This window comes from Pseudomonas sp. MWU13-2862, from assembly GCF_023242495.1.
GTDB classification, from domain to species: domain Bacteria; phylum Pseudomonadota; class Gammaproteobacteria; order Pseudomonadales; family Pseudomonadaceae; genus Aquipseudomonas; species Aquipseudomonas gingeri_D.
This window is the reverse complement of the sequence record NZ_JALMEZ010000001.1, coordinates 625,589-683,259: the sequence shown is the minus strand read 5'-3', so window position 1 is coordinate 683,259 and position 57,671 is coordinate 625,589. Positions and strand designations below refer to the sequence as shown.

The 57,671-nt window shown below is 62.2% G+C and carries 53 protein-coding genes (2 of these 53 running past the window's edge); 52 read left to right on the top strand and 1 reads right to left on the bottom strand.

Features of this window, described 5'->3' with window-relative positions:
- The 47 genes from flgJ to flhB form a co-directional block, all read left to right on the top strand.
- Positions 1-884, top strand: the 3' portion of a protein-coding gene (flgJ, locus tag M5C56_RS03165) for a flagellar assembly peptidoglycan hydrolase FlgJ (protein ID WP_247263404.1). Its footprint begins 412 nt before the window's first position; the window shows 884 of its 1,296 coding nt (coding positions 413-1,296); its start codon lies beyond the left edge, outside the window; it ends in the stop codon at positions 882-884.
- 10 nt (positions 885-894) lie between these two features.
- Entirely contained in the window at positions 895-2,946 is a 2,052-nt protein-coding gene (gene flgK / locus M5C56_RS03160) for a flagellar hook-associated protein FlgK (RefSeq protein WP_103495987.1), read from the top strand.
- A gap of 13 nt (positions 2,947-2,959) precedes the next feature.
- Positions 2,960-4,525: a flagellar hook-associated protein 3 gene (locus M5C56_RS03155; protein WP_103495986.1), complete on the top strand. Its 1,566-nt coding sequence runs from the start codon at positions 2,960-2,962 to the stop codon at positions 4,523-4,525.
- Between the two features lie 112 nt (positions 4,526-4,637).
- Positions 4,638-8,231 (top strand): glycosyltransferase, encoded by a 3,594-nt coding sequence (locus M5C56_RS03150; RefSeq protein WP_103495985.1) that lies wholly within the window; start codon positions 4,638-4,640, stop codon positions 8,229-8,231.
- Positions 8,232-8,401: 170 nt separating this feature from the next.
- Positions 8,402-9,175, top strand: coding sequence for a glucose-1-phosphate cytidylyltransferase (rfbF, locus tag M5C56_RS03145; protein WP_103495984.1), 774 nt, complete (start codon positions 8,402-8,404; stop codon positions 9,173-9,175).
- Positions 9,157-10,239 (top strand): CDP-glucose 4,6-dehydratase, encoded by a 1,083-nt coding sequence (gene rfbG, locus M5C56_RS03140; protein WP_103495983.1) that lies wholly within the window; start codon positions 9,157-9,159, stop codon positions 10,237-10,239. Before rfbF ends, rfbG begins: the two co-directional genes overlap by 19 nt.
- Positions 10,236-10,796: a dTDP-4-dehydrorhamnose 3,5-epimerase gene (gene rfbC / locus M5C56_RS03135; RefSeq protein WP_103495982.1), complete on the top strand. Its 561-nt coding sequence runs from the start codon at positions 10,236-10,238 to the stop codon at positions 10,794-10,796. Before rfbG ends, rfbC begins: the two co-directional genes overlap by 4 nt.
- Positions 10,793-12,019, top strand: coding sequence for a class I SAM-dependent methyltransferase (locus tag M5C56_RS03130; RefSeq protein ID WP_103495981.1), 1,227 nt, complete (start codon positions 10,793-10,795; stop codon positions 12,017-12,019). Before rfbC ends, M5C56_RS03130 begins: the two co-directional genes overlap by 4 nt.
- Before the next feature lie 5 nt (positions 12,020-12,024).
- Positions 12,025-12,882: an NAD(P)-dependent oxidoreductase gene (locus M5C56_RS03125; RefSeq protein WP_103495997.1), complete on the top strand. Its 858-nt coding sequence runs from the start codon at positions 12,025-12,027 to the stop codon at positions 12,880-12,882.
- Positions 12,872-13,942, top strand: a complete 1,071-nt coding sequence (locus tag M5C56_RS03120; protein WP_103495980.1) for a class I SAM-dependent methyltransferase — start codon at positions 12,872-12,874, stop codon at positions 13,940-13,942. The genes M5C56_RS03125 and M5C56_RS03120 overlap by 11 nt, the downstream gene beginning before the upstream one ends.
- A gap of 17 nt (positions 13,943-13,959) precedes the next feature.
- Positions 13,960-14,697, top strand: a complete 738-nt coding sequence (locus tag M5C56_RS03115) for a cephalosporin hydroxylase family protein (protein ID WP_103495979.1) — start codon at positions 13,960-13,962, stop codon at positions 14,695-14,697.
- Between the two features lie 53 nt (positions 14,698-14,750).
- Positions 14,751-17,693: a TIGR00180 family glycosyltransferase gene (locus M5C56_RS03110; RefSeq protein WP_103495978.1), complete on the top strand. Its 2,943-nt coding sequence runs from the start codon at positions 14,751-14,753 to the stop codon at positions 17,691-17,693.
- A gap of 30 nt (positions 17,694-17,723) precedes the next feature.
- The gene (pseB, locus tag M5C56_RS03105; protein WP_103495977.1) at positions 17,724-18,725 is read left to right on the top strand and encodes a UDP-N-acetylglucosamine 4,6-dehydratase (inverting); all 1,002 of its coding nucleotides are present in this window, start codon (positions 17,724-17,726) and stop codon (positions 18,723-18,725) included.
- Entirely contained in the window at positions 18,722-19,891 is a 1,170-nt protein-coding gene (pseC, locus tag M5C56_RS03100) for a UDP-4-amino-4,6-dideoxy-N-acetyl-beta-L-altrosamine transaminase (RefSeq protein WP_103495976.1), read from the top strand. Before pseB ends, pseC begins: the two co-directional genes overlap by 4 nt.
- A 34-nt stretch (positions 19,892-19,925) precedes the next feature.
- A complete protein-coding gene (locus M5C56_RS03095) occupies positions 19,926-20,546 on the top strand; it encodes a pseudaminic acid biosynthesis-associated methylase (protein ID WP_103495975.1) in 621 nt (206 codons plus the stop codon).
- The gene (gene pseF / locus M5C56_RS03090) at positions 20,543-21,253 is read left to right on the top strand and encodes a pseudaminic acid cytidylyltransferase (RefSeq protein WP_103495974.1); all 711 of its coding nucleotides are present in this window, start codon (positions 20,543-20,545) and stop codon (positions 21,251-21,253) included. Before M5C56_RS03095 ends, pseF begins: the two co-directional genes overlap by 4 nt.
- Entirely contained in the window at positions 21,250-22,755 is a 1,506-nt protein-coding gene (gene pseG, locus M5C56_RS03085) for a UDP-2,4-diacetamido-2,4,6-trideoxy-beta-L-altropyranose hydrolase (RefSeq protein ID WP_103495973.1), read from the top strand. The genes pseF and pseG overlap by 4 nt, the downstream gene beginning before the upstream one ends.
- Positions 22,748-23,800, top strand: a complete 1,053-nt coding sequence (pseI, locus tag M5C56_RS03080) for a pseudaminic acid synthase (RefSeq protein WP_103495972.1) — start codon at positions 22,748-22,750, stop codon at positions 23,798-23,800. The genes pseG and pseI overlap by 8 nt, the downstream gene beginning before the upstream one ends.
- Before the next feature lie 229 nt (positions 23,801-24,029).
- Entirely contained in the window at positions 24,030-24,956 is a 927-nt protein-coding gene (locus tag M5C56_RS03075; RefSeq protein ID WP_103495971.1) for a ketoacyl-ACP synthase III, read from the top strand.
- 79 nt (positions 24,957-25,035) lie between these two features.
- Positions 25,036-26,328, top strand: a complete 1,293-nt coding sequence (locus tag M5C56_RS03070; protein WP_103495970.1) for a 6-hydroxymethylpterin diphosphokinase MptE-like protein — start codon at positions 25,036-25,038, stop codon at positions 26,326-26,328.
- Positions 26,325-26,594 carry a hypothetical protein gene (locus tag M5C56_RS03065; protein ID WP_103495969.1) on the top strand — a complete coding sequence of 90 codons (270 nt, stop codon included), beginning with the start codon at positions 26,325-26,327 and terminating at the stop codon, positions 26,592-26,594. Before M5C56_RS03070 ends, M5C56_RS03065 begins: the two co-directional genes overlap by 4 nt.
- A gap of 192 nt (positions 26,595-26,786) precedes the next feature.
- Positions 26,787-27,638: a flagellin domain-containing protein gene (locus M5C56_RS03060; protein ID WP_103495968.1), complete on the top strand. Its 852-nt coding sequence runs from the start codon at positions 26,787-26,789 to the stop codon at positions 27,636-27,638.
- A 73-nt stretch (positions 27,639-27,711) separates the two neighbouring features.
- On the top strand, positions 27,712-28,083 hold the full coding sequence (locus tag M5C56_RS03055) for a flagellar protein FlaG (protein ID WP_103495996.1): 372 nt from the start codon (positions 27,712-27,714) through the stop codon (positions 28,081-28,083).
- A gap of 82 nt (positions 28,084-28,165) precedes the next feature.
- On the top strand, positions 28,166-29,602 hold the full coding sequence (gene fliD / locus M5C56_RS03050; protein ID WP_103495967.1) for a flagellar filament capping protein FliD: 1,437 nt from the start codon (positions 28,166-28,168) through the stop codon (positions 29,600-29,602).
- Between the two features lie 131 nt (positions 29,603-29,733).
- Complete coding sequence (gene fliS / locus M5C56_RS03045) at positions 29,734-30,129, top strand: flagellar export chaperone FliS (RefSeq protein WP_103495966.1); 396 nt, start codon at positions 29,734-29,736, stop codon at positions 30,127-30,129.
- A gap of 10 nt (positions 30,130-30,139) precedes the next feature.
- Positions 30,140-30,436 carry a flagellar protein FliT gene (locus tag M5C56_RS03040; RefSeq protein WP_103495965.1) on the top strand — a complete coding sequence of 99 codons (297 nt, stop codon included), beginning with the start codon at positions 30,140-30,142 and terminating at the stop codon, positions 30,434-30,436.
- 171 nt (positions 30,437-30,607) lie between these two features.
- Positions 30,608-32,083 carry a sigma-54 dependent transcriptional regulator gene (locus M5C56_RS03035; RefSeq protein WP_103495964.1) on the top strand — a complete coding sequence of 492 codons (1,476 nt, stop codon included), beginning with the start codon at positions 30,608-30,610 and terminating at the stop codon, positions 32,081-32,083.
- A 129-nt stretch (positions 32,084-32,212) separates the two neighbouring features.
- Positions 32,213-33,412 carry an ATP-binding protein gene (locus tag M5C56_RS03030; protein ID WP_247263409.1) on the top strand — a complete coding sequence of 400 codons (1,200 nt, stop codon included), beginning with the start codon at positions 32,213-32,215 and terminating at the stop codon, positions 33,410-33,412.
- Entirely contained in the window at positions 33,409-34,821 is a 1,413-nt protein-coding gene (fleR, locus tag M5C56_RS03025; RefSeq protein ID WP_103495962.1) for a sigma-54-dependent response regulator transcription factor FleR, read from the top strand. Before M5C56_RS03030 ends, fleR begins: the two co-directional genes overlap by 4 nt.
- Positions 34,822-34,953: 132 nt before the next feature.
- Positions 34,954-35,283: a flagellar hook-basal body complex protein FliE gene (gene fliE / locus M5C56_RS03020; protein ID WP_103495961.1), complete on the top strand. Its 330-nt coding sequence runs from the start codon at positions 34,954-34,956 to the stop codon at positions 35,281-35,283.
- Positions 35,284-35,304: 21 nt separating this feature from the next.
- Complete coding sequence (fliF, locus tag M5C56_RS03015; RefSeq protein WP_103495960.1) at positions 35,305-37,092, top strand: flagellar basal-body MS-ring/collar protein FliF; 1,788 nt, start codon at positions 35,305-35,307, stop codon at positions 37,090-37,092.
- Positions 37,085-38,104: a flagellar motor switch protein FliG gene (gene fliG / locus M5C56_RS03010; RefSeq protein ID WP_100939016.1), complete on the top strand. Its 1,020-nt coding sequence runs from the start codon at positions 37,085-37,087 to the stop codon at positions 38,102-38,104. Before fliF ends, fliG begins: the two co-directional genes overlap by 8 nt.
- A gap of 10 nt (positions 38,105-38,114) precedes the next feature.
- Positions 38,115-38,897 carry a flagellar assembly protein FliH gene (gene fliH / locus M5C56_RS03005; protein ID WP_103495959.1) on the top strand — a complete coding sequence of 261 codons (783 nt, stop codon included), beginning with the start codon at positions 38,115-38,117 and terminating at the stop codon, positions 38,895-38,897.
- Positions 38,887-40,245 (top strand): flagellar protein export ATPase FliI, encoded by a 1,359-nt coding sequence (gene fliI / locus M5C56_RS03000; RefSeq protein ID WP_103495958.1) that lies wholly within the window; start codon positions 38,887-38,889, stop codon positions 40,243-40,245. The genes fliH and fliI overlap by 11 nt, the downstream gene beginning before the upstream one ends.
- A 6-nt stretch (positions 40,246-40,251) precedes the next feature.
- Complete coding sequence (fliJ, locus tag M5C56_RS02995) at positions 40,252-40,701, top strand: flagellar export protein FliJ (protein ID WP_103495957.1); 450 nt, start codon at positions 40,252-40,254, stop codon at positions 40,699-40,701.
- Positions 40,702-40,789: 88 nt separating this feature from the next.
- Positions 40,790-41,095, top strand: a complete 306-nt coding sequence (locus tag M5C56_RS02990; RefSeq protein WP_040069840.1) for an STAS domain-containing protein — start codon at positions 40,790-40,792, stop codon at positions 41,093-41,095.
- 6 nt (positions 41,096-41,101) lie between these two features.
- Complete coding sequence (locus M5C56_RS02985) at positions 41,102-42,808, top strand: SpoIIE family protein phosphatase (RefSeq protein WP_103495956.1); 1,707 nt, start codon at positions 41,102-41,104, stop codon at positions 42,806-42,808.
- A gap of 41 nt (positions 42,809-42,849) precedes the next feature.
- A complete protein-coding gene (locus tag M5C56_RS02980; RefSeq protein ID WP_152738612.1) occupies positions 42,850-43,194 on the top strand; it encodes an Hpt domain-containing protein in 345 nt (114 codons plus the stop codon).
- Between the two features lie 104 nt (positions 43,195-43,298).
- Positions 43,299-44,774 (top strand): flagellar hook-length control protein FliK, encoded by a 1,476-nt coding sequence (locus tag M5C56_RS02975; protein WP_103495954.1) that lies wholly within the window; start codon positions 43,299-43,301, stop codon positions 44,772-44,774.
- A 245-nt stretch (positions 44,775-45,019) separates the two neighbouring features.
- Entirely contained in the window at positions 45,020-45,526 is a 507-nt protein-coding gene (fliL, locus tag M5C56_RS02970; RefSeq protein ID WP_103495953.1) for a flagellar basal body-associated protein FliL, read from the top strand.
- A 9-nt stretch (positions 45,527-45,535) separates the two neighbouring features.
- Entirely contained in the window at positions 45,536-46,504 is a 969-nt protein-coding gene (gene fliM / locus M5C56_RS02965; protein ID WP_103495952.1) for a flagellar motor switch protein FliM, read from the top strand.
- Positions 46,505-46,560: 56 nt separating this feature from the next.
- Complete coding sequence (fliN, locus tag M5C56_RS02960) at positions 46,561-47,028, top strand: flagellar motor switch protein FliN (RefSeq protein WP_103495951.1); 468 nt, start codon at positions 46,561-46,563, stop codon at positions 47,026-47,028.
- Positions 47,029-47,463: a flagellar biosynthetic protein FliO gene (gene fliO / locus M5C56_RS02955; protein ID WP_103495950.1), complete on the top strand. Its 435-nt coding sequence runs from the start codon at positions 47,029-47,031 to the stop codon at positions 47,461-47,463. It begins immediately after the preceding gene.
- Positions 47,463-48,215 carry a flagellar type III secretion system pore protein FliP gene (fliP, locus tag M5C56_RS02950; protein WP_103495949.1) on the top strand — a complete coding sequence of 251 codons (753 nt, stop codon included), beginning with the start codon at positions 47,463-47,465 and terminating at the stop codon, positions 48,213-48,215. Before fliO ends, fliP begins: the two co-directional genes overlap by 1 nt.
- A 15-nt stretch (positions 48,216-48,230) precedes the next feature.
- A complete protein-coding gene (gene fliQ, locus M5C56_RS02945) occupies positions 48,231-48,500 on the top strand; it encodes a flagellar biosynthesis protein FliQ (protein ID WP_100939027.1) in 270 nt (89 codons plus the stop codon).
- 1 nt (position 48,501) lies between these two features.
- Complete coding sequence (gene fliR, locus M5C56_RS02940) at positions 48,502-49,284, top strand: flagellar biosynthetic protein FliR (RefSeq protein ID WP_103495948.1); 783 nt, start codon at positions 48,502-48,504, stop codon at positions 49,282-49,284.
- A 3-nt stretch (positions 49,285-49,287) separates the two neighbouring features.
- Positions 49,288-50,427: a flagellar biosynthesis protein FlhB gene (flhB, locus tag M5C56_RS02935; protein WP_103495947.1), complete on the top strand. Its 1,140-nt coding sequence runs from the start codon at positions 49,288-49,290 to the stop codon at positions 50,425-50,427.
- Positions 50,428-50,465: 38 nt separating this feature from the next.
- Here flhB and M5C56_RS02930 read toward each other — a convergent pair whose 3' ends face one another.
- Positions 50,466-51,719, bottom strand: coding sequence for a hypothetical protein (locus M5C56_RS02930; RefSeq protein WP_103495946.1), 1,254 nt, complete (start codon positions 51,717-51,719; stop codon positions 50,466-50,468).
- 446 nt (positions 51,720-52,165) lie between these two features.
- On the opposite strand from M5C56_RS02930, the gene M5C56_RS02925 reads away from it, so the two are divergent.
- From M5C56_RS02925 to fliA, 5 genes are all read left to right on the top strand, one after another.
- The gene (locus M5C56_RS02925) at positions 52,166-52,825 is read left to right on the top strand and encodes a hypothetical protein (RefSeq protein ID WP_103495945.1); all 660 of its coding nucleotides are present in this window, start codon (positions 52,166-52,168) and stop codon (positions 52,823-52,825) included.
- A 119-nt stretch (positions 52,826-52,944) separates the two neighbouring features.
- Positions 52,945-55,074, top strand: a complete 2,130-nt coding sequence (gene flhA, locus M5C56_RS02920) for a flagellar biosynthesis protein FlhA (RefSeq protein WP_177100135.1) — start codon at positions 52,945-52,947, stop codon at positions 55,072-55,074.
- Between the two features lie 11 nt (positions 55,075-55,085).
- Entirely contained in the window at positions 55,086-56,414 is a 1,329-nt protein-coding gene (flhF, locus tag M5C56_RS02915) for a flagellar biosynthesis protein FlhF (RefSeq protein ID WP_103495943.1), read from the top strand.
- Between the two features lie 121 nt (positions 56,415-56,535).
- Positions 56,536-57,369: a flagellar synthesis regulator FleN gene (fleN, locus tag M5C56_RS02910; protein WP_040069867.1), complete on the top strand. Its 834-nt coding sequence runs from the start codon at positions 56,536-56,538 to the stop codon at positions 57,367-57,369.
- On the top strand, positions 57,366-57,671 hold the 5' end (the start) of the coding sequence (gene fliA, locus M5C56_RS02905; protein ID WP_103495942.1) for an RNA polymerase sigma factor FliA. The gene runs 435 nt beyond the window's last position; only the first 306 of its 741 coding nucleotides appear in the window; the start codon lies at positions 57,366-57,368; its stop codon lies off the right edge, out of view. The genes fleN and fliA overlap by 4 nt, the downstream gene beginning before the upstream one ends.

The following is a 57,671-nucleotide window of genomic DNA, read 5'->3' as shown; positions in this document are numbered from 1 at the left end:
CGATCAATGCTGGCACCACCACGGCCGCGACCGCGGCTTCGCCGTTCGCGCGCTCGAATGGCCAGCGGCCGTTGTGGGCCTCGCGGGTCGCCAGCCCGATCCACAACAGCGACGGCAGCCTGCACAACGACATGGCCAAGCTCAACGAGCGTCGCCTGGCGTTGCCGAGCAAGTTGACTGATCGCCTGGTCGCCGGGCTGGTGCCGTCGGCCGACGGCAGCCTGGCCACGGTCAACGCCCAGGCTGTGCCGGCGCGCAACAGCGCCGCCAGCGATTCCGTGCTCCAGGGGCAGGCCATCCACGGCTTGAGCAATGTGCCGACCACGCGCATGCAGATCTATGGTCGCGCCGTGGCCCAGCCGCCCTTGGCGCCGGCCAAACAGGCGTTCAGTTCGCCCGACGAATTCGTCGCCACCATGCTGCCGATGGCGGAACAGGCGGCCAGGCGCATTGGTGTCGACCCGCGTTACCTGGTGGCCCAGGCAGCCCTGGAAACCGGTTGGGGCAAATCGGTCATGCGCCAGCAGGACGGCAGCAGCAGTCACAACCTGTTCGGCATCAAGGCCGGCAGCAGTTGGCAAGGGCCGCAGGCCCGCGCCATCACCAGTGAGTTCAAAAATGGCCAGATGGTCAAGGAGACGGCGGACTTCCGTTCCTATGCCTCCTACCAGGACAGCTTCCACGATCTGGTGACCATGCTGCAAAGTAATAATCGCTATCAAGATGTGCTGAAGTCGGCCGATAAACCTGAACAGTTTGTACGCGAGTTGCAAAAGGCCGGGTATGCCACCGACCCGGACTACGCCAGCAAGATTTCGCAAATAGCAAAACAGATGAAGAGCTACCAGAACTACGCTGCGGCGGGCGCTTCCACGAATTTATAAGGTCTGAATCATGAGCTTGCTCAATATTGGTATGACGGGGTTGAACGCGGCCTCGACGGCTTTGAACACCACCGGCAACAACATTTCCAACGTTGATACGGCCGGCTATTCACGTCAGTCAACCGTTCAGACCAGCTCTGCCTCGCAGCAATACGGCAACGTGTTCATCGGTACCGGCACGACCCTGGCGGATGTCCGTCGGGTCTACAGCGCCTACCTGGATGCGCAGTTGCAAACCTCGACCTCGCTCAACAGCGATTCGTCCTCGTACCTGGCCCAGGTCACGCCGACCGACTCCATGCTGTCGGATACCAACACCGGCATGACCGCTTCGTTGCAGAAGTTCTTCAGCTCGCTGCAAAGTGTGTCGACCACCCCGACGGACGATGCGTCCCGCCAGACGACGCTGACCAGCGCCCAGGCGTTGAGCGACAAACTCAACTCCCTCTCCCAGCAGCTGAGCGCCCAGAACACCGGGATCAACAGCAACCTGTCGGACATGGCCGGCCAGGTGAACAAGCTGGCGAGTACCATCGCCCAGTACAACGATCAGATTTCCAAAGTCACCACCGCCGCCGGTGCCCCGAACGACCTGCTGGACCAGCGCAGCGAGGCGGTGCGCCAGTTGTCCGAGCTGGTCGGGACCCAGGTGGTCCAGCGCGGTTCGAGTTATGACGTCTATATCGGCAGCGGTCAGCCGCTGGTGATGGGCAACAGCACCAACACCCTGTCCGCCGTGCCGAGCAAGGACGACCCGAGCCAGTCGGCCTTGCAGCTGGATCGCGGCACCAGCACCGTCGATATCACCTCCACCGTGACCGGTGGCGAGATCGGTGGTCTGCTGCGCTATCGCAGCGATGTGCTCGACCCGTCGATCAACGCGTTGGGGCGTATTGCCATGGTCGCGGCCGACCAGATGAACAAGCAGCAGGCCCAGGGCATCGACAAGAACGGCAACTTCGGTTCGCCGATCTTCAACGATATCAACAGCGCCACCCTGATCAGCCAGCGCAGCATCGCCAATGGGAACAACAGCGCCGGTTCCGGCAACCTGAACGTGACCATCGCCGACACCGGTGCGCTGACCACCAACGATTACCAGGTCACCTTCAGCAGCGCGACCAACTACAGCGTCACGCGCTCGGACGGCACCGCGATGGGGTCCTTCAGCACCACGACCACGCCACCCCCGGTCATCGACGGGATCACCCTGAGCCTCAATGGCGGCGGCGCGATGAGTGCCGGCGACACCTTCAAGGTGACCCCGACCCGCAGCGGTGCCAGTGATATCCAGACGGTGATGACCAACGCGCAGAACATTGCCGCGGCGGCGCCGCTGGCCGGTGTCACCAGTGCCAACAACGGCGGCACCTACACCCAGCCGACCCTGGTCGACCAGTTGGGCACGTCCAACGCGACCAACAACGCGCAGTTGCAGGATGCCATCAAGTACGGCACGCCGGCCAAGATCGTCTTCGGCGCACCGGGTACCGGTGCGACCGCGGGTACCCAGGGCTACACCCTGACCGATGCCCAGGGCAACGTGATGGGCACCGGTACCATAGTGCCGGGGCAGGCCAACACACTGAACCTGAAAATCAACATGGTCGACGCCAGCGGCAATCCGGTGTTGGACGGCGCAGGCGTGCAGAAGACCTTCACCGTTCAGACCACGGTCAGCGGTAATCCGAAGTCCGGTGAAAGCTTTACCATGTCGATGACTGGCGCCGGTTCTTCGGACAACCGCAACAGCACCGCCCTGGTCGCCCTGCAAAACAGCAAGACCGTGGGCACGAGCGCCACGAACGGCGGCAGCAGCATCTCCGACGCCTACGGCACCTTGGTCTCCACTGTCGGTACCAAGGCGTCCCAGGCCACCTCGGACAACACGGCGACGACGACCATCCTGACCAACGCCAAGGGCGCGCGCGACTCCCTGTCCGGCGTCAACCTGGACGAAGAGTCCGCCAACCTGGTCAAGTACCAGCAGTACTACACGGCCGCGTCGCAGATCATCAAAGCCGCCCAGGCCATCTTCAGCACGCTGCTCAGCAGCCTTTAAGGAGTCGTGATTCATGCGCATTTCCACCGCCCAGTATTACGAAACCACGGCTGCCAACTACCAGCGCGGTTACAACGACACGCTCAAGACCAGTGCCGAGGCCAGCAGCATGGTCAAGGTCAATACCGCCGCCGATGACCCGGTAGGGGCCGCGCGGCTGTTGCAACTGGGCCAGCAAAGCGCTGCGCTGACCCAGTACTCCAGCAATATCAGCTCGCTCAAAGGTTCTTACAGCCAGTCGGAAACGGCCTTGACCGCGATTCAGAGCGCCATGCAATCGGCTCGCGAAATCGGGCTGTCGGCCATCAGCGGCACCAACACCGATGCCGATCGCAAGGCCTATGCCCAACAGTTGGGACAGATCCAGCAAACGGTCCTCGGGCTGATGAACAGCCAGGATGCCAACGGCAACTACCTGTTCGGCGGTTCGAAGACCAGCGCTCCGCCCTATACCGCCAACTCCGACGGCACCTACAGCTACAACGGTGATCAGTCGCAGTTGAACCTGGCCATTGGCGACAATAGTTCGGTGGCCAGCAATGTGACGGGCTGGGACGCGTTCCAGCAGTCCATCAACACTGCCCGCACCCAGGTCACCATGACCTCGCCGGCCGTGGACGACGGTCGCGTCACCCTGTCCAACGGCCAGGTCAGCAATAGCGCGACCTACAACGCTCAGTTTGCCGGCGGTCAGCCGTATACCGTCAGTTTCCTCAGCAGTACCCAGATCAAGATCACCGATGCCAGCGGCGCTGACGTCACTTCCGAAGCCAGCCAGAACGGCGTGATCAGCAACAGCAACGGCGCGAACCAGACGGTTACCTTCCGAGGCGTGGACCTGGGGCTGAACCTCAACCTGAAGTCCGGTGATGTGCCGGATACCGTGATTGCCGGGCATAGCTTCACCCTGGCGGCGCAGCCGGATACCTTCAATACCTCGCGCAGCGCCGGCAACCCTTCGACCGCGGTGGTGACCGGGGCGACGACGACCAACCAGGCGGCCTACGACAGCACCTTCCCTGCCAGTGGGGCGATCCTCAAGTTCACCAGCGCCACGGCCTATGACCTGTATGCATCGCCGATCACGGCCAGCAGCCGGCCGGTGTCCTCGGGGACCATGGCCGGTTCCACGGCGACGGCCGCGGGGGTCAGCCTGACCTTGGGCGGTACGCCGGCGGCCGGTGATCAGTTTGTCGTCCAGCCGAACAATCACCAGACCCAGAATATCCTCGATACCTTGAACCAGATGATAGGTACGTTGAACACCCCGGCCGATGGCAATCCGGTTGCCCAGCAGAAGCTGCTGGCAAGCATGAACGCCGGGGTCAGCAACGTCACCAGCGCCATGGACCAGGCGGGCAGTGCGGTCACCGCCATCGGTACCCGCGGCCAGGTCCTGGATGCCCAGGACGCCACCAACCAGAGCCTGGTGCTGGCCAACACCACCAGCCAGGGGGCGATTCGCGACGCCGACCCGGCGGCGGTCATGACCCAGCTGACCCTGCAGCAGACCATGTTGCAGGCGGCGCAGTTGGCCTTCAGCAAAATCAGTCAATTGGGCCTGTTCAACAAGATCTGATTCGACCCGGGCGCGGGAGCCATCGTGGCTCTCGCGCCTCCATCAACCGCCTTTTTCAGCGGTTCCAGTGGCTCGTCCGATCGGGTGAGTCGCGCCGCTTGCGAGCCCCGTCGTGAACCCAGTCCCACTCGTCAGTCTCGTCATTCCCGCCGTCAATCCACGCTTTTTTGGCAAAGCCCTGCACAGTGCCTTGGGCCAGAGCTACGGCAATCTCGAAATCATCGTGTGCGATGACAGCCAGGATGACGAAATTGGCCGCCTGGTCGAGACCATGAGTGAAGAGGCAGGCCGGCCGGTACGTTATGTCCGTAACGCGCTCAAGCTCGGGCATGTGGCTAATTTGCTCGCGGGTCTTGAGTTGGCCCAGGGCGAATTCATCAAGTTTCTCTATGATGACGACCAACTGTTTGGCGCCTGTATCGAGCGCCAGGCGCAGGTCTTGGTCGAGCAGGCCGACGTCAACCTGGTGCTGGCGCAACGCATGTTCTGGGACGCCGACGATCTGCAACTGCCGATTCGTCTTGAGAACGCTACGTTGGCGCCCACTTGTTCGGTCTTCAAGGGCGAAGACCTGCTGGCGATTTTCGAGACCTTTCCGGTCAATATCCTGGGTGGTTTCAGCAATGCGCTGTTGCGTCGCGCGGATGTGCTGGAGTGGTTGCCCGCCTTGACCCAGCCGGGGCATTGTTTTGTCGCTTCGCTGGAGTTCGCGCTGTATATCTGCCTGTTGCGTCGCGGCAATATGGTGATGCTGAACCACGTCCTGAGTGTCGAGCGTCGTTACCCGGAGCGGCCCAACCGGCAGCAGGCGATGCTTGATGCGGTGCTCTCCGAGCGTGAGTGGCTGCTGCAAATGCTCAAGGCGCGCAGCGGCGAGTCGGCCCCGGCCCATGGCTGGGTCCGTTTGTTGCCGTTGACCCGTGCCAATGAGTCGCCACGGGTCTGGGGTGAACTGGCGTTGCTGCGGACCCTGGGCACCAAGCAGACCACCGAGATCTGGCGCGTCGGGGTTACCAGCGACAGTTTTTCCGAAATGTATGCCCAGTGGCTGGCGTGTCGGACCCTGACGGAGCCCGAGCGCAAACTGCTGCCCGATGCACTGCTCGAGTGGGCGTGGCAGCCGAAGATCGTGGCGGTGGTGATTGATCGGGAGGGCGGTCTCTCCGGCCTGGACAGCACCCTGCAGAGTCTGTCCGGGCAGCTCTATCCCGCGGAGTTGACACTGGTACTGTCTGACGCCTGTAGCGAAGCCGTGCTGTTGGACCGGGTGTTTACCTTGCCTTTGCAAGAGGACTGGCAGCAGCAACTCAATGAGCTGTTGGCCCAGATTGACGGTGGTGACTGGTTTTATCTGTTGCGTGCCGGGGATCGCCTGGTGGAGCCCGCGCTGCTGGTGCTGGCTGATCGCATCGTACAGGCCGGCGAGGAATGCTGTTTCTATAGTGACGAGAGCTGTTTGCGCGACGGCGAGCCGGCGGAGCCGGTTTTCAAGTCCGACTTCAACCTGGACCTGATGCGCAGCTATCCGTATGTGGGGCGTGTCCTGGCCTTCAAGCGCGAGCCTTTCCTGGCGCTCGGTGGCTTCGACTCGCGACATGGCGAACTGGCGCCTCACGACCTGCTCTGGCGGCTGGTCGAGCAAGTCGGTACCCAGGTCGTCGGGCATATCGCCGAGGTACTGGTGGAGTCCGTGTTGTCGCTTTCCCAGTGGATGTCGCTGCCCGAGTTGCTCGAACTGAACGCACCGCTGCTCGAGGCGCATCTGTGGCGTCTTGGCGTGGACCATGAGTTGCGTGACAGAGGGCAGGCGCTGTTCAACCGTGTGGATTATCTGCACGCGGATCGACCGCTGGTCTCGATCATTATCGTCTGCAAGGATCAGTTGGCGGCGGTACAGCGTTGTGTCGAAACCTTATTGGAAAAAACCCTTTACCGCCAATACGAGCTGCTGCTGGTGGACAATGGCAGTGAAAGTCCCGAGGCGCTGGCCTGGCTGAACGCCATGGCCAGTATGGGCAGCGATCGTTTGCGCGTATTGACCTTTGCCCGCCAGAGCCAGGCTGCCGTTATCAACGCCGTTGCCGGGCAAGCCCGGGGCGACTATCTGTTGCTGTTCAACCCCTACCTGATGGTGACTGACGGCCTCTGGCTCGACGAGATGCTCAACCATGCGCAGCGCCCGGAAGTCGGCGTAGTGGGCCCCAAACTGTTCAATGCCGACGGACGCGTGGTACATGCCGGCCTGGTGCTGGGATTGCATGGGCCCGCGGGTCTGCCTTTTCATGGCGAGTCCCTGCAGTCCGCGGGCTATATGCACCGTTTGCAGATCGCCCACGATCTGAGTGCGGTCGGTGCCGATTGCCTGATGGTGCGCAAGACCGTGTTCGACAGCGTGCAGGGGCTGGATGAAGCGCAGTTTGTGCAGACGCTCGGTGAAGTCGATTTGTGTCTGAAGATTGGCCGCAGCGGTTATCTGGTGGTCTGGACCCCGCATGCGCAACTGGCCCTGGGGGCCCGCCCGAGCGTGGTTCTCGAGGCGGACCAGCAAGCCCTGCGCGAGGCTGAGCAGGAGGCGTTCTATCTGCGTTGGCTGCCCGTGATCGCTCGGGATCCGGCCTACAATCCCAACCTGAGCCTGCGCACCCTGGGCGGCAGCAGTTTTGGCCTCGAACCGGGTCTGCTTTCCGGCTGGAGCCCGTTTTCAGTCCGCAACCTGCCGAAGGTCCTGGCGCTTCCGGTCAACGCCTCGGCCATCGGCCATTACCGGGTGACGCAGCCACTGATCGAATTGCAGGCCGCGGGGCGGGCGGTGGGGCGGGTCATGTATGAAATGCCGTCGATTATCGAAGTGGAGCGTCAGTCTCCTGACGTTATCGTGCTGCAGGGGCGTTATACCGAAGGGCCGATCAATGAGTGCGTGCCGCTGAAGACTTACTCGAATGCCCGGCGCGTCTACGAGCTGGATGACTATGTGATCCAGCCGACCAAGAAAAACGCCCATGTGCGCAACATGCCGACCCGTGACGAGATGGAGGCGCTGGTTCGTCGCGGCATCGGCCTGTGTGATCGGGTCGTGGTGTCGACCGAGCCGCTGGCCGATGCCCTGTCGTCCATGCACAGCGATATCCGGGTCGTTCCCAATATGCTCGCGACCCACCTGTGGACGGGCTTGAAGGGACAGCGCCGGACCTCGAAAAAGCCCCGTGTCGGTTGGGGCGGCGGTACCAGTCACTCCGGCGATCTGGCGGTGATCGCCGAGGTTGTGCGCGAGCTGGCGACGGAGGTCGACTGGGTCTTTTTCGGCATGTGCCCGGACGATTTGCGCCCTTACATGCATGAGTTCCATGGGGTGATCGGGCTGGAGGTGTACCCGGCGAAGCTGGCCAGCCTGAACCTGGACCTGGCCCTGGCGCCGTTGGAGTTCCATATCTTCAACGACTGCAAGAGCAACCTGCGGCTGTTGGAGTACGGCGCCTGCGGCTATCCGGTGATCTGCACCGATACCAAGGCCTATACCGGCTACCTGCCGTGCACCAAGGTCAAGAGCAACTCCACCGATGAGTGGCTGCAGGCGATTCGCATGCACCTGTCCGATCCCGATGCCAGCTACCGCATGGGGGATGAACTGCGTGAGATCGTCCTGCGCGACTACATGTTGCGTGGCGACAACCTGCGTTACTGGGAGAACGGCTGGCTGGCCGATTGATCCCGCTGTGGAGCTGGCGCGTTTCCTGCAAGTCCCCCTGCATATCGCCATAAATCGTGCATTTGGCGGCGCGGCCCACGGGCCGCGTGCCGCTGGCGCGATTTGACCCGGCAGTCTGGGAAGTCCCACAGCGCCTGAGCAGGCCCTGTGTCGAACAAGAGGGGACGTTGATGAAGGCAGTTATTCTGGCGGGTGGCCTGGGCACGCGGATCAGCGAGGAATCGCACCTCAAGCCCAAGCCGATGATCGAGATCGGCGGCAAGCCAATTCTCTGGCACATCATGAAGCAGTACTCGGCCCACGGTATCCACGACTTCGTGATCTGCCTTGGGTACAAGGGCTACGCCATCAAGGACTTCTTCGCCAACTACTTCCTGCACACCTCCGACGTCACCTTCGACATGAGCAACAATCGCATGGACGTTCACCAGAACTACAGCGAGCCATGGCGCGTGACCCTGATCGACACCGGCGAAGACACCATGACCGGCGGCCGCCTGCGTCGTGCCGGGCGTTACCTGGAGAACGAAGAGGCCTTCTGCTTCACCTACGGCGACGGCGTCTCGGACCTGAACATCGGCGCGCTGGTGGACTTCCACCTTTCCAGCGGCAAGTTGGCGACGGTCACTGCCGTACAGCCGCCAGGCCGCTATGGCGCGCTGGAGCGCGACGGTGACATGGTCCGTGGCTTTATCGAAAAGCCCCGTGGCGATGGCGGTTGGATCAATGGCGGTTTCTTCGTCCTGTCGCCCAAGGTGCTGTCGCTGCTCAGTGACGACAGTACCGTCTGGGAAGCCGAACCCTTGGCGGAACTGGCCACCCTGGGGCAACTGAACGCCTTCCAGCACGACGGCTTCTGGCATCCGATGGACACCCTGCGGGACAAGAATCACCTGGAGCAACTGTGGCAGAGCGGGGAGGCCCCATGGAAGCAGTGGGACTGAGCCGGGCATTCTGGAGTGGTAAGCGGGTCCTGCTGACCGGCCATACCGGGTTCAAGGGCAGTTGGTTGGCACTGTGGCTCGAGAGCCTGGGTGCCCAGGTCAGCGGCTTCGCCCTCGATCCCAGTACCGACCCCAGCCTGTTCGAACTGGCCCGGGTTGGCGAGAGTCTCAACGACCAGCGCGGCGACCTGCGCGACCTCGGCGCCTTGCTTGAACTGATCGCCGAGACCGAACCGGAAATTGTCCTGCACCTGGCGGCCCAGCCGCTGGTGCGCGAAGCCTATCGCGATCCGCTCGGCACCTATTCGAGCAATGTCATGGGTACCCTCAACCTGTTGGAAGCGATTCGCCAGGTCGGTGGGGTACGGGCCTGTGTGCTGGTCACCACCGACAAGGTCTACGCCAACCAGGAGTGGGCCTGGCCCTATCGCGAGAACGAAGCCCTCGGCGGCCATGATCCCTACAGCAGCAGCAAGGCCTGTTGCGAACTGTTGGCGCAGTCCTATGTGGCCTCCTTTTTCCCGGCCGAACGCTACGAGGCCCATGGCCTGGCGGTGGCGACCGCGCGGGCCGGCAACGTCCTGGGCGGCGGCGACTTCTCCCCGGAACGGCTGATTCCCGACGTGCTCCGGGCCTGGTCGGCGGACGAGCCGGTGACCCTGCGCTATCCACAGGCGGTACGGCCCTGGCAGCATGCGCTGGAGCCGCTGGCCGGTTACCTGCAACTGGCCGCCGCGCTGTATGAGCGTGGGCCGGAAGCGGCCGGGGCGTGGAACTTCGGGCCTGGCGAGGACGACATGTGCAGTGTCGGCGACGTCGTCGCTCGACTCGCCGGGCGCTGGCCCCAGGCGCCGGGCCTGCGGGTCGAGCCCAGCGAGCTGCACGAGGCCGGTCTGTTGCGCCTGGACAGCAGTCGCGCCCGGCAGTTGCTCGGCTGGCAACCGCGCTGGCCCTTGCAGCAATGCCTGGAACACACCCTCGATTGGCACCTGGCCTGGAAAAACGCCGAGGACATGCGCAGCGTGACCCTGGCGCAATTGAATCTGTACCGGGGTGAGCTTTGAGTGAATTCCTGATTCATGCCTTGCCCCTCAAGGGGCTGTTCAGCGTACAGCACAAGCATCACGCCGATCAGCGCGGGCATTTTTCCCGGTTGTTCTGCGAAGGCAGCCTGAGTGCGTTCGGCGAGCCGTTTCATATCCGCCAGATCAACCACTCCTGCACCCGCGAGCGTGGCAGCGTACGCGGCCTGCATTATCAGAATGCCCAGGCCCCGGAGGCCAAACTGATCACCTGCCTGCGTGGCGAAGTCTGGGATGTGGCGGTGGACCTGCGTGCGGATTCGCCGACCTTCCTGCATTGGCACGCCGAGTACCTGCGTGCCGGCGACGGTCGCGGCCTGTTGATTCCCGCCGGCTTCGCCCACGGTTTCCAGACCCTCAGCGACGATGCTGAACTGCTTTACCTGCACAGCGCCGACTACACGCCCGCGTCCGAGGGCGGTCTGTCAGTGCTCGACCCGCGCCTGGCAATCGCCTGGCCCGAGGCTGTCAAAAATCTGTCGGCCAGGGACAGCAGTCACCCCCTGATCGATGCGTCTTTCCCTGGAGTGCGTTTATGAACTGCCGAGGTTGCGGTACCCCGCTGGTCTTGCCGTTGATCGATCTGGGGACTTCGCCACCGTCCAATGCCTACCTGCGGGCTGACCAGTTGGAGCAGGCCGAGCCGTGGCTGCCGTTGAAAGTCGCGGTGTGCCAGGGCTGCTGGCTGGTGCAGACCGAGGACTACACCCGTGCCGATACGCTGTTCGACGCCGACTACGCCTATTTCAGTTCGTTTTCCAGTACCTGGCTGGAGCATGCCGAGCGTTATGTGACCGAGATGGTCGAGCGCTTCGAACTGACCGCGGATAGCCGCGTGGTGGAGGTGGCCGCCAACGATGGCTACCTGCTGCAGTATGTCGCCGGGCGCGGTATCCGCTGCCTGGGTGTCGAGCCGACCCGCAGCACCGCCCAGGCGGCGCGGGACAAAGGCCTGGAGATCCGCGAGCTGTTCTTCGGGCGCGATACCGCGTTGCAGTTGCGCGAGGAGGGCTGGGCGGCTGACCTGATGGCGGCCAACAACGTGCTGGCCCATGTGCCGGACATCAATGATTTTCTCCAGGGCTTCGCGACGCTGCTCAAGCCCACGGGAGTGGCCACCTTCGAGTTCCCGCACCTGCTGGCCCTGATTGCCGGGAAGCAGTTCGATACCTTGTATCACGAGCACTATTCCTACCTGTCGCTGACCGCGGTGCAGGCCTTGTGCGTGCGCAATGGCCTGGAAATCTTCGACGTCGGCGGCTTGCCGACCCATGGCGGTTCACTGCGGGTCTTCGTGCAGCGCGCCGACGGTGCGCGTCGCCCGGTGCAGACGGTGGTCCGCCAGGTGCTGGACGCCGAGCTGGCCGCGGGGGTAAAAACCCCGGCGTTCTACGCCACCCTGGCGCCGGCCGCCGAGCGCATCAAGCACGAGCTGTTGCGTTTCCTGTTGCAGGCCAAGGCCGAAGGCAAGCGTGTGGTCGGTTATGGCGCGGCGGCCAAGGGCAACACCTTGCTCAACTATGCCGGGGTCCGTCCGGACCTGCTGGCCTGGGTCGCCGATGCCAACCCGCACAAGCAGGGCAAGTTTCTCCCTGGCAGTCGTATTCCCGTGGTCTCGCCTGAGCGTATCGAGGCGGAAAAGCCCGACTACGTGCTGGTGTTGCCGTGGAACCTGTTGCAGGAAGTGAGTCAGCAGCAGGCCGTGGTGCGTGAATGGGGCGGGCGTTTTGTCGTCGCCGTACCCGAGTTGACGATCCTGTGAGCGGCCTGAAAGTGCTGGTGACCGGTGCGACCGGCTTTGTCGGTCGCCATCTGGTCTCGGCCTTGCTGGCGCGCGGGCATTCGGTGCGGGCCGTGGCTCGCGATCCCGAGGCCGCGCGCAAGTTGCCGTGGATCGACGATGTGGAGTTTATCGCCGCCGACGTGCATGCCGTGGACCTTGATGTTGCCATGCTGACCCAGGGCGTCGATGCCCTGGCCCATTTGGCCTGGCCGGGGTTGCCGAACTACCAGGCGCTGTTTCACTTCGAACACAATCTGTTCGCCGATTACCGTTTTATCAAGCAGGCGGTCGAAGCGGGTGTGCCCCAGGTCCTGGTGACCGGCACCTGCTTCGAATATGGCTTGCAGAGTGGGCCGTTGAGCGAAGCGACGCCGGCGCAGCCGAGCAATCCCTACGGTCTGGCGAAGAACACCCTGCGCCTGTTCCTGGAGACGTTGCGTCAGCAGATGCCGTTCAACCTGCAGTGGGCGCGCCTGTTCTATTTGCACGGCGAGGGGCAGAACCCCAATAGCCTGCTGGCCAGCCTGGACCGTGCCATCGCGGCCGGTGACAGTCACTTCAACATGTCGGCCGGCGAGCAACTGCGTGATTACCTGGCCATTGAAGTGGCCGCCGATTACCTGGCCCGGTTGCTGGAACAGCGGGATTTTTCCGGCGTGGTCAATTGCGCCAGCGGCCGCCCGATTGCGGTCCGGACCCTGGTCGAGCAGCGTCTGCGCGAGCGCGGATCGTCCATCGCGCTGAACCTGGGTCACTACGGTTATGCCAGTCACGAGCCCATGGCGTTCTGGGCCGTGGCCGAGCGACTGCAACAGCTACTGGGAGTCGAACATGGCGCATGAGTTGTATCGGGCAGGTGATCTGCCGGTCCTGCAAAACCGCACCTTTGCCGACGCGGCCTCGGCCAGGGCTTCGGCCCGCGCCGATATCGTGCTGGTACAGGACGAAGTCAGCGGCTTGATCTTCAACCAGGCCTTCGATGCCGACAAGTTGAGCTACGACAGCGACTATCAGAACGAGCAGGCCCATTCCGGCCAGTTCCAGCGGCACTTGAGCGACGTGGAAGGCATCATTGCCCGGCACTTCAAGGGCCGGAGCCTGATCGAGGTCGGTTGCGGCAAGGGTTATTTCCTCGAGCTGCTGCGCGGCCTCGGCTACGCCATCACCGGTATCGACCCGGCCTACGAAGGCAGCAACCCCGAAGTGATCAAGGCACCGTTCACCCGTGGCCTCGGCCTGGCCGCCGATGCCCTGGTGTTGCGCCACGTGCTGGAGCATATCGCCGACCCGGTGGCGTTCCTGGCGGCGATGGCCGAGGCCAACCAGGGCGGGCAGATCTATATCGAGGTGCCGTGCTTTGACTGGATCGTCGAGCACCGGGCCTGGTTCGACCTGTTCTACGAACACGTCAACTACTTCCGTCTCGATGACCTGCGCCGCTTGTTCGGCACCGTGCACGAGGCCGGCCATCTGTTCGGCGGGCAGTACCTGTATATCGTCGCCGACCTCGGCAGCCTGCGCCTGACGCCGACCGAGCCGGTTCCGCGCCAACAGCTGCCGAATGACTTCACCGCCAGCCTGGCCAAGGCGATCCGCATCATCCGCGAGGCGCCCGAGCAAGGCTCGTGTATCTGGGGCGCGTCCTCCAAGGGGGTGATCTATTCGCTGTTCCTGCAGCGGGCGGGAGTGGCGGTGGACCAGGTGGTGGATATCAACCCGGCCAAGCAGGGGCGTTATCTGCCCCTCAGCGGTGTGCGCGTGTCGTCGCCGGAGGAAGCCCTGGATGCCTTGCCCATTGGCGCCAACCTGTTTGTGATGAACTCCAATTACCTCGAAGAAATCAAGCGCATGACGGGCGGACGTTACGTCTACCACGCCGTCGACAGCGCCTCCTTTCAATGAACTTTTGCCGAGACTGAATGATGACCAAGACCGTTATGCAAGCCTTCGAAGCCGAATGCCAAGCCGAAATCGCCGCCCAGGGCCAGGACGAAAAACTCCAGGGCCTGGCCCGCGACTTCTTCAACGAGTCGGCCAAGCACAAGTACAGCTACCACTTCTCCTGGATGGGCCGGCCGATCATTCAACTGCCCCAGGACATGATGGCGATGCAGGAGATCATCTGGCAGGTCAAGCCGGACCTGGTGATCGAGTGTGGTATCGCCCATGGTGGTTCGATCATCTACTACGCCTCGCTGCTTGAGCTGCAAGGCCACGGCGAAGTGCTGGGCATCGACCTTGATATCCGCCGGCACAACCGCGAGGCCATCGAGAGCCATCCGATGAGCAAGCGCATCCGCATGATCGAGGGTTCGAGCATCGAGCAGTCGACCGCCGAGCAGGTCCGTGCGGCTGCCGCGGGCAAGAAGGTCATCCTGGTCCTGGATTCCAACCATACCCACGATCACGTACTGGAAGAGCTGCGCCTTTACGCGCCGCTGGTTTCCGTCGGCAGCTACTGCGTGGTGATGGATACGGTGGTCGAGGACATGCCGCCGGAGTTTTTCCCTGATCGTCCATGGGGCCCGGGTGACAACCCGAAGACCGCGGTCTGGGCGTACCTGCAAGAGAACAGCGATTTCGAGATCGATAAGCAGCTGGAGAACAAGCTGCTGGTCACCGTCGCGCCTGACGGCTACCTGCGCCGGGTTCGCTAAATAGCCACATCATCCTGAGTTCATTGGTCGATTCGCAGTTTTGGGGAAAGGTTATGCAAGGCAAGTACGTTTCTGAACAGGCATCGCGTCAGGGGAATGTGCAGCTCCTGGGTGATTTGTTGACGGTGGTGCTGGTTACCCACAACCGGCCGGCGTTCCTGCGTCGGGCGGTGAAGTTCTATAGCGCGTTGCCTTGCAAACTGCTGGTGCTGGACTCTTCCCCCGTGGCCTACGCCGAAGTCGCGCAGGGGCATGACTCGATCGAGTACCTGCACGTGCCGCAGTACGACTACTGGAAATTGCAGAACAAGTTCGCCCATGGCGTGATGAGCGTGACCACGCCGTACATGGTGTTTGCCGCCGACGACGACTTTATCGTTCACGGGGCGTTGGCCGAGGCGGTTGCGTTCCTGGAGAACAATGCCGACTACGGCATGTGCCATGGTTACTGCATGATGTACCTGTCGTTGGCGGGCAGCGTCAGCTACTACCGTCGCGACAAGAAGGTCTGTGAGGACTACGCCTCCGAGCGGGCCCAGGATCGCGTGGTGGACTATATGTACCAATACCTGCCGCCGTTCTACGCCGTCCATCGTACCGCCCTGATGCGCGACTGGCATTCGGCCTTGCCTGAAGGCACCAGTTTCCAGTGGCAGGAAATCGGCCATGTCTACTACATGCTCGCCCGGGCCAAGGCGCGGATCCTGCCGATTCCCTATGTGGTCCGTGAGGTCAACTATGGCGATTCGGAACACAGCACCGAGGTCTACCACTCGCTGACCTACACCGATGCCAAGTCGGTGGCCGAACGCGAGGCCTTTGCCGAGTTCCTGGCCTCCCTGCCTACCGCGATCGAAGGGCTTGATCCGGCACAGGGCAAAGCCTTCGCCCTGGAAAGTTTCGAAGCCATGACCGACAGCTTGCGCACCGGGCGGGCACTGACCATGGAAGGGCTGTTCGAGTCCACCTGGATCAGCATCAAGGACGCACCCGTGCGGCGCTTCGGGCCCAAGCAGTACGTGGAAATGCCTTACTACAACCAGGCATTTTTCGATCAGTTGACCCAGTTCGAATTCCTGCTCCATGCGATGCCGGCCGGTCGTGTGCAACTGATGGGACTGGAGGGTGTATGGACCCGTCAGGACGCCCTGATGCGCGCGCACAACAACGACACCCCGGAAAGCGTGGCGGACCGCCTGTGGCAGGCCCAGGAGTGCAACCTGTTCAACCGGCGGGTGGTCAAGCGCCTGGCCCGGCAACTGGAGATTCTCGGCGAAGAGGACGAGGCACGGGATATGTTCGCCTGGGCCGAGCGCCTGGACGCCGTTTCCACTGAAGACAATCGCTCGACCTTCGAGGCGATGCTCTCGGGACGCCTGCTCGATTGGCTGCAGGTTCGCGAGCCGTCTGCCGGCGAACTTGAGGCGATCGGCGATTACCAGGTCGAGCAGGGCAGCGGTCCGGTCTTCGGCCTGCTGGTACTGGACCTGAACAACGACATCGGTAAGTTGCAGGTCACCCTCGACAGCCTGCTGGAAGGGCACAGCAAGGCCTTCCGCATCGTCGTCTTCACCACGGGCGAGCCGCAGGCGGCGACTACCCTGCAGAACACCTTGCACTTTATCCGGGTGACACCGGGCAACCTGGTCGACAAGTTGAACCAGACCACTCGCCAGTTGCCCTGCGACTGGCTGTTGCTGGCCGAGGCGGGTGACGAGTTCACTGCCAGCGGTTTGTTGCGCGCCGGTCTCGAACTGCGCGTGGCCGAGGGCTGCCGTGCGGTGGCCACCGATGAAATCCAGCGCGACGCCAATGGCGCGCTGATCGATGTGTTCCGTCCGAGCTTCAACCTCGACCTGCTACAAAGCGTACCGGCGCTGATGGCCAGGCACTGGTTGATTCGCCGTGAAGTCTTGCTGGAGGTTGGCGGCTACAAGGCCGACTTCAGCAAAGCCCTGGAATTCGATCTGTTGCTGCGTCTGATCGAGCAGGGCGGCATGGCCGGACTGGCCCATCTGGACGAGCCATTGCTGATTTCCAGCGTACCGGCACTTGAAGAGAACGCCCATGAGCGCCTCGCGTTGCTGCGCCACCTGGGCACGCGGGGCTACAAGGCCCAGGTCACTTCGCAGAATCCGGGCAGCTACTTTGTCGATTATCGGCATACCGAACGCCCGCTGGTGTCGATCATTCTCCATGGCCAGGCCGACTTCGCCGAACTGGAGCGCTGCCTGAGCGCAGTGCTGCAAAAAACCCGCTACCTGAAATACGAAGTGCTGGTGGCGGATCACCCGAGCTACAGCGAAGCCCTCACGACCTGGCTCCGAGAACAGCCTCAGGCCGGTAAAGTGAGTGTGTTGCAAGCCGACTGGTCGAGCACCTCGGCATTCTGCAACGCGGCGGCAGATCAGGCCCTGGGTGAGTACCTGGTGCTGCTCGCGCAAGACAGCGAAGTGGTCAACCCCAACTGGATCGAGTCGCTGCTCAACCAGGCCTTGCGCCCGGAAGTCGGCGTGGTCGGCGCCAAGCTCTACAGCCGTGATACCAAGGTCTCCCAGGCCGGGCTGATTCTCGGCTTGAACGGTGGTGTCGGTTCGCCTTTTGTCGGTGAAAAGACGGATGCCAGGGGCTATATGCAGCGGCTGGCGGTGGAGCAGAACTATTCGGCGGTCTCGGCGACGTGCCTGATGGTGCGCAAGGCGTTCTTCGAGGCGGTCGGTGGCCTGGACGAAGGCGACTTCGCCGAGGCCTTCGCCGATGTCGATCTGTGTCTCAAGATCGGCCAGGTCGGCGGCCTGGTGTCGTGGACGCCGCAAGTGCAAGTGTTCCACCCGGGTCTTCTGCCCGAGGCGCCAGAGGCTCTGGCGGCCCTGCTCGAGAAGTGGGCGGTGAACTTCCAGCGCGACCCGGCCTACAACCCGCACCTGTCCCTGACAGGAAAAGGTTTCAGTCTGGGCAGTGCCAGTCCAGTGGGATGGGCGCAGTTGCTCGTTTAAGCCTGGCAGACAGTTAAAGGGACTCACGGTATGTTCAACGGCAAATCGATTTTCATCTCCGGCGGCACCGGCTCGTTCGGCCGCAACTTCATCCGTCGTCTGCTGGAGCAGTACCAGCCGCGGCGGGTGGTGGTGTTCTCGCGCGACGAGCTCAAGCAGTACGAGATGCAGCAGACGTTCAACGCGCCGTGCATGCGCTATTTTCTCGGTGATGTCCGGGATGCCGAGCGCTTGCGCCTGGCCATGCGCGGGATCGATTTTGTCGTGCATGCCGCGGCCCTGAAACAGGTGCCGGCGGCCGAGTACAACCCCACCGAGTGCATTCGCACCAACGTCAACGGGGCGGAAAACATCATTGCCGCGGCCATCGATAATGGCGTGCAGAAGGTTGTCGCCCTGTCCACCGACAAGGCGGCCAGCCCGATCAACCTCTATGGGGCCACCAAGCTGCTGTCGGACAAGTTGTTCGTCGCCGCCAACAATATCGCCGGCGAGCAGGCGACCCGCTTTGCCGTGGTGCGCTACGGCAACGTGGCCGGCTCTCGGGGTTCGGTGGTGCCGTTTTTCAACAAGCTGATTGCCGAGGGGGCCCGGGAACTGCCGATCACCGACGAGCGCATGACCCGCTTCTGGATCACCCTCGACCATGGTGTGCAGTTCGTGCTCGACAGCTTCGCGCGCATGCACGGTGGTGAAGTGTTCGTACCGAAGATCCCGTCGATCCGCATCGTCGACCTGGCGTCCGGCATGGCCGCGCATCTGCCGCACAAACACGTGGGCATTCGGCCGGGCGAGAAGCTGCATGAGTTGATGGTGCCGCTGGACGACGCGCGCATGACCCTGGAATTCGCCGACCACTACACCATCCAGCCGTCGATTCGTTTCACCAGCGTCGATGTCGATTTCGCGGTTGACGGTCTGGGGGAGCGCGGCAAGGCGGTGGATGAGGACTTCGAATACCGCTCCGATACCAACCCTGACTTCCTGGACGTGATGCAGATTGCCGATCTGCACGCCGGGCTGCCGGTATGACGCCTTATCAGATTCCTTATGGTTGCCAGAGCATCGAACAGGCCGATATCGATGCGGTGGTCGAGGTGCTCAAGTCGCCCTGGTTGACCCAGGGACCGACCATCCCGCGCTTCGAGGCGGCGTTGGCCGAACATTGCCAGGCCGATTTTGCCGTGGCGGTGTGCAATGCCACGGCGGCCTTGCATATCGCCTGCCTGGCGGCGGACCTGGGGCCGGGGGATCGCTTGTGGACCAGCCCGAATACCTTTGTCGCCTCGGCCAACTGCGCTCGCTACTGCGGCGCCGAGGTGGACTTCGTCGACATCGACCCCCTGACCTTGAATCTCGATGCCGGCCTGCTGGCGCGCAAACTTGAGGTTGCCGAGGCCGGCGGGCGGTTGCCCAAGGTGGTGGTGGCCGTGGCCTTTGCCGGCCAGAGTTGCGATATGCGCGCCATCGCCGCATTGTCCGAGCGCTATGGCTTCACGCTGATCGAGGATGCGTCCCATGCGGTCGGCGCATCCTACCTCGGGCGACCGGTGGGTTGCGGTGCCTTTGCCGCGATGACCATCTTCAGTTTCCATCCGGTGAAGATCATCACCTCGGCCGAAGGCGGCATGGTCCTGACCAATAGCCCCGAACTGGCCGAGCGCCTGCGTCGTCTGCGCAGCCATGGGATCACCGGTGATCCGGCGCAGATGAACGTTCCCGCGCAAGGGCTGTGGTACTACCAGCAACTGGAGCTGGGCTTCAATTACCGGATGACTGACCTGCACGCCGCGCTGGGGCTGTCGCAAACGGCCCGGCTCGACAGCTTTGTCGCCCGTCGTCGTGAACTGGCCGGCCGCTATGACCTTTTGCTGGCCGACCTGCCGCTGCAACTGCCGGTGGCCCAGGCGGGTGCCGAGTCCGCCTGGCACCTGTACGTGGTGCGCTTGCAGCTTGAACAGATGAGGGTCAGCCAGCGCGAAGTCTTCGACGCCTTGCGCGCAGCCGGCATCGGCGTGAACCTGCATTACATTCCCGTGCACCTGCAACCCTACTACCGCGAGCAGGGCTTCAAGGACGGTGACTTCCCCGAAGCCGAGCGTTACTTCGGCGAAGCCCTCAGCCTGCCGTTGTTCCCGCTGCTCACCGAGGAGCAGCAGGACTATGTGGTCGAACAATTACGAAATCTTGTCGGTTAAACGACGCTCAATGGCCCGAGGATAAACACCCGACATGCGTGAGTTCAGCGAACAGGAAGTGTTCTGGCGTGGCGAGTTCGGCGATCAATACGTGGGCCGCAACCAGGGGCCGGCGCTGGTCGCCGCCAACCTGGCGCTGTTCGCCAAGGCCCTGGCGCGCACCGGCCGGCTCTCCAGCCTGCTGGAACTGGGCACCAACACCGGCAACAACCTGCTGGCCTTGCACCAGCTCCTGCCCGCGTGTGCCCTGCAGGGCGTGGAGATCAACGCCAAGGCCTGCGAGCAGGCGCGCGAGCTGGGCATCGCCGAGATCTGGCACGGTTCGTTGTTCGACTACCCGCGCGAGCGGACCTTCGACCTGACCCTGAGCAAGGGCGTGCTGATCCACCTGGCGCCTGAGCTGCTGGCCACGGCCTATGAGCAGCTATACACCCTGAGCGGACGCTATATCCTGATTGCCGAGTACTACAACCCGGTGCCGGTGGAAGTGTCCTATCGTGGTAACAGCGGCAAGTTGTTCAAGCGTGACTTTGCCGGGGAAATGCTCGATCGTTATCCGGACCTGCAACTGCTGGACTACGGCTTCAGTTACCACCGCGATCCGCAGTTTCCGACCGACGATATCAACTGGTTCCTGCTGGAAAAACGTCCTTGAGTGCGATTGCAATCATTCCGGCGCGTGGTGGCAGCAAGCGCATCCCGCGCAAGAATCTCAAGCTGTTCCATGGCGAGCCGATGATTGCCCGCTCTATTCGCCTGGCGCTCGATTCGGGGTTGTTCGAGCGGGTGATCGTCAGTACCGATGACGAGGAAATCGCTGCCCTGGCCCGGGCCCGGGGGGCGCAGGTGCCGTTTATGCGTCCGGCGGCCCTGGCCGATGATTTCACCGGTACTGCCGCTGTGATCGCCCATGCGGTGGAGGCCTTGCAGCAGGCCGGATACCTGTTTGAGCATGCCTGCTGTATCTACGCCACGGCGCCGTTGTTGCAGGCGCGTTTTTTGCGCCAGGGGCTGGAGCTGCTCGAAGCCCATGCTGAAAAGTCCTTTGCGTTTTCGGTTTGCGAATTCGGTTTTCCGGTACAGCGCGCTTTGACGCTCGGCGCGGACGGCGCGCTGACGCCGCTGTATCCCGAGCATCGACAGACCCGTTCCCAGGATCTGCCCCGCGCCTTCCAGGATGCCGGGCAGTTCTACTGGGGGCGCAGCGCGGCCTGGCTGCGAGGCGACGCGCTGTTTTCGGAAAAAAGCCTGCCGGTCATCCTGCCGCGCCATCTGGTCCAGGACATCGACACCGACGAGGACTGGCGGCGCGCCGAGTACCTTTACAGCGCGTTGCTGGCTGGTGGAGAGCTGGAGCCATGAGAGTGTTGATCCGTGCCGATGCCTCGCCGGCCATTGGCAGCGGGCATGTAGCGCGCTGCCTGAGCCTCGCGCAGGTGCTGCGCAGTGGTGGTGCCGAGGTGCTGTTCGCCTGTCGGGCCTTGCCCGGCCATTCGTTGGCACGCATCGCCGAGCAGGGCTTTCAGGCCCTGGCGTTGCCGGCCGAGTACGCAGGCGAGGAGCCCGGTGCGGACATCGAGGCCCCGTTGCCGTGGCAGGCGGATATCGCCGCGCTGGGTGCCTGCCTGGTCACCGAGCCGGTCTTCGACTGGATTATCGTCGATCACTATGGCCTCGATCACGCCTGGCAAACCGCCGCTCGCCAGTGGGCGCGGCAGATTGCGGCGATCGACGACCTGAACAATCGCCAGCATGCCGTGGATCTGCTCTTCGACCAGAATTTCACCGCCGGCGACCCCGAGTACGCCCACCGCTGCTTGCGGCCCTGCCGTGAGCTCTTCGGCCCCCGTTACGCGCTGATTCGTGATGAGTTCCGCCAGGGGGCTGTGCCGATCGTCTTGCAGCCCCGGCGGGTAATGGTGAATTTTGGCGGCCTGGATGCGGCCGGCGAAACCTGGAAGGCCATGCAGGCCCTGGCGGACTTCAACGAGTTGGAAGTGGATTTTATCGCCGGCACCGCCAACCCGATGCTGGCTTCGATCCAGGCCATGGCGGTTGATCGTCCGCAGTGGCGGGTGCAGACTTTTGTCAGCGATTTCGCCGCGCTGATGGCCCGGGCCGATCTGTTTATCGGGGCCGGTGGCGGTACCAGTTGGGAACGTGCGGTCCTCGGCCTGCCGACCCTGTGCATTGCCGTGGCGGAGAATCAGCGGGCGAATGCCGAGCGGCTGGCGGCCGCCGGGGTGCATGTCTACCTGGGCAGCAGCGACGAGGTGACGGTCGACAGCCTGCGCCAGGCCATCGGTTTTGTCCTGGGCAATGTCAGTCTGCGGCGCAGCCTGGCCGCACAGTCGCGGCGTCTGGTGGATGGGCTGGGGGCGCGACGGTTTGCCGTGGCCTTGGCCGGCTCCAGTCTGGCCTTGCGCCGGGCCACGGTCGCGGATTCGCAGTTGTTGTTCGACGGCCGTAATGCCGAGTCGGTACGCCGTGCCTCGTTGAGTCCCGAGCCCATCGGCTGGCAGGCGCATCAGGCCTGGCTGGCCGCGAGCCTGCTCAACCCCGGACGCCTGCTATTGATCGCCGAGGCCGCGGATGGCCCGGTGGGCGTGCTGCGCTACGATCTGGCGGGCAGTCGCGCGGAAGTCTCGCTGTATCTGTTCCAGGGGCGCGCCGGCCTCGGTTGGGGCCGGGCGCTGCTGGCTCGTGGCGAAGCCGTCTTGGGCGAGCACTGGCCGCAGGTGACGGTGATCGACGCCCAGGTACTGCCGGATAATCCGGCTTCCATCGAATTGTTCCGTCACGGCGGCTATGTCCAGTCGGCCTGCCGTTTCGAGCGCGTGGTAAAGGATGAGCACCATGACTAGTTTCAAGATCGGCCAGCGGGTGATAGGCGCGGACGCGCCACCCTTCATCATTGCCGAGATGAGCGGCAACCATAACCAGTCGCTGGAGGTGGCGCTGCGCATTGTCGAAGCGGCGGCCAAGGCCGGTGCCCATGCGCTCAAGCTGCAAACCTATACCGCCGAGACCATGACCCTGGACCTGGACGAAGGCGAGTTCTTTATCCAGGACCCGGCCAGCCTATGGGCTGGCTCGTCGCTCTATGCCTTGTATGAAAAGGCCCATACGCCCTGGGAGTGGCACGCGCCGATCTTCGCCCGTGCCCGGGAGCTGGGCATGCTGGCGTTTTCCACGCCTTTCGATGAAACGGCGGTGGACTTTCTCGAAAGCCTCGACGTGCCGGCCTACAAGATCGCCAGCTTCGAAAACACCGATCTGCCGTTGATCCGGCGTGTGGCCGCGACCGGCAAGCCGCTGATCATTTCCACCGGCATGGCCAGTGTCGCCGAGCTGGATGAGAGCGTGCGCGCCGCCCGGGCTGCCGGTTGCAAGGACCTGGTACTGCTCAAATGCACCAGCACCTACCCGGCCAGCCCGGAAAACAGCCATGTGCGAACCATTCCTCACCTGCGCGAATTGTTCGGCTGCCAGGTCGGCTTGTCCGATCACTCCATGGGCGTGGGGGTGGCGGTAGCCGCGGTGGCCCTGGGGGCAACGGTGGTGGAGAAACATTTCACCCTGGATCGCGCTGATGGCGGGGTGGACTCGAGCTTTTCCCTGGAGCCAGCGGAACTGGCCAGCCTGGTCATCGAGACCGAACGCGCCTGGCAGGCCCTGGGCCAGGTGCACTACGGCGTTACCGAGGCGGAACGCAAGTCCCTGGTGTATCGCCGCTCGCTGTATATCACCCGCGATATGGCCGCGGGTGAAACCTTCAGCGCCGACAACCTGCGGGCGATCCGCCCCGGTCTGGGACTGGCACCCCGGCATCTCGACGCCGTGCTCGGGCGCACGGCCCGACAGGCCCTCAAGCGTGGGACGCCGCTGTCCTGGTCGCTGGTCGAATAGTGTTTTGTCGCGCTGATTCGGCAAAATAGCGTGACCTGCGAGTCATAACGCGCATCTTCACTGTATTGTATCGACCTGGAAGATGGCGCCCGGCTCATAAAGGGTCCGGTGATAGCCTTTTACTCTTCCGGCAGTCGCTCCCCCGTGGGCGGCGTCAAATCTCTGTTTGTCGGCAGCCCTTGGTCCTGGTGAACGAGGGTTTTCAGCTGTTTATTATTGGGAAGCCGTAATGATTGGCATAAAGAGCATTGCGAGCTACGTGCCTGTAGCCGGCGTGGACAATTACGCACAAGGTGCAAAATTCGAGAAGGATGAAGCCTTCATCCTCGGCAAGATCGGTTCGGCCTTCCTGCCACGCAAGGATGACGGTCAGGAAACCTCGGACCTGTGTGTCGAAGCCGTGAATGCGCTGTTCGCCCGCAATCCCGAGCTCAAGCGCGAATCCATCGACGCGCTGATCGTGGTCACCCAGAACGGCGATGAGGAAGGCCTGCCGCATACCGCCGCCATCGTCCAGGACAAACTCGGCCTGCCCACCAACGTGGCGGCGTTCGATATTTCCCTGGGTTGCTCCGGTTATGTCTATGGCATCTACGCGATCAAGGGTTTCATGGAAGCGGCGGGTCTGAAGAACGGCCTGTTGGTCACCGCCGACCCGTATTCGAAGATCGTCGATCCGGAAGATCGCAACACCACCATGCTTTTCGGCGATGCGGCGACGGCCACCTGGATGGGTGAAGACGCGCCCTGGCAGTTGGGCAAGGCCAAGTTCGGCACCGACGGGTCCGGCGCGCCGCATCTGAAGGTCAGCAATGGCGTGTTTTTCATGAACGGCCGCCAGGTCTTCAACTTCGCCTTGCTCAAGGTTCCGGCGCACCTGCACGAGTTGCTGGAAGAGTCCGGCCTGCAGGCGGACGATATCGATGCGTTCTGCATTCACCAGGGCAGCGCGGCGATCGTGGATGCCGTGGCGCGGCGTTTCGAGGGCGAACCGGAGAAGTTCATCAAGGACATGGTTGAGACCGGTAACACGGTGTCGTCGAGTATTCCGTTGTTGCTGGAGAAACATGTCCTGGACTCGACCTGGAAGCGCGTGGCCCTCAGTGGCTTTGGCGTGGGCTTGTCGTGGGGATCGGCGATTATTCATCGGCCTTGATGCCAAGGGTCGCAAAATGGCGCTCCAGGTGAGATAACCTTGAGCGCCATTTTTTTGCGCGGATGTTGAGGGCGGCGGCATGAGCGAAAGTTTCGAGCAGAATCTGCAGGTCATCGGCGACCGTTGGCCGGGTTTGCTGGCGCGGCTATTGGCCGAGGACAGCGAGTCGTTGCCGGTCGAACTGCTGGAAGGGCTGGGCTCGACCCTGAGCGTGGGTGGCATCCAGCTCACCAGTCGGCATGATCGCGTCGCCGAGGCCCGCCTGCAGGCCGCCAGTCTGCCGCCGGACAGCGACTTGCTGCACCTTTACGGCACCGGCTTGGGCGATCTGCAACAGATCCTGCTGGAGCGCCCGACCCTGAAACGCCTGTGTGTCCATGTCCTCAATGGCGCGTTGTTCAAGTTGGTGCTGGGGCTGTTGGATCAGCAATCCTGGCTGACCGATCCTCGGGTCGATCTGAGCTACGCCGCCGACCATCCCGAGATTCTCTTGCCGTTTTTTGCCCTGCCGGCCGAACTGGTGCTGGCCGATGATTGCAATGCGCGGATGCGTGATCGTCTGGTCGGCGAGGTACACCTGACCTTCAATAATCGCGAGTTCGATCCGCAGTCCGCGGTTATCGTCCAGCGTCTGCTGGACACCCGCGAGGTGTTTGGCGCGGACCGCGATGTCACCGAGCTGTTTGCGACGCGTCCGGGCCAGCATATCTATGTGATCGGCACCGGGCCGACGCTGGAGCAGCAGTTCGCCAAGCTGCGCGCGATCAGCGAGCAGCCGGACCGGCCGTTGTTCATCAGTGTCGACACTGCCTATCGGCCTTTGCGTGAGCAGGGGATCCGGCCGGATATCGTGGTCAGCATCGACCAGCGCATCGGTTTCCGGCATTTGCCCGTCGAAGCGTCCGACGGTATTCCCCTGGTCTATATGCCGATGAGCGATCCCCTGGTGCTGCACGCCTGGAAAGGCCCGCGTTACGGCAGCTATTCCATCAGTCCGATCTATGCCTCGGTACGTGAGCGGTGCCGGCGCGGCCTGTTGTTCGTCGGCGGCAGCGTGCTGCACCCGGCGGTCGACCTGGCGGTGAAGATGGGCGCGGCGCGCATCACCCTGTTCGGCGCCGACTTCGCCTTCCCGATGAACAAGACCCATGCGGGCTGGAAGGATGGCGATCTCGGCCCGGGTGTCGACCTGGCGCAGCACTGGGTACTGGACGGCCAGGGGCAACGGGTCAGGACGCAGTTGAACTTCCGTCGTTACCTGGTGGAGTTGGAGCGCTATATCGCCCGTCACCCGCAGGTGGCATTCCTCAACAGCAGCAGGGCTGGGGCGCAGATCGTCGGTACCGGGTTCGACCAGGAGTTTGTCCAATGAGCCGGCTGGCGCAGTGTGTCGAGGATGCCCGCGAATGCGCCGGGCTGTTTCGTCTGGGTCGTGATGTGGAGGCGGCCTTGAACATGGTCGAGGTGTTCGACGCCGCGCAGTTGGCGTTGGCGAGCGCGCCTGGGGAGGTTCGGCAGCAGTGGGCGCAACTGCTGACCCGAATGCTGGTTTGCCAGGAATCCCAGGACTGGTTGGGGCTGGCCGACTGGATGGAGTACGAACTGGTGGGGCTGCTGGAATCGACGGCAATTCCCTGACGTCATTTTTCCTCTTGGAGCAGGGCGCCAAGCCCTTGTTTTCAAAGGGGTGGCAGGGTGATGGCAAAATTTTTGAAAAAAGCCCTCAAGCAACTTGCAATCCCGACGATAACTATTACGAAGGTTCTCTAGGCCATACCCGGCGCTTGCCAGGGCCGGAAGCCGCAGTACCCAACCAACGAGGATTTCGTCATGTCTCTGAGTGTAAACACTAACGTCACTTCCCTGTCTGTTCAGAAGAACCTGAATAACGCGGCGAACGCTCTCTCCACCGCCATGCAGCGCCTGTCTTCCGGCCTGAAAATCAACAGCGCCGCGGACGATGCTGCCGGCCTGCAGATCTCTACTCGTATGAGCAGCCAGATCCGTGGTCAGACCGTTGCGATCAAGAACGCCAACGACGGTATCTCCCTGGCACAGACCGCCGACGGCGCGATGGCAACCGACACCGACATTCTGCAGCGTATGCGTGAACTGGCTGTTCAAGCCCGTAACGGTACCAACAGCACCGCTGACCAGACCGCAACCAACTCCGAATTCGCCCAGATGTCGGACGAATTGACTCGTATCTCCGCGAGCACCCAGATCAACGGCAAGTTCCTGCTGAACGGTTCTGCTGGCGTCGTGACCCTGCAAGTGGGTTCCAACACCGGTTCGGCCAACCAGATCAGCCTGACCCTGAGCTCCAAGTTCGACGCCGTCAGCCTGTCCGTGGATAGCGGTACTCTGGTTCTGACCGGTGCCACCAGCGCCGCAGCCGCCTCCAACATCGACAACGCGATCACCGCGATCGACGCTGCAATCGCCGCCATCGGTGCTACCCGTGCCAACCTCGGTGCTTCGCAGAACCGTCTGACCAGCACCATCTCCGTCCTGCAGAACGTGACTCAGAACGTGACCGCTGCACAGGGTCGCGTACAAGACACCGACTTCGCCGCTGAAACCGCAGAACTGACCAAGCAGCAAACCCTGCAACAGGCTTCTACCTCGGTTCTGGCTCAGGCCAACCAACTGCCTTCCGCTGTACTGAAGTTGCTTCAGTAATTTCGGAATAAGTTTTGGCGGGGGGGTGTGCTGGTCACGCTCTCTCGCTTTTTCACGTTGAGAGGTGATGGAAATGGACATGAGTGTAAAGCTTAGTCTGTCTTACCCCGCTGTTACGCCGGCCAGTTCCACTCCTGTTGCCGACAAGCCGGTACCGGCTACGGCGGCGCCTCAGGCGGATCCGGTAACACCCGTTTCAGCCACCAGCAAGGATTCGGGCTCTTCCGACAGGCTCAAGCAGGCTGTGCAGGATATCGAGAAGTTCGTTCAATCAATCAAGCGCAACCTGGAATTTTCCATCGACGAGCACTCCGGGCAAGTCGTGGTCAAGGTGATCGCCAGCGACAGCGGCGAGGTGGTTCGACAGATCCCATCCGAGGAAGCGTTGAAACTGGCTGACAGTCTGAGTTCAGCGAGTAATGTGCTGTTTGATGCGAAAGCCTGACAGCTGGCATGAATCGTGTGTGCAGTTGCCTTTGGCGCTGGTAAGGGTCAAAAGACTGGCTGCAAATTGAAGGGAGATAAACATGGCAAGTCCAATTGTACCAACTACGGGCCTGGGTTCCGGCCTGAATATCGGCTCGATCGTGACCGCGTTGGTCAATGCCGATTCAAGTGCCGCAACGCAGCAGATCAGCTCGTCGCAAACAACCAACACGCTGAAGCTTTCCGGCGTGGGTTCGCTGAAGAGTGCGTTGACGACCTTCCAGACCGCACTGGCCGCCCTCAACAGCTCGACTACTCCGCAGTTCGCCGGCTTCTCGGCAACCTCCGGATCACCGTCCGTATTGACGGCCACCACTGACAATACCGCGGTAGCCGGTAACTACAGTATTACGGTGAATAACCTCGCCACGAGTTCGAAGGTTTCCAGTGCTTCTTTTTCCGGCGGTGCAACCAGTGCCATTCCGAGTGGTACCCTGACCATCAGTCAGAATGGCACTAATTACAATGTCACCATCCCGGCCAATGCAACGCTGCAGAGCACCCGTGACGCGATCAACTCCACGCTGGCGGGCAACGGTATTTCCGCCAACATCGTGACCGACAGTAGCGGTGCGGCGCGTCTTGTGTTCGGCTCCAACACCACTGGCGCGGGTTCCGACTTGTCGGTCAGTGGTATTGCCGGCCTGACAATCGACGGTACCCAGGCAATGGCCAATCCCCCGACAGCTTCAAGCTCGGGCGCGGTCAATGGTCTGGCCAAGGATGCAAGTATCACCATTGATGGCCTGACGGTTACCAGCAAGACCAATACCGTCACCGGTGCCGTCAGTGGTCTGACACTGAACCTGCTCTCGGGGACTGGAGGTGCGGGTTCTACTTCGGTGGTCACCGTGGGCACCAACACCAGCGGTCTGCAGACCTCGATCCAGACGTTCGTGAGCGCCTACAACAGCTTGATGACGACCATCGGTACTCTCAGTACCCCGACGACCGACTCCAGTGGTAATAGCAAGCCAGCGGCGTTTACCGGTGACTCCATGCCTCGGGCACTGATTGCCAGTATCCGTGGCGTGCTCACCACGCCCGGGCCGGGTAATAAGTTGGCGGTGCTCTCGCAACTGGGGGTGGGGACCGATCCGCAGACGGGGCAATTGAATTTCAACTCCACCACGTTCAACCGGGCGATGACCACCGATGGTTTGAGTGGCCAGGTGCAGACGCTGTTTACCGGTACCACCGCCAACGCGGGGGCGGACGGTGTGTTGGCGCGGATGACCGCGGCGATCGCCCCCTACGTCCAGACCGGCGGTTTGCTCGATCAGCGCAGCACCAGCTTGAACACCCAGGCCAGCGCCCTGGCGAGTCAGCAAGCGGCACTGGATCTGCATGTCACCAACCTGACTGCGACCCTGACGGCCAAGTACAACGCCATGGACGCGTTGGTCGGGCAGTTGAAGGCACAGGGGGACAGCATCACGTCGTTCTTCGCTTCGTTGACCGCGCAGAAGTCGGGCTAACCTCCGATAGCTCGCCAAAAAGCCCGGCCGCGTTTAGCGCGTGCCGGGTTTTTGCCTTCTGGGTCTAAAGTTTTGTGACTCAAAGGCGATACACTTCTTATACGAACCCTTGAGTGTTAATGAGGTAGAACATGAATCCGATGCTAGCCCTTCGGCAATACCAGAAGGTAGGAGCCCAGGCTCAGACCTCCGAGGCCAGTCCTCACCGCCTGGTGCAGATGTTGATGGAAGGTGGCCTGGATCGTATCGCCCAGGCCAAAGGTGCCATCGAGCGTAAGGACATCCCCGCCAAGGGAGTCGCCATCGGCAAGGCCATCGATATTGTCGGTGGTTTGCGCGAGGGCCTGGATCTGGAAAAGTCAGCCGATTCGCTGACCGATCTGGACAATCTTTACGCCTATATGATGACGCGCCTGCTGCAAGCCAATGTAAACTCGGACATCGGGATGCTCGACGAAGTCGCCGGCCTGCTGACAACGGTCAAGGAAGGTTGGGACGCTATCGCACCACCGGGTCCGCAGTTCTAAGGAGCGCATCATGAGTCTCGTACTGCAGCGTATCGAAGAAACCCGCGAGGCCCTGGTAAGGGCTTTGGCCGAGCGTGACTGGGAGGCCATCACCCAGTTGGACCTGGCCTGCCGCGCTTGCATGGAAGATGTGCTGGTCGAGACGGGGTTGGACGAGGATGCGCTGCGCGTCAAGCTTGAGAAGTTGTTGCACGTCTATCGTCAGTTGCTGGAAGCTGCGATGACCGAACGTCAGTCAATAGTCGATGAGATGTCGAAGATCCAGCAAGCAAGGAGCGCCGCAAAGGTTTACCATCTGTTCGGTTAATGTTGGGTTAATCGAACCGTATTGCGCCATAAATTTGACTATGTACGCTTTTTTGACTTAACTAGTGCTGTTTCCAGATTTCAGTCGTCCTTGGAGGCCCTGTCCGGCCTCGGATGTCTAGCTTGCCCCACCCATACCGGGCATCGAGTTGACTAGGGAAGTTGCTATTGCATGTGGCGTGAAACCAAAATTCTGCTGATCGATGACGATAGCGTTCGCCGCCGCGACCTGGCGGTGATCTTAAATTTTCTCGGCGAAGAAAATATTTCCTGCACCAGCGATGACTGGCAGCAGATGGTCGGCCCCTTGTCGTCCAGTCGTGAGGTATTGTGCGTCCTGATCGGGACGGTCAATGCCGTGAGCGGACTGACAGGCTTGCTTAGGACACTGTCAACCTGGGATGAGTTCCTTCCGGTGTTGCTTCTCGGCGAAATTTCTTCTGCCGACCTGCCCGAAGACCAGCGTCGCCGGGTCCTGTCCAGCCTGGAAATGCCACCCAGCTACAGCAAGTTGCTCGACTCCCTGCACCGCGCCCAGGTCTATCGCGAGATGTATGACCAGGCCCGTGAGCGCGGCCGGCAGCGCGAGCCCAACCTGTTCCGCAGCCTGGTCGGCACCAGTCGTGCCATCCAGCATGTGCGCCAGATGATGCAGCAAGTGGCCGACACCGACGCCAGCGTGCTGATCCTTGGCGAGTCCGGCACCGGCAAGGAAGTGGTGGCGCGCAACCTGCACTATCACTCCAAGCGCCGCGACGCGCCTTTCGTGCCGGTCAACTGCGGGGCGATCCCGGCCGAGTTGCTGGAAAGCGAACTGTTCGGTCACGAGAAGGGCGCCTTTACCGGGGCCATCACCACCCGTGCCGGGCGTTTCGAGCTGGCCAACGGCGGTACCCTGTTCCTCGACGAGATCGGTGACATGCCGCTGCCGATGCAGGTCAAGCTGTTGCGCGTGCTGCAGGAGCGGACCTTCGAGCGCGTGGGCAGCAACAAGACCCAGAGCATCGATGTGCGCATCATCGCGGCCACCCACAAGAACCTCGAAAGCATGATCGAGGTCGGCAGCTTTCGCGAAGATCTCTACTACCGCCTGAACGTGTTCCCCATCGAGATGGCGCCGCTGCGTGAGCGGGTCGAAGACATTCCGTTGCTGATGAACGAATTGATCTCGCGCATGGAACACGAAAAGCGCGGTTCCATTCGCTTCAATTCGGCGGCGATCATGTCGCTGTGCCGTCACGCCTGGCCGGGCAACGTCCGCGAGCTGGCCAACCTGGTGGAGCGCATGGCGATCATGCATCCGTATGGGGTGATCGGCGTCGCCGAGCTGCCGAAGAAATTCCGCTACGTCGATGACGAAGACGAGCAACTGGTGGACAGCCTGCGCAGCGACCTCGAAGAGCGGGTCGCGATCAACGGCCATACCCCGGACTTCACCACCTCGGCGATGCTGCCGCCCGAAGGCCTGGATCTCAAGGACTACCTCGGTGGCCTCGAGCAGGGCCTGATCCAGCAAGCGCTGGACGACGCCAATGGCATCGTGGCGCGCGCCGCCGAGCGCCTGCGTATCCGTCGCACCACCCTGGTGGAGAAGATGCGCAAGTACGGGATGAGCCGTCGCGAGGGTGATGAACAGGCGGATGATTGACGCCTGTTTTTCAAGCTGCTGAAAAATGGCTGGTTTTTTTTTCGGCACGGGTATTGCTAAGCCTCTTGTAACGTTCCGTTTAAATGACGGTCAGCCAAGCGAGAGAGCACCATGCCCCAAGCCGCCCCGATGTCACCTGTCCCTGAAGCCTCGGGATCTTCGTCGTCCGTCGAGCAGGCCGGTCGGTTGGGTCTGGAGCAGGCTTTCTCGCTGTTCAATCAGATGTCGACGCAACTCAACGATTCCTACAGCCTGCTTGAGGCCCGGGTCACCGAGCTCAAGGGCGAGCTGGCCGTGGTCAGCGCCCAGCGCATGGCCGAACTGGCGGAAAAAGAGCGCTTGGCCAATCGTTTGCAGAACCTGCTCGACCTGTTGCCGGGCGGGGTCATCGTCATCGATTCCCTGGGGATCGTCAGCGAAGCCAATCCGGCGGCCCGGGAGTTGCTCGGCCTGCCTCTGGTCGGCGAGCTCTGGCGTCAGGTGATCGCTCGTTGCTTTGCTCCACGTGAAGACGACGGTCATGAGATCTCCCTCAAGGACGGCCGGCGTCTGTCGATCTCCACCCGCTCGCTGGATGCCGAGCCGGGTCAGTTGGTGCTGCTCAATGACCTGACTGAAACCCGTCGCCTGCAGGATCAATTAGCCCGGCACGAGCGCCTGTCCTCGCTCGGGCGCATGGTTGCGTCCCTCGCGCACCAGATCCGTACGCCGCTCTCGGCGGCCTTGCTCTATGCCAGCCATCTCGCCGAGCAGGCCTTGCCGGTCGAGACCCAGCAACGCTTTGCCGGGCGCTTGAAGGAGCGCCTGCATGAGTTGGAGCACCAGGTCCGCGATATGCTGGTGTTCGCCCGTGGCGAGCTGCCGCTGACCGATCGGCTGACGCCCAATGGCTTGATGCAGGCGCTGCAGGCAGCGGCGCAGACCCATGTCCAGGGCGCCGCGGTGCGCTGGCAGTGCGACAGTCATGTCGGTGAGTTGCTGTGCAATCGCGACACCCTGGTGGGCGCGCTGCTGAACCTGATCGAAAACGCCCAGCAGGCCACCACCGGCCAGGTGCGCCTGAAGGTGCACCTGTACGCCCGTGGCGCGACCTTGCGCCTGTGCGTCAGTGACAATGGCTCGGGTATCGACCCGACCGTGCTGCTGCGCCTGGGCGAACCCTTCTTTACCACCAAGACCACCGGCACCGGCCTCGGCCTGGCGGTGGTCAAGGCCGTTGCCCGGGCGCATCAGGGCGACATGCAATTACAATCGCGGCTGGGGCGTGGCACCTGTGCGATGGTCTGCCTGCCGCTGATTCCTGGCGCCATGGAGGAGGCTCAACAATGAGACCGCTGCTCAAGGTCCTGCTGGTCGAGGATGATCATGCCTTGCGTGAGGCGCTGGCCGATACCTTGCTGCTGGCCGGGCATCGGTTCCACGCGGTCGGTTCAGCCGAGGAAGCGCTGGAGGCGGTGGCCGCGGAGTCGTTCGGCCTGGTGATCAGTGACGTCAATATGCCGGGCATGGACGGACATCAGTTGCTCGGCCTGCTGCGCGCGCGCCAGCCGCAATTGCCGGTATTGCTGATGACCGCCCACGGGGCGGTGGAGCGGGCGGTGGATGCGATGCGCCAGGGCGCGGCCGATTATCTGGTCAAACCGTTCGAGCCCAAGGCCCTGCTCGATCTGGTGGCTCGGCATGCCCTGGGGCAGCCGGGCGCGTCAGACAGCGAGGGGCCGATCGCCTCGGAGCCGGCCAGTGCGCAGTTGCTCGAGCTGGCGGCGCGGGTGGCGCGCAGCGATTCGACGGTGCTGATTTCTGGCGAGTCCGGCACCGGCAAGGAGGTGCTGGCGCGGTATATCCACCAGCAATCACCCCGTGCCAGCCAGCCGTTTATCGCCATCAACTGCGCGGCGATTCCCGACAATATGCTTGAGGCCACCCTGTTCGGCCACGAAAAAGGCTCGTTCACGGGGGCCATCGCGGCCCAGGCCGGCAAGTTCGAGCAGGCCGATGGCGGGACCATCCTGCTCGATGAGATTTCCGAAATGCCCCTGGGTCTCCAGGCCAAGCTGCTGCGTGTGCTCCAGGAGCGCGAGGTCGAGCGGGTCGGTGCACGCAAACCGATCACCCTGGATATCCGCGTGGTGGCCACCACCAACCGCGACCTGGCGGGAGAAGTGGCGGCGGGACGCTTCCGTGAGGACCTTTACTATCGCCTGTCGGTTTTTCCGCTGGCCTGGCGTCCGTTGCGCGAGCGTACCGCCGATATTCTGCCGTTGGCCGAACGTCTACTTGCCAAGCACAGCGCCAAAATGAAACATGCCTCTGTTCGACTGTCGCCCCAGGCGCAGGCTTGTCTGATCGGCTATCCGTGGCCGGGCAATGTGCGCGAACTGGACAATGCGATCCAGCGGGCGCTGATCCTGCAGCAGGGTGGGCTGATCCAGGCCGAGGATTTCTGCCTGGCCGGCCCGGTCGGCGCGGCGCCGCTGCCAGGGCTTGTGCTGACCAACCGGTCGTCTGTCGGCGAACCGGTGCTGGTCGAGGCGGTAGCGGGGGAGCAGGCAGGTGGCCTGGGCGACGACCTGCGTCGACGTGAGTTCCAGATGATCATCGACACCCTGCGCGCCGAGCGCGGGCGGCGCAAGGAGGCTGCCGAGCGACTGGGTATCAGCCCGCGTACGCTGCGCTACAAACTGGCGCAGATGCGCGATGCCGGAATGGATGTCGAGGCCTATCTGTTTGCCAGCTAGGCCGATTCGGGCTTGTGTGTCGTGTATCGGATTTTGTTCGAGAACGACAAGGAGCTGGCACCCTTGTTGCTAACCCTTCACTAACAGCTGCACAAGTGTCAAAAAATTGCAGGCCGCCGGAGAGAGACGTTCATGAGCCAGGGTGTTGAATTTAATCGATTGATGCTGGACATGCGCTCCATGCAAATGGATGCCATGGCTCAACCCAAATCGGCTGTGGCCGCGCCGGAAGTCAGTGGCAGCAGCTTTTCCGATTTGCTCGGCAATGCCATCAACAAGGTCAACGACGTGCAGCAAGCCTCTGGCCAGCTGTCCACGGCGTTCGAAATCGGCAAGAGTGGTGTCGACCTGACGGACGTCATGATCGCCTCGCAGAAAGCCAGTGTCTCGTTCCAGGCCTTGACCCAGGTGCGCAACAAGCTGGTCCAGGCGTATCAAGACATCATGCAGATGCCGGTCTAAGGGTTAGGGACGTAAATAGTCATGGCAGAAGTTCTCGCCGATAACGTACCGGCCAAGTCCGGCCCCGCAGACGGTAAACCGCCGCTGTTCGGGTTGTCCTTTCTGGAAAATCTTTCCGAAATGACCATGCTCCGTCAGGTTGGCCTGATGGTCGGCCTGGCGGCGAGCGTGGCGATCGGCTTTGCCGTGGTGTTGTGGTCCCAACAGCCTGACTACCGGCCGCTGTATGGCAGCCTGGCCGGTATGGATGCCAAGCAGGTCATGGAAACCCTGGCGGCGGCAGATATTCCCTACACCGTCGAGCCGAACTCCGGCGCGCTGCTGGTCAAGGCCGATGACGTGTCCCGCGCCCGCCTCAAGCTGGCCGCCGCCGGCGTGACGCCGAGCGACGGCAACATCGGTTTCGAAATTCTCGACAAGGACCAGGGCCTGGGCACCAGCCAGTTCATGGAGGCGACCCGTTATCGGCGCGGCCTGGAAGGCGAACTGGCGCGGACCATTTCCAGCCTGAACAATATCAAGGCTGCCCGTGTGCACCTGGCGATCCCGAAAAGCTCGGTGTTCGTTCGCGATGAGCGCAAGCCCAGCGCTTCGGTATTGGTCGAGATGTATTCCGGTCGTACCCTGGAGCCCGGGCAGGTGCTCGCCATTATCAACCTGGTGGCCACCAGTGTTCCGGAACTCAGCAAGTCGCAGGTCACCGTCGTCGACCAGAAAGGCAACCTGCTCTCCGACCAGGCGCAAAACTCTGAATTGAGCATGGCCGGCAAGCAGTTCGATTACAGCCGGCGCATGGAAAGCATGCTCACCCAGCGGGTGCACAACATCCTGCAACCGGTGCTGGGCAACGATCGCTACAAGGCCGAAGTCTCCGCCGACGTGGACTTCAGCGCGGTCGAGTCGACCTCCGAACAATTCAACCCTGACCAGCCGGCGCTGCGCAGCGAACAGTCGACCACCGAACAGCGCACCGCCAGCAGCGGCCCACAAGGCGTGCCGGGTGCCCTGAGCAACCAACCGCCAGGCCCGGCCACCGCGCCGCAGACCACCGGCGGCGCAGCGGCTTCTTCCGGCGCCATCGCCGCTGGCCAGCCGCTGCTCGATGCCAACGGCCAGCAGATCATGGACCCGGCCACCGGCCAACCGATGCTGGCGCCGTATCCGGCGGACAAGCGTCAACAATCGACCAAGAACTTCGAACTGGATCGCTCCATCAGCCACACCAAGCAACAGCAAGGTCGCGTGACCCGTCTGTCGGTGGCGGTGGTGGTCGACGACCAGGTCAAGATCAACCCGACCAATGGCGAGACCACCCGTTCGCCGTGGAGCGCCGACGAACTGGCGCGCTTCACCCGCCTGGTCCAGGATGCCGTCGGTTTCGAGGCCAGCCGCGGCGACAGCGTCAGCGTGATCAACGTGCCGTTCTCCGCCGAGCGCGGGGAAGTGATCGCCGATATTCCGTTCTACTCGCAACCCTGGTTCTGGGATGTGGTCAAGCAGGTACTGGGCGTATTGTTCATCCTGGTACTGGTATTCGGTGTGCTGCGTCCGGTACTCAACAACATCACCAATGGCGGCAAGGGCAAGCAGTTGGCCGGTTTTGGCGGCGACGTCGAACTCGGTGGCATGGGCGGCCTGGATGGCGAACTGGCCAACGACCGCGTCAGCCTGGGCGGTCCGCAGAGCATCCTGCTGCCGAGCCCGAGTGAAGGTTATGACGCACAGCTGAACGCCATCAAGAGTCTGGTAGCCGAAGATCCGGGCCGTGTGGCACAGGTCGTCAAAGAGTGGATTAACGCCGATGAGTAATAACGCCGCCGTCAACCAGAAGCTGACCCGGGTCGACAAAGCCGCGATCCTGCTGCTGTCGCTGGGCTCCACGGATGCTGCACAAGTGTTGCGCCACATGGGCCCCAAGGAAGTCCAGCGGGTCGGCGTGGCGATGGCGCAGATGCGCAACGTGCACCGCGAGCAGGTCGAGCAGGTCATGAGTGAGTTCGTCGAGATCGTCGGCGACCAGACCAGCCTGGGCGTCGGCTCCGACGACTACGTGCGCAAGATGCTGACCCAGGCCTTGGGTGAAGACAAGGCCAACGGCCTGATCGACCGGATCCTGCTGGGCGGCAACACCAGCGGCCTGGACAGCCTCAAGTGGATGGAACCGCGGGCGGTGGCGGATGTGATCCGTTACGAGCACCCGCAGATCCAGGCGATCGTCGTGGCGTACCTCGACCCCGATCAGGCCGGCGAAGTGCTGAACAACTTCGACCACAAGGTGCGTCTGGACATCATCCTGCGGGTCTCGTCGCTGAACACGGTGCAGCCGGCGGCCCTCAAGGAACTCAACCAGATTCTCGAGAAGCAGTTCTCCGGCAACTCCAACGCGGCCCGTACCACCCTGGGCGGTATCAAGCGTGCCGCGGACATCATGAACTTCCTCGACAGCTCGATCGAAGGCCAGTTGATGGACTCGATCCGCGAAGTCGACGAGGACCTGTCGACCCAGATCGAAGACCTCATGTTCGTCTTCAACAACCTCTCCGACGTCGACGACCGCGGTATCCAGGCGCTGCTGCGCGAAGTGTCTTCGGACGTGCTGGTGCTGGCGCTCAAGGGCTCCGACGAAGGCGTCAAGGAAAAGATCTTCAAGAACATGTCCAAGCGTGCGGCGGAACTGCTGCGCGACGACCTCGAAGCCAAGGGTCCGGTTCGCGTCAGCGACGTGGAGACCGCGCAGAAGGAAATCCTTACCATCGCCCGCCGTATGGCCGAAGCCGGAGAGATCGTGCTCGGTGGCAAGGGCGGCGAAGAGATGATCTAAGGATCAAGCCATGACTGATCCAACCGATCTGATCCGCGCCCGGGACGTGGGCGGTTTCGACCTCTGGTCGCTGCCCAGTTTCGACCCGCATGTCGAGGAGCCGGAACCCGAGCCGGTGGAAGAACCGCCGGCCGAGATGGAAGAAGTGCCGCTGGAGGAGGTCCAGCCGCTGACCCTTGAGGAACTCGAAAGCATTCGCCAGGAAGCCTACAACGAAGGCTTTGCCGTGGGCGAGCGCGAAGGTTTCCACAGCACCCAGCTCAAGGTCCGCCAGGAAGCCGAAGTCGCCCTCAGTGCCAAGCTCAAGTCCCTGGAAGCGCTGATGGGCAATCTGTTCGCGCCCATCGCCGAGCAGGACCGGCAGATCGAGCAGGGCCTGGTGGGTCTGGTCGAGCATATGGTCCGCGAGGTCATCCAGCGTGAGCTGAAGACCGATTCCAGCCAGATCGAGCATGTCCTGCGCGAAGCCCTCAAGCTGTTGCCGCTGGGTGCCGAGAATGTCCGCTTGCACATCAATCCCCAGGACTTCGACCAGGTCAAGGCCTTGCGCGAGCGCCACGAAGCCACCTGGCGCATCGTCGAGGACGAGGCCCTGCTGGCCGGCGGCTGCCGGGTCGAAACCGAGCACAGTCGGATCGATGCGACCATTGAAACCCGTATCAGCAAGGCCATCGCACAGTTGTTCGATCAGCTCCACGAGCAATCCCTGCACCCGGCGGTGCCGGACATGGCCCTGGAGCTGGAGGAAGCGCTGACGACGGCTCCCGAAGCGGACCTGTCCGATGCGTCTTGAACGCACCAGCTTCGCCAAGCGCTTGAGCGGTTACGCTGAAGCCATCGACCTGCCTGGGCAGCCGATTCTCGAAGGACGCCTGTTGCGCATGGTCGGCCTGACTCTCGAAGCCGAGGGCTTGCGTGCTGCCATGGGCGCGCGCTGCATGGTCATCAACGACGACAGTTATCACCCGGTGCAGGTCGAGGCCGAGGTGATGGGGTTTTCCGGTGGCAAGGTCTTCCTGATGCCGGTGGGCAGCGTGGCCGGCATTGCGCCGGGTGCCAGGGTAGTGCCGCTGGCCGACACCGGGCGCCTGCCCATGGGCATGAGCATGCTCGGGCGGGTGCTGGACGGCGCCGGCCGTGCCCTCGACGGCAAGGGCGGGATGAAGGCCGAGGACTGGGTGCCGATGGACGGTCCGACCATCAACCCGCTCAACCGCGACCCCATCAGCCAGCCGCTGGACGTGGGCATTCGCTGCATCAATGGTTTGTTGACCGTGGGCCGCGGCCAGCGCCTCGGACTCTTCGCCGGTACCGGCGTGGGCAAGAGCGTGCTGCTGGGCATGATGACCCGCTTCACCGAGGCCGACATCATCGTCGTCGGCCTGATCGGCGAACGGGGTCGCGAGGTGAAGGAATTCATCGAGCACATCCTCGGCGAGGAAGGCCTCAAACGCTCGGTGGTGGTGGCTTCGCCGGCAGATGACGCGCCGCTGATGCGTTTGCGCGCGGCCATGTACTGCACGCGGATTGCCGAGTATTTCCGCGACAAGGGCAAGAATGTCCTGTTGCTCATGGATTCCCTGACCCGTTTCGCCCAGGCCCAGCGGGAAATCGCCCTGGCCATCGGCGAACCACCGGCGACCAAGGGCTATCCGCCGTCAGTGTTCGCCAAGCTGCCCAAGCTGGTGGAGCGGGCCGGTAACGCCGAGGCCGGCGGTGGCTCGATCACCGCGTTCTACACCGTGCTGTCCGAAGGCGATGACCAGCAGGACCCGATTGCCGACTCGGCGCGGGGCGTGCTCGACGGCCATATCGTCCTGTCCCGGCGCCTGGCCGAGGAAGGCCATTACCCGGCGATCGATATCGAAGCGTCCATCAGCCGGGTCATGCCGGCGGTGGTCAGCCCTGAACACATGAGCCGCGCCCAGCACTTCAAGCAGCTCTGGTCGCGTTACCAGCAGAGTCGCGACTTGATCAGCGTCGGTGCCTATGTCGCCGGCGGCGATCGCGAGACCGACACGGCGATTGCCCTGCAGCCGGCGATGGTCCAGTACCTGCGCCAGGGTCTGAACGCCAATATCAGCCTGGGCGAAAGCGAAGCGCACCTGGCGTCGGTGTTCGCTCCCGTGGCCGGCGGTTAATCGATTATGGCCCTGAGCCGTGCCGCGCGCCTGGCCCCGGTGGTCGATATGGCCGAAAGTACCGAGCGTACCGCGGTCCAGCGTCTCGGCTATTTCCAGGGGCAGGTGCGGGTCGCGCAAAACAAGCTGGAGGATCTCGAGCGTTTTCGTCTCGAATACCAGGAGCAGTGGATCCAGCGTGGCAGCCTTGGGGTCTCCGGTCAGTGGCTGCTGGGCTACCAGCAGTTCCTCACCCAGTTGGATACCGCGGTCGGCCAGCAGCGCCAGAGCCTGGCCTGGCACCAGAACAATCTCGACAAGGCGCGCGAGGCCTGGCAGCAGGCCTACGCCCGGGTCGAAGGCTTGCGCAAGCTGGTGCAACGTTATGTCGACGAGGCGCGCCATCTGGAAGACAAGCGTGAACAGAAGTTGCTGGATGAGCTGTCCCAGCGTTTGCCCCGGCAGAGTCCGTATTGATCTGCAGGATTTTTGACGCTCACGGTTGCCCTACCCTCGGTGGGGTGCTAAACCTTGTACACGTCGCCACTGACAAGGAAGCAGGATCATGGCTGTAGTCGCAGAAGTATCGCCCGATGGCGCAAAATTGACGATCTCGATCAAGGGGCGTTTCGATTTTGGCCGGCATCAGGAATTTCGTGAGTCTTACGAGGGACTTGCCAAGAAACCGTCGTCCATTGTGGTCGATCTGAAAGAGGCGACCTATCTGGACAGCTCCGCGCTGGGCATGTTGCTCTTGTTGCGCGATCACGCCGGTGGTGATCATTCCGATGTACGGGTGATCAACAGCAACTCGGACGTGCGCAAGATCCTCGCCATCTCCAATTTCGACAAACTCTTCGATATCGGCTGACCTTGCATGCAGTCGGGAGCGGAGTCGCTGACGGTACTGATCGCCGAGGATGGTGCGGCCGATCGTTTATTGCTCTCGAGCATCGTCAGGCGTCAGGGCCACGGAGTGCTGACCGCCAGCAATGGCGCCGAGGCGGTGGCCCTGTTCGAGGCGCAGCGGCCGCAATTGGTGCTGATGGACGCGATGATGCCGGTGATGGACGGTTTCGAAGCGGCGCGGCGGATCAAGTTGCTGGCCGGCGAGTCGCTGGTGCCGATCATCTTCCTCACCTCCATGACCGAAGTCGATGGGCTGGTGCGTTGCCTGGAAGCTGGCGGCGACGACTTTCTGGAAAAACCCTACAACCAGGTGATCCTCGGGGCCAAGATCAAGGCCATGGACCGTCTCCGGCGCCTTCAGGACACCGTTCTGCAACAGCGCGACCTGATTGCCCGGCACCATGACTACCTGCTCAACGAACAGCGGGTGGCCAAGGCGGTGTTCGACAAGGTGGCTCACGCCGGCTGTCTGAACGCGCCAAATATCCGCTATATGCAATCGCCTTATGCGCTGTTCAACGGTGACCTGTTGCTGGCGGCCTATACCCCGGCCGGTGACATGCATGTGCTGCTCGGCGACTTCACCGGCCATGGCCTGCCGGCGGCGGTCGGGGCGATGCCGCTGGCGGAAGTCTTCTACGGCATGACCGCCAAGGGCTATGGCCTGGCGGAAACCCTGCGGGAGATGAATGCCAAGCTCAAGCGCATCCTGCCGGTGGATATGTTCTGCTGCGCGACCTTTCTCTGCCTGAGCTCACAGCGCCAGGTGGTGGAGGTGTGGAATGGCGGCATGCCGGACGGCTACCTGCATCGGGTCGCCACGGGAGAGCGCCAGCCGCTGGTGGCGCGGAACCTGCCGTTGGGGGTGCTGGGGGCCGAGTCGTTCGACCACCGCACCGACGTCTACCCCATGGCCCAGGGCGATCGGGTATTTCTGCTCTCCGACGGGGTGATCGATACCTGCAACAGCGACGAGCAGTTGTTCGGCGTCGAGCGCCTGCAGGAAGTCTTCGCCGCCAATCGGGAGCCGGATCGCCTGTTCGAGGATATCCAGGACGCCTTGCATCGCTTTCGCGGCGAGGCCCGCGATGATGTGAGCATGGTCCAGGTCAGTTTGCCGGCACCGACGCAGCAGTTGCCGAACGCCATGATCTACTCCGACAGCGGCGAGTCCTGCCCGCTGGACTGGTCGGTGAGCTTCGAATTTCGCGCGGCCACCCTCAAACGCTTCAATCCGTTGCCGTACATGCTGCAACTGCTGATGGAGGTGCATGGCCTGCGCACCCAGAGCGGGGCGCTCTACAGCGTTCTCGCCGAGCTCTACTCCAACGCCCTGGAACATGGTGTCCTCGGCCTGGATTCGAGCCTCAAGCGCGATGTGCAGGGATTTGCGCAATACTATGAGCAACGCAATCGGCGACTGCTCGAACTGGAGGAGGGCTTCGTCCGTGTACGCCTGCAGGTGATCCCGCAGGGCGAGGGCGGTCGGTTGAGCATACAGGTCGATGACAGCGGTAAGGGTTTTGACGTGACCCGTGTGATGGAGCGTCCCGTGGGGGCCGAACGGCTGTCGGGGCGTGGTGTGGGGCTGGTGCGCCAGCTCGGCCGCAATGCCTGCTGGTCGGACGGCGGGCGCAGCGCCCACGTGGAGTTTTCGTGGGAGGCTCAGGCATAATTCGCGTGTGTGGAGCAGGGAGCGATCAAGTGAACAACGATATGGAACATCTGGACCGCGATGCACTCAGTGCATTGCAGGACATCATGGAGGATGAGTATCCGCTGTTGCTGGATACCTTTCTCGAAGATTCGAGCAAACGCCTGGGGCAATTGCACCAGGCGAGCAATGCTGTGGATCTCGGCGCGGCGGCCCACAGTTTCAAGGGCAGCAGCAGCAACATGGGCGCGTTGCGCCTGGCCGAACTTTGCCGGCAGCTGGAGCAGTTGGCCGCGCAATCTCCGCGGGTCGGTGTCGAAGAGCTGATCAACCAGATCGACCGTGAATATGAAGTGGTGCGGCGTTTTTACGAAAGCGAGCGCGAGCGCTTTCCGGTCCGGCCCTAGCCCCGTTAAGGGGAGCATCCGAGTCGGTCGGGCAAAGATGGCCCGAACCTTGCTGTTGCTTCCTGCACTGTACTTACGATCCTTGTGCAGCGGAGACCGTATCCATGTCACTCGTCCCTAATTCGCTCCTCCAGGCCAACGCTGCCGTCAAGCCGCAGGCGGACCCTGTTATTCCTGCGCCGAGCGTTGTCGCACCGCCCAAGGACAATGCTTTCAGCTTTGCGCAGGTCTACCAGAACACCCAGAGCAATCCGGTGAAGGTCGCCTTCAATCCGCTCAAGTCGATGGCGGAGAAGGCCCCCGTGGCGCCGGCCAAGCCGGACGCACCGGCCAGCAAGGCCGACAACCCGAATGCCTCCGCGCAGTCATCGGTTGCCGGTAGCGGCAAATCCTTGCCTGCCGACAAAACGACCAAGGTGGATGGCAAGACAGCGTCCGCCGATGACAAGGGCGCCTCTGACAAGACCGCGGCCGACGGCACGACGGCCTCGACCGATACGGCCAAGTCCGACGACAAGACCGCTTCCAGCGACGGTACCGACACCACGGCGACCGATACCCCGGTCGCCGTAGCGACGCCGGACCCGGCCGTTGATCCGGCTCTGCTCCAGGCGGCCGCTACCGCGGCGACCCCGGCTCCTGCGGCTCCCGTCGATCCGGCTGTGGTCCAGGCGCCGTTGGCGGCAGCGGTCACCGCCGCGGCGACCCCGGCTGCCAAGGCAACGCCGACCACGGGGGGGGATTTCGATCCGGCCGCCGACCCGCTGGACAACCTGCCGGCAGTGCGTCTGGCCATGGAGCAGGGGGGGCACGTCTCCAGCGGTAGCCAGGCCTCGACAAAATCCTCCGACAGCGCCAACACCAATGCCACCGACTCGACGCTGGCACAGAACCAGGCCAATAACGTCGTCACCCTGGTGGATCAGAAAACCGATTCGGGCAGCGGCGACCAGGGTGGCGACAAATCCTTCAAGACCCTGATCGATGACGGTCTCAAGGATATCAAGAGCGCCTCCAGCGATACCCGGGTCGACGACTTCGCCAATCGCCTGGCGGCGCTGACCCAGGCGGCCACGCCCAAGACCGCGAATGCACTGCCGGCCAACCAGCCGTTGGCGATGCACCAGAGCGGTTGGAGCGAAGAAGTGGTCAATCGGGTCATGTACCTCTCCAGCGCCAACCTCAAGTCGGCGGAGATCCAGTTGCAGCCCGCCGAGCTGGGGCGCCTGGATATCAAGGTGAACATGTCCGCCGACCAGCCGACGCAGATCAGCTTCATCAGCGCCCACGCCGGGGTGCGCGATGCCCTTGAAGGCAACATGCCGCGCCTGCGGGACATGCTGCAACAGCAAGGTCTGGGTCAGGCCGACGTCACGGTTTCCGACCAGGCCCGTGGCTGGGCCGGCCAGGGCCAGGGCGCGCAGCAGCAACAGCAGCAGGCGCACAGAGGTAGCGGCAGTGGCGGTAGCCTCAGTGGCGACAGCGAGGATGACCTGTCGGTTGCCGCAGTCAGCGAAGCGGCCGCTGCCGCCAGCACCAGTGTGGTGGTCGGCTCCAGCGCGGTCGACTATTACGCCTGATCCCGGGGCTTTCGGTGTGCATCCATTTTTCGGCTGCACACGGTACTGTAGGCGCATGGCTTGCCAGCGAAGCTTTTGGCGGTCTCAAGGGGCTCATCGCGGCGCTGCGGCGTCCCGACAAGCCCTGCTCCTACAGGTTCCGCTGTATTTCGAAGACAGTACTTCCCTCATGCCCGATCTGGCATAACACTTGCTCCAGCCTTGCCGTGCGACTATGAAAAATCGAATAGTGACGGATTATTGGCATGGCGAAGAGCGAAGCAGCGGTAAAAGAACCCGGCAGTAAAAGCAAACTCAAGCTGATCATCGTCATTGTGCTGGGTGTGCTGCTGGCCATCGGCCTGTCGGTGGGTGCGACCTGGTATTTCATGCACAGTGCCCAGAGCAAACCGGCACCGGCAGTGGCCGAAGCCGCCCCCAGCGGCAAGCAGCCGGCGATCTACGAGCCCATGGCCCCGGCCTTTGTCACCAACTTCAAGGACGCCAGCGGCCGCCAGCGCTACATGCAGGTGAGCATCACCTTGCTGGCGCGTAACCAGGCCGACCTGGATGCCCTCAAGGTGCACATGCCGGTGATCCGCAACAACCTGGTGATGCTGTTCTCCGGTCAGACCTACGAAACCCTCGCGACCCCGGTCGGCCAGGAACTGCTGCGCCAGAAAGCCACTGCCAGCGTGCAGGAAGTGGCGCAGAAGGAAGTCGGCAAAGTGGTGGTCGAACAGCTGCTCTTCACTAACTACGTATTGCAGTAGGATCACGACATGGCCGTGCAGGATCTGCTGTCCCAGGATGAGATCGACGCCCTCTTGCATGGCGTCGATGACGGTCTGGTACAGACCGAAACCGCTGCCGAGCCCGGCAGTGTCAAAAGTTACGACCTGACCAGCCAGGATCGCATCGTCCGCGGACGCATGCCGACCCTGGAAATGATCAACGAACGTTTCGCCCGCTACACCCGCATCAGCATGTTCAACATGCTGCGCCGTTCCGCCGACGTGGCGGTCGGCGGCGTCCAGGTGATGAAGTTCGGCGAATACGTGCACTCGCTCTATGTCCCCACCAGCCTCAACCTGGTGAAGATCAAGCCGTTGCGCGGCACCGCCCTGTTCATCCTCGACGCCAAGCTGGTGTTCAAGCTGGTGGACAACTTTTTCGGTGGCGACGGTCGCCACGCCAAGATCGAAGGCCGTGAATTCACCCCCACTGAACTGCGGGTGGTACGCATGGTGCTGGAGCAGGCATTCATCGACCTCAAGGAAGCCTGGCAGGCGATCATGGAAGTCAATTTCGAGTACATCAACTCGGAAGTGAACCCGGCCATGGCCAACATCGTCGGTCCCAGCGAAGCGGTGGTGGTCTCGACCTTCCATATCGAGCTCGACGGTGGCGGCGGCGACCTGCACGTGACCATGCCGTACTCGATGATCGAGCCGGTGCGGGAAATGCTCGACGCCGGTTTCCAATCGGACCTGGACGACCAGGACGAGCGCTGGGTCAAGGCCCTGCGCGAAGACGTGCTCGATGTGGCCGTGCCGCTCAGCGCTACGGTCGCCCGTCGCCAGTTGCGCCTGCGGGACATCCTGCACATGCAGCCGGGTGATGTGATTCCGGTGGAACTGCCGGAAGAGATGGTGATGCGCGCCAATGGCGTGCCGTCGTTCAAGGTCAAGCTCGGTTCCCACAAGGGCAACCTGGCACTGCAAGTGATTGAGGCGATCGGGCGCCGCTAGGGCGTCGATCAGGAATGCGCTGTGTTAACTGAATTTCTGCTTGCCGAGGACAACTGATGGCTAATGATAACGATATGACTTCCGCCGACGACCAGGCCCTGGCCGACGAATGGGCGGCTGCCCTGGAAGAAACCGGCGATGCCGGCCAGTCCGATATCGATGCCTTGCTGGCGGCTGACTCCGGCAATTCGTCGGGCGGCAGCCGCCTGCCCATGGAAGAGTTCGGCAGTGTGCCGAAGAACAACGACCCGGTGACCCTGGACGGTCCGAACCTGGAAGTGATCCTCGATATTCCGGTGTCGATTTCCATGGAAGTCGGCAGCACCGATATCAATATCCGCAACCTGCTGCAATTGAACCAGGGTTCGGTGATCGAACTCGATCGCCTGGCCGGCGAGCCGTTGGACGTGCTGGTCAATGGCACGCTGATCGCCCACGGTGAAGTGGTGGTGGTCAACGAAAAGTTCGGTATCCGTCTGACCGACGTGATCAGCCCGAGCGAACGCATCAAGAAGTTGCGCTGAATGAACAGGCTTCTCGGCATCCTGCTGCTGTCGCCGCTCAGTGCCTGGGCGGCCGAACCGCTGGCCACGGCGACAGCGGCCACGCCGAGTACGCCCGGCAGCATGGCCGGGCAACTGACGCAACTGGTGCTCGGCTTGCTGCTGGTGCTGGGGATCATCTTTGTCCTCGCCTGGCTGCTGCGCCGTATGCAACAGGTCGGGCCGGGGGCGAAGGGGCGGCAGGTCATCGAACTGATCGGCTCGCGTGCCCTCGGGCCGCGTGACCGTCTGGTGCTGGTGCAGGTCGGCAACGAGCAGATCCTGCTCGGGCTGTCGCCGGGCACCATCACCCCGCTGCATGTGCTCAAGGAACCGGTCCAGGTGCCGAGCAGCGAGCAGGCCACGCCTGAATTCGCTCAGCGCCTGATGGAATTGCTGGGTAAGGATAAGAAGTGATGGGTGCTTTGCGGTTTGTCTTGACGTTGGCCTTGCTGCTGGCGGCGCCTCTGGCGCTGGCGGCCGATCCATTGTCGATCCCGGCGATCACCCTCGGCACCGGGGCCAACGGCCAGCAGGAATACTCGGTCAACCTGCAAATCCTGCTGATCATGACGGCGCTGAGTTTTATCCCGGCGTTCCTCATGCTGATGACCAGTTTCACCCGGATCATCATTGTCTTCTCGATCCTGCGCCAGGCCCTGGGCCTGCAGTCGACGCCGTCGAACCAGATCCTCACCGGCATGGCGCTGTTCCTGACCATGTTCATCATGGCGCCGGTCTACGACAAGGTGAACCATGATGCCCTGCAGCCCTACCTGGCCGACAAGATGACGGCCCAGGATGCGGTGCTCAAGGCCGAAGTGCCGATCAAGGAGTTCATGCTGGCGCAGATCCGCACCAGTGACCTGGAGCTGTTCATGCGCCTGTCCAAGCGCACCGACATCGCCACGCCCGACCAGGCGCCGCTGACCATTATCGTGCCGGCCTTCATCACCTCGGAATTGAAGACCGCGTTCCAGATCGGCTTCATGATCTTCATTCCCTTCCTGATCATCGACCTGGTGGTGGCCAGTGTGCTGATGGCCATGGGGATGATGATGCTGTCGCCACTGATTATTTCCCTGCCGTTCAAGATCATGTTGTTCGTGCTGGTGGATGGCTGGGCATTGATCATCGGTACCCTGGCCAGCAGTTTTGGCGGTGTCTAGAGCGAGTGATGTGTAATGACTCCTGAAGTCGCAGTCGACATATTCCGTGATGCCCTCTGGCTGACCACCCTGATGGTCGCCGTGCTGGTGATCCCGAGCCTGGTGGTGGGCTTGATTGTGGCGATATTCCAGGCCGCCACCCAGATCAACGAACAGACCCTGAGCTTCCTGCCGCGCATGTTGGTGATGCTGGTCACCCTGATTGTCGCCGGGCCCTGGCTGGTGCAGAAGTTCATGGAGTACATCCTGTCGCTGTACGGCAGCATTCCGCAGGTCATCGGCTGATATGTCGCTGCTCGCGCTGACCGACACGCAGATCAGCAGCTGGGTCGCGAGCTTCATGCTGCCGGCGTTTCGGGTCGGCGCGGTGATCATGACCATGCCGGTCTTCGGGACCACCCTGTTGCCGCGCCGGATCCGCATGTATTTCATCCTGGCAATCACGGTGGTCATCGCCCCCGGCCTGCCGCCGATGCCCGAGGTGCATCCGCTGGACCTGAGCGGGTTGCTGCTGATCGCCGAGCAGATCATCTTCGGTGCCTTGCTCGGTTTTTCCCTGCAATTGTTTTTCCAGGCCTTCGTGGTGGCCGGACAGATCATCGCGATCCAGATGGGCATGGGCTTCGCGTCCATGGTCGACCCGGTCAACGGTGTCTCGGCGGCGGTGATCGGACAGTTCTTCACCATGCTGGTGACGCTGATGTTCCTGGCCATGAACGGTCATCTGGTGGTCATCGAAGTGCTGACCGAGAGTTTCACCACCTTTCCGGTGGGCAGCGGGCTGTCGACCACGGATTTGTGGGAAATCTCCGGCAAGCTCGGCTGGGTGCTCGGGGCGGCGTTGGTACTGGTGCTGCCGGCGATCACCGCGTTGCTGGTGGTGAACATCGCGTTCGGCATCATGACCCGTGCCGCGCCGCAGCTGAACATCTTCTCCATTGGTTTTCCGCTGATCCTGGTGCTGGGGATGATCATTCTCTGGGTCAGCCTGGGCGATATTCTCAACCAGTATCAACCGCTAGCCGATGAGGCCCTGCAGTTTTTACGTGGACTGGCACGGGTGCGCTGAACCATGGCAGAGAGCGAGAGCGGCCAGGACAAGACAGAAGACCCCACGGACAAAAAGAAAAAAGATGCCCGGGAGAAGGGTGAGGTTGCCCGCTCCAAGGAACTCAATACCTTTGCCGTGATGATGGCCGGTGCCGGCGCGCTGCTGGTGTTCGGCGGCGCCCTGGCCCAGGATCTGGCCGAGTTGATGCGCATGAATTTCACCCTGAGCCGGGAAGTGGTGCTCGACCAGCGCTACATGGGGATTTTTCTCCTGCGCTCCGGGGAAATGGCTATCTGGGCCGTGCAGCCGATCCTGCTGACCGCCCTGGCCGCCGCCCTGATCGGGCCGATCGCCCTTGGCGGGTGGTTGTTCTCGCCTGGTACATTGGCACCGAAGTTCAGTCGGATGAACCCCTTCCCGGGGATCAAGCGGATGTTCTCGGCCAAGTCGGTGATGGAGCTGCTCAAGGCGGTCGGCAAGTTCACCATCATTCTGTTCGTCGGGCTGTCGGTGTTGTCCTCGGATATCGACGACCTGGTACGGATCGCCCATGAACCGCTGGAGTCGGCGGTCATCCACAGCCTGCAACTGGTGGGCTGGAGTACCTTGTGGATGTCCCTGGGGCTGTTGATCATTGCCGCGGTGGATGTCCCGGTGCAGCTCTATACCGCCCACCAGCGCCTGTTGATGACCAAGCAGGAAATACGTGACGAACACAAGGACCAGGAGGGGCGGCCGGAGGTCAAGCAGCGGATTCGCCAGTTGCAGCGCGAAATGTCCCAGCGGCGGATGATGGCGGCGATTCCCGAAGCGGATGTGGTGATCACCAACCCGACCCACTATGCCGTGGCGCTCAAATACGACGCGGAGAAGGGTGGGGCGCCGGTGTTGCTGGCCAAGGGCAGTGACTTCCTGGCCTTGAAGATCCGCGAGATCGCCGTCGAACACGACGTCCTGCTGCTTGAGTCGCCGGCCCTGGCGCGTTCGATCTACTACTCCACCGAGTTGGATCAGGAGATTCCGGCGGGCCTGTACCTGGCGGTGGCACAAGTGCTGGCGTACGTCTTCCAGATCCGCCAGTACCGTGCCGGCAAGGGCAAGCGCCCGGACCCGCTCAAGGGCGACCTGCCGATTCCGCCGGATTTACGCCGCGATTCCTGAACAGGCCCGACAAACACCGAGCCTCCGGGCCGCCTGGCCTATGTTCCGAGGTAGCGGGAGACGACGTTCCTCGGGGTATCACCCGTAACTACGATGCCTTTGTCCGGCTGGACGATCACTGACTCCCATACACCGCGTGAGCCTGGAAAAAATCGTCTGACGTATCCTGATCCATTGCCAAAGGTGGTGTCGAGATTACCATTGGCCAGATAGCGTGCGATAAGGCCGCTCTCCCTTGACAGCAAACCTGCATAACCCACGACAACTATTTCATCGGGTGTACCGCCTATATCAAACCAGCCCATGCCGTCTGTAATGCCAAAGTCGCTCACCAGGGGCGCGCCATTATTAAATGCCGGATCCAGGCGACCATTGGCGGTGAATGCCGCGAGCAATCCCCTGAGCCCGGCTCCCCATATATCGCCGGGATCCATGTCTGACACACCGGCGGCGAATATACGCCCGTCATCATGTAGGGACAGGCTTATGGCGGCTGAAGGGTAACCTACGCCGAATGAAGTCCTGCCGCCGTGCCCGAAGTCGAGGTCTGGAGAACCATCGACATTGAAGCGTGCCAAGTTGGCACCTTCGCTATCCACTCCAGCGATGGTGATTTTTCGATCGGCCGACACAGCAACCGCGTTGATGACGGTATTAGGATTAAGATGACCGGTCTGGTTAAAGCTATGGTCGATCTCTCCGTTTTTTTCTAGCCTCAGCAGAAGCGCGTTTTGTCCGATGATAATTTTTTCATCGGGGTCCACAACGATATTTGACCTGGGGTGGCTCAGCAGCGTTCTGCGGTTTCTCAGGGTGGAAAGGTGGTCCTGGGGGAGGTTGGGTGGCGCGTCGGTGAGACGAGGGAGAATAACGCTGCCCTTATTGCCAAAACTTTCGTCAGGCGCCCCATTTTCCAGGAAGCGTGCCAGTGCAATTCGGGACTCTCCTGCGAATGAACGGTGATGGCCGGCCAAGAGTATTTTGCCATCCTTGAGTATCTGAGCCCCGGTGGCGGTGGCCTCGCTTCCTGTTTTGAATACGCCGAGGAGGCTGCCGGTGCCATCTGGGCCAAAAGACGGATCAAGGCGTCCCAGATTGGTGAGTTGCGCCAGTTGAAAACTCAGTTGGTTGTTTTCCAGATGCGTCCCTACAAAGAGTATTTCTCCGCGGGGGCGCAGACCCGCGATGCTCATGAGCAGAGTGCCCGCCCTGAAGTCAGAGAACGAGCCTAGAAATCCAAATTCACTATCTATGCTTCCAGGAGCAGTTAAGTTTTGAGTGGGTCCTTTCATGAGGATGTCTCTCTTTGTTTGGATGAATCTGCATCCGTTGAGTTTGGAGGGGTAGGGGCAAGCTAACCCCCGCGATGGTGGATATTCGATGTGTGCTTGCCATTCCGTGTTGCATAACGATGATAGGGGCGGGAAAGATTTCTCGTGAACTGTCAGAACTGACAGTTTTTTATGTTGAGTTGTACTAAGAGTGTGGTTTATTGGATTGTTTTTAACTAAAGCGGCAATAGGGCGGGGATGAGGCTATCAGAGTGGTTTTTTTGGCTGCACGTCTTCTGCGTTGCGCACCCTGCGCCAGCTCTTGTCTCGGCGGCACGACCAGTGGCAGTACTTTTTGCATAAAACTGTCAATTCTGACAGTAGACCGCGTTCGTTTGCCTGGCGCCTCATAGGCTCCATGGAGGTTTCATTCTTCTCAGGGATGGCCATCATGGGAGCGAACGATCATGAGCAACGAGCAATATAAGCGGCTGGAAGGGATGGGGTTGCTATTTGTATCGGGCAGGTTGGAGGACAAACCTGAAATCGGTGCGATCGGCTATTCGATCACTTTCAGGTTGTTACTGGATTTTGAACGTTTCAAAGAAGCAGCCAACACCCATATTCCGGGTTACCTCGATGCTCCTATCAACGCCATCCGTCCCGAGTTGGCCGGTCTGGCCTATCACTATTCGTACAATTACTTTTCCGGCAATGCGGGAAGTATTCGTTCATTCGAGCAACTCTGCGGGGTATTCAGCAATCCGAATGACTATATGAGTGATTGGTCCGCCAATGGGCTTTCGAGGCGTTACGGCAAGCCGGTTTTCGAGTTTTTCGACGATGATGTCTTTATCACGGTCCAGCAGGACTTCCGCTGGAGCGACCGCAAGCGCCGGATCGTCATTGCTGATTTGCCCATCATCGAATTTCAGTGGGCACTCAATTTGATGCTGGGGCATGACCTGCTTTCGCGTGCCCCGACGGCGATTGTCGTTCTGGGGTATTTCCATGAAGACCAGGTCAAGGTCGAGGATGCCCGGTTGAATCGCGGGATCCTGTACGTGAAAGGGAGTGATCTGCAGTTTGGCAAGTTGACCGCGAACGACATCCGGGTCGCCCAGTAGAACCCCTGGTTCGAGGCGGCTCGTTACCTTGGACTGCAAAAGTTGGAAGGCTTCTTGCAGTGGCAGGCCTATGACGCTCCCGGCGTCAAAAGTTTGCTTCAAGGTGACGAGGAATACCGGTGGATCGCTCTCAACTTCTCAACTCGGCGCGCAGCAACCTGAGCAGCCTCGGCCGCGGCAACCTCGGTGTGCCGGTGCTGCTGTTGATCATGCTGGCGATGATGATGTTGCCGGTGCCGGCGTTTCTGCTGGACGTGTTCTTCACCTTCAACATTGCCCTGTCGATTGTCGTCCTGCTGGTCTGCGTCTACGCCCTGCGACCGCTGGATTTCGCGGTATTCCCGACCATCCTGCTGATCGCCACGCTGCTGCGCCTGGCGCTGAACGTGGCGTCGACCCGGGTGGTCATGCTCCACGGCCAGGAAGGTCATGCCTCCGCCGGTAAGGTGATCCAGGCCTTCGGCGAGGTGGTGATCGGCGGCAACTACGTGGTCGGTATCGTGGTCTTCGCGATCTTGATGATCATCAACTTCGTCGTGGTCACCAAGGGCGCCGGACGGATTTCCGAGGTGAGCGCGCGCTTCACCCTCGATGCGATGCCCGGCAAGCAGATGGCGATCGACGCCGACCTCAACGCCGGCCTGATCGATCAGCCACAGGCCAAGCTGCGCCGCCTGGAAGTCGCCCAGGAAGCCGAGTTCTACGGTTCCATGGACGGTGCCAGCAAGTTCGTCCGCGGTGACGCCGTCGCCGGCCTGCTGATTCTGTTCATCAACCTGATCGGCGGCATGGCGGTCGGGATCTTCCAGCACCATATGAGTTTTGCCGACGCCGGCAAGGTCTACGCCCTGCTGACCATCGGTGACGGTTTGGTGGCGCAATTGCCATCACTGTTGTTATCCACAGCGGCGGCGATCATGGTGACCCGGGCTTCCGGCTCGGAAGACATGGGCAAGCAGATCAGCCGGCAGATGTTCGCCTCCCCCAAGGCCCTCGGTGTCGCCGCCGGCCTGATGGCGGTGATGGGCCTGGTGCCGGGCATGCCGCACTTTTCCTTTATCAGCCTGGCGGCCGTCGCCGGTGGCATCGCCTATCTGGTCTGGAAAAAACAGAACGTCGCCAAGGTCCAGGCCCTGGCCGAAGTCCAGCGCCAGCAGGAGCTGCTGCCGTCGCCGGCGCGAACCCAGGAAACCAAGGAGCTGGGTTGGGATGACGTGAGCCCCATCGACATGATCGGCCTGGAAGTCGGTTATCGCCTTATTCCGCTGGTGGACCGTAACCAGGGCGGGCAGTTGCTGGCGCGGATCAAGGGGGTGCGCAAGAAGCTCTCCCAGGACCTGGGCTTCCTGATGCCCACGGTGCATATTCGTGACAACCTCGACCTGGCACCCAGCGCCTACCGCCTGACCCTGATGGGCGTGACCCTGGCCGAAGCCGAGATCTACCCGGATCGCGAACTGGCGATCAACCCGGGGCAGGTCTACGGTCCCCTCAACGGGATCACCGCCAAAGACCCGGCCTTCGGCCTGGAGGCGGTCTGGATCGAGGTCAGCCAGCGGTCCCAGGCGCAGTCCCTGGGGTATACCGTGGTCGACGCCAGTACCGTGGTGGCGACGCACCTCAACCAGATTCTCTACAAGCACTCCAGCGAACTGATCGGCCACGAGGAAGTCCAGCAACTCATGCAGTTGCTGGCCAAGGGCTCGCCGAAACTGGCCGAAGAGCTGGTGCCGGGGATCATTTCCCTGTCGCATCTGCTCAAGGTGCTGCAAGCCCTGCTCGCCGAACACGTGCCGGTCCGGGATATCCGCAGCATTGCCGAAGCGATCGCCAACAATGCCAGCAAGAGTCAAGATACTGCCGCTATGGTTGCCGCGGTTCGCGTCGGATTGTCCCGCGCAATCGTCCAAAGCATTGTGGGGCTTGAGTCCGAGCTGCCTGTGATCACCTTGGAACCAAGGTTGGAACAGATATTGCTCAATAGTCTGCAGAAGGCCGGACAAGGCTCGGAAGAAGGCGTTCTTCTGGAGCCGAGCATGGCTGAGAAACTCCAGCGTTCGTTGATCGACGCCGCCCAGCGCCAGGAAATGCAAGGGCAGCCGGTGATCCTGCTGGTAGCTGGACCGGTTCGCGCGATGCTTTCGCGGTTTGGACGACTGGCGGTGCCAAGTCTGCATGTCTTGGCCTACCAGGAAATTCCGGACAACAAGCAAGTGACCATCGTTGCGACAGTAGGGCCCAACGGCTGAGGTAGTGGGTTATGCAAGTTAAGCGTTTTTTCGCCGCCGATATGCGTCAGGCCATGAAGCTCGTTCGTGATGAGCTGGGCTCCGACGCGGCCATTATCGGCAACCGCCGGATTGCGGGCGGTGTCGAGCTGACGGCTGCCCTGGACTACAAGCTCTCGGCGCTGTCGCCGCGGGTGCCGAACATGGAACTCGAAGACGAGCTGCGCAAGACTCAGTCGCGTATCGTTACCGCCCAGGCCGAGCTGAGCCTGCGCAGCGACGGCGATACCGACGCCACGACCAATCGCCAACTGTTCGCCGGCCTGCCGCTGACCGCCGCCGAGCCGCTGATCGAACCGACTTTCGAAGAGCCGCGGCGCCCGGCGCCAGCGCCTGTCGCACACGCCCCGGCGGTGGACCAGCGAGTGTTCGACTCGATGCGTTCGGAGCTCAACGGCCTGCGCGAGCTGCTGGAAGTCCAGCTCGGCTCCCTGGCCTGGAACCAGTTGCAAGGTCGTCAGCCGCAGCAGGCCAACCTCTGGCGTCGCCTGCAGCGTATCGGCCTGTCCGGGCCGCTGTCGCGGGACCTGCTGGAGCTGGTGAACGGGATCGAGGAGCCGCGCCAGGCCTGGCGCATGCTGCTGGCGCACCTGGCGCGGATGATCGTCACGCCCGAGATCGAGCCACTGGAAGAAGGCGGTGTGATCGCCATGGTCGGCCCGGCCGGCATGGGCAAGACCACCACCCTGGCCAAGCTGGCGGCGCGTTATGTGCTCAAGTACGGCGCGCAGAACATCGCGCTGGTGAGCATGGACAGCTTCCGTATCGGTGCCCAGGAGCAACTCAAGACCCTGGGGCGGATCCTCAACGTCTCGGTGACCCATGTCGACCCGGGCCAGTCCCTGGCCCAGGCCCTCGACCCGCTGCTGCGCAAGCGCGTGGTGCTGATCGACACCGCCGGCCTGCAGGCCAGCGATCCGGCGTTGCGCATGCAACTGGAAAGCCTGGCCGGACGCGGGATCAAGGCGAAGAATTATCTGGTCCTGGCCACCACCAGCCAGAAACAGGTGCTGACCGCCGCCTACCACAGCTACAAGCGCTGCGGGCTGGCCGGTTGCATCCTGACTAAACTTGATGAAACGGCGAGCCTCGGCGAAGTGCTGAGCCTGGCCATCAGTCACGAATTACCAGTGGCCTACCTGACCGACGGGCCACGCATTCCGGATGATCTACACCTGCCGCGCCGGCATCAATTGGTGTCCAGGGCGGTCAGTGTGCAAATGCAGGAAGAACCCAGCGAGGAAGCCATGGCCGATATGTTCGCTGATATCTACCACAGCCCGTCAAAACGGGTGGGTTGAGATGAGTATTCAGACGTTGCAAATTACCTACATCGATGGTCTGCCACGCATTGTTCCGACAAGTGAACGCGCAGCCAGTTATGTGGCCTTCCGTCTAAGCAAGACAAGGTAAGAAGAGAACATGGGCAGCATGCATCCCGTACAGGTGATCGCGGTGACCGGCGGCAAAGGTGGCGTCGGGAAGACCAACGTGTCAGTGAATTTATCCCTGGCCCTGGCTGAGCTTGGCCGGCGCGTCATGCTGCTGGATGCGGATCTGGGGCTGGCGAATGTCGACGTCCTGCTGGGCCTGACACCCAAACGTACCCTGGCCGACGTGGTCGAAGGCCGCTGTGAGCTGCGCGATGTGCTGTTGCAAGGCCCGGGCGGGATTCGTATCGTGCCGGCGGCCTCGGGGACCCAGAGCATGGTGCACCTGAGCCCGGCGCAGCATGCCGGCCTGATCCAGGCATTCAGCGATATCGGCGACAACCTCGACGTGCTGGTGATCGACACCGCCGCGGGCATTGGTGAGTCGGTGGTCAGCTTCGTCCGCGCGGCCCAGGAAGTGCTGCTGGTGGTCTGCGACGAGCCGACGTCGATCACCGATGCCTACGCCTTGATCAAGTTGCTCAACCGCGACTACGGCATGAACCGCTTCCGCGTGCTGGCCAACATGGCCCAGAGCCCGCAGGAAGGCCGCAACCTGTTCGCCAAGTTGACCAAGGTCACGGATCGTTTCCTGGACGTGGCCTTACAATACGTCGGCGCCGTTCCCTATGACGAGTGTGTGCGCAAGGCCGTGCAAAAGCAGCGTGCGGTCTACGAGGCATTCCCTCGTTCGAAATGTGCCTTGGCGTTCAAGGCTATCGCTCAGAAGGTCGACACCTGGCCGCTTCCCGCCAATCCACGGGGGCACCTGGAGTTTTTCGTCGAGCGTCTGGTGCATCAAACGAGTGCGGGACCGGTGCTATGACTGCCAGTGGCTATCGCATGTATTCCAAGTCGTCGCGTGACAGCCAATATGAATTGATTGAACGTTACGCACCGTTGGTCAAACGTATCGCCTACCACCTGCTGGCGCGGTTGCCGGCCAGTGTCCAGGTCGAGGATCTGATCCAGGCCGGGATGATCGGGCTGCTGGAAGTCTCGACCAAGTACGACGCGAGCAAGGGGGCCAGTTTCGAGACCTATGCCGGCATTCGTATCCGCGGCGCGATGCTCGATGAAGTGCGCAAGGGCGACTGGGCACCACGTTCGGTACACCGCAATACCCGT

Coding starts and splice junctions, on each gene's coding strand:
- fliG (WP_100939016.1), top strand. CDS start 37,085: ATGAGTAATAACGCCGCCGTCAACCAGAAGCTGACCCGGGTCGACAAA.
- fliQ (WP_100939027.1), top strand. CDS start 48,231: ATGACTCCTGAAGTCGCAGTCGACATATTCCGTGATGCCCTCTGGCTG.
- M5C56_RS03155 (WP_103495986.1), top strand. CDS start 2,960: ATGCGCATTTCCACCGCCCAGTATTACGAAACCACGGCTGCCAACTAC.
- M5C56_RS03055 (WP_103495996.1), top strand. CDS start 27,712: ATGGACATGAGTGTAAAGCTTAGTCTGTCTTACCCCGCTGTTACGCCG.
- M5C56_RS03075 (WP_103495971.1), top strand. CDS start 24,030: ATGATTGGCATAAAGAGCATTGCGAGCTACGTGCCTGTAGCCGGCGTG.
- M5C56_RS03040 (WP_103495965.1), top strand. CDS start 30,140: ATGAGTCTCGTACTGCAGCGTATCGAAGAAACCCGCGAGGCCCTGGTA.
- M5C56_RS02930 (WP_103495946.1), bottom strand. CDS start 51,719: ATGAAAGGACCCACTCAAAACTTAACTGCTCCTGGAAGCATAGATAGT.
- M5C56_RS02980 (WP_152738612.1), top strand. CDS start 42,850: ATGGAACATCTGGACCGCGATGCACTCAGTGCATTGCAGGACATCATG.
- flhF (WP_103495943.1), top strand. CDS start 55,086: ATGCAAGTTAAGCGTTTTTTCGCCGCCGATATGCGTCAGGCCATGAAG.
- fliS (WP_103495966.1), top strand. CDS start 29,734: ATGAATCCGATGCTAGCCCTTCGGCAATACCAGAAGGTAGGAGCCCAG.
- flgK (WP_103495987.1), top strand. CDS start 895: ATGAGCTTGCTCAATATTGGTATGACGGGGTTGAACGCGGCCTCGACG.
- fliD (WP_103495967.1), top strand. CDS start 28,166: ATGGCAAGTCCAATTGTACCAACTACGGGCCTGGGTTCCGGCCTGAAT.
- fliM (WP_103495952.1), top strand. CDS start 45,536: ATGGCCGTGCAGGATCTGCTGTCCCAGGATGAGATCGACGCCCTCTTG.
- fliN (WP_103495951.1), top strand. CDS start 46,561: ATGGCTAATGATAACGATATGACTTCCGCCGACGACCAGGCCCTGGCC.
- M5C56_RS03030 (WP_247263409.1), top strand. CDS start 32,213: ATGTCACCTGTCCCTGAAGCCTCGGGATCTTCGTCGTCCGTCGAGCAG.
- M5C56_RS02975 (WP_103495954.1), top strand. CDS start 43,299: ATGTCACTCGTCCCTAATTCGCTCCTCCAGGCCAACGCTGCCGTCAAG.
- M5C56_RS03070 (WP_103495970.1), top strand. CDS start 25,036: ATGAGCGAAAGTTTCGAGCAGAATCTGCAGGTCATCGGCGACCGTTGG.
- fliE (WP_103495961.1), top strand. CDS start 34,954: ATGAGCCAGGGTGTTGAATTTAATCGATTGATGCTGGACATGCGCTCC.
- fliR (WP_103495948.1), top strand. CDS start 48,502: ATGTCGCTGCTCGCGCTGACCGACACGCAGATCAGCAGCTGGGTCGCG.
- M5C56_RS03065 (WP_103495969.1), top strand. CDS start 26,325: ATGAGCCGGCTGGCGCAGTGTGTCGAGGATGCCCGCGAATGCGCCGGG.
- M5C56_RS03115 (WP_103495979.1), top strand. CDS start 13,960: ATGATGACCAAGACCGTTATGCAAGCCTTCGAAGCCGAATGCCAAGCC.
- M5C56_RS03095 (WP_103495975.1), top strand. CDS start 19,926: ATGCGTGAGTTCAGCGAACAGGAAGTGTTCTGGCGTGGCGAGTTCGGC.
- M5C56_RS02990 (WP_040069840.1), top strand. CDS start 40,790: ATGGCTGTAGTCGCAGAAGTATCGCCCGATGGCGCAAAATTGACGATC.
- pseC (WP_103495976.1), top strand. CDS start 18,722: ATGACGCCTTATCAGATTCCTTATGGTTGCCAGAGCATCGAACAGGCC.
- M5C56_RS03110 (WP_103495978.1), top strand. CDS start 14,751: ATGCAAGGCAAGTACGTTTCTGAACAGGCATCGCGTCAGGGGAATGTG.
- fliO (WP_103495950.1), top strand. CDS start 47,029: ATGAACAGGCTTCTCGGCATCCTGCTGCTGTCGCCGCTCAGTGCCTGG.
- fliI (WP_103495958.1), top strand. CDS start 38,887: ATGCGTCTTGAACGCACCAGCTTCGCCAAGCGCTTGAGCGGTTACGCT.
- M5C56_RS03130 (WP_103495981.1), top strand. CDS start 10,793: ATGAACTGCCGAGGTTGCGGTACCCCGCTGGTCTTGCCGTTGATCGAT.
- fliF (WP_103495960.1), top strand. CDS start 35,305: ATGGCAGAAGTTCTCGCCGATAACGTACCGGCCAAGTCCGGCCCCGCA.
- rfbG (WP_103495983.1), top strand. CDS start 9,157: ATGGAAGCAGTGGGACTGAGCCGGGCATTCTGGAGTGGTAAGCGGGTC.
- pseB (WP_103495977.1), top strand. CDS start 17,724: ATGTTCAACGGCAAATCGATTTTCATCTCCGGCGGCACCGGCTCGTTC.
- M5C56_RS02985 (WP_103495956.1), top strand. CDS start 41,102: ATGCAGTCGGGAGCGGAGTCGCTGACGGTACTGATCGCCGAGGATGGT.
- M5C56_RS03120 (WP_103495980.1), top strand. CDS start 12,872: ATGGCGCATGAGTTGTATCGGGCAGGTGATCTGCCGGTCCTGCAAAAC.
- pseI (WP_103495972.1), top strand. CDS start 22,748: ATGACTAGTTTCAAGATCGGCCAGCGGGTGATAGGCGCGGACGCGCCA.
- M5C56_RS03035 (WP_103495964.1), top strand. CDS start 30,608: ATGTGGCGTGAAACCAAAATTCTGCTGATCGATGACGATAGCGTTCGC.
- fleR (WP_103495962.1), top strand. CDS start 33,409: ATGAGACCGCTGCTCAAGGTCCTGCTGGTCGAGGATGATCATGCCTTG.
- pseG (WP_103495973.1), top strand. CDS start 21,250: ATGAGAGTGTTGATCCGTGCCGATGCCTCGCCGGCCATTGGCAGCGGG.
- fliH (WP_103495959.1), top strand. CDS start 38,115: ATGACTGATCCAACCGATCTGATCCGCGCCCGGGACGTGGGCGGTTTC.
- rfbF (WP_103495984.1), top strand. CDS start 8,402: ATGAAGGCAGTTATTCTGGCGGGTGGCCTGGGCACGCGGATCAGCGAG.
- fleN (WP_040069867.1), top strand. CDS start 56,536: ATGGGCAGCATGCATCCCGTACAGGTGATCGCGGTGACCGGCGGCAAA.
- flhB (WP_103495947.1), top strand. CDS start 49,288: ATGGCAGAGAGCGAGAGCGGCCAGGACAAGACAGAAGACCCCACGGAC.
- fliP (WP_103495949.1), top strand. CDS start 47,463: ATGGGTGCTTTGCGGTTTGTCTTGACGTTGGCCTTGCTGCTGGCGGCG.
- M5C56_RS02925 (WP_103495945.1), top strand. CDS start 52,166: ATGAGCAACGAGCAATATAAGCGGCTGGAAGGGATGGGGTTGCTATTT.
- fliJ (WP_103495957.1), top strand. CDS start 40,252: ATGGCCCTGAGCCGTGCCGCGCGCCTGGCCCCGGTGGTCGATATGGCC.
- M5C56_RS03060 (WP_103495968.1), top strand. CDS start 26,787: ATGTCTCTGAGTGTAAACACTAACGTCACTTCCCTGTCTGTTCAGAAG.
- fliL (WP_103495953.1), top strand. CDS start 45,020: ATGGCGAAGAGCGAAGCAGCGGTAAAAGAACCCGGCAGTAAAAGCAAA.